This window comes from Pirellulales bacterium (assembly GCA_019636335.1).
Lineage (GTDB): Bacteria > Planctomycetota > Planctomycetia > Pirellulales > JAEUIK01 > JAHBXR01.
Window position 1 is genome coordinate 1 of the sequence record JAHBXR010000032.1, and the last position, 54,739, is coordinate 54,739.

A 54,739-nucleotide genomic window follows, 5' to 3' on the forward strand; every position below is an offset into this window, starting at 1 on the left:
AAGGACGACCGTAACAGTGCGGTGCCTGTGGCTAGTGGATCTCGCCGTAACCCTGTTGCAAGCATATTTCATCCTTGTCCCTGCGATGTCGTAGCCAGGGCGATTGAGACAACAAAACAAAACGTCCCGGCCAGCGTTGCCACTGGCCGGGACGTTTTTGTTTACCGTTTGAACTTCGTCGTACCAAAGTCCGCAGCGACTACTTGTTCTGCGCCCCTTCGGTCGCGGGGGTCGTCGTGGTCGGCTCCTCCGCCTGCTGTTCTTCCTTCTCCGACGCGCGGCACAAGTAGAACTCGCGCGTCACGCCGCCGGGGAAGTGGACCCAAGCCGGGGTTTCCTCTTCCGTCAGACCCGCCAATTGCACGTCGAACGTGGCCTTCGAAGTCGGACCGACGCGGAATGCCACGCGCTGCGTCTCGCGGTTCACCGCACCCGTGACCGGTTGCGTCTGATGCGAGACGAGATCGACGTACTCGCCGCGGATCACCCCCTCGTGGCTCACCTGCAACTGAACGAGCGCGTCGGGCGTGCCATCCTCGCTCGTCGAGATCTGGAACACGCCAAGCGGCAGGAAGTCGCTCGAGGCGACCGAAGCCTGTGCTCCCTGGTCGGCCAGCGTGCTCGCCTCGCCGGCGGCCTTGGCGTAGTCGACGTTGTCTTTGCCTTCGTCGTCCGACTTGCTGTCGGCGTTGTCTTCGCTGCCGTTCGAGGCGGTCTGCGTTTCGCCTGCATCCGTCGAGTTGTCGTCCGAATCATCGCCGTCGTCGTCCGACTGGTTGTCGGCGTAGCCGTAGGTCGGGCCGTTCACGTCATAGAGGGGCGCGGTGCCGGCTTCGTAGCCGAGCCAACCGCCGAGGCCCGCCCAACTGGCGGCCACCCAGGGATTGCCCACCCGGCCCCAACCCCAGCCCGGATGAGCGCCGTACCAGCCGCCGGTGAAGGGAGCGTAGCCGCCGTCGTGGTGATAGTAGTGGTGCCAGTCGTGATGGTAACCGTGGTGAGCGTGATGGTGATATCCGTGATGCGTGTGGCCGTGGTGATGCACGCCGTGGTGCGAATGGGTGTGCGAGTGATGGTGCGCGCCACCATGGTGGCCGCCGCCGTGATGTCCACCGCCATGGTGGCCGCCACCACCGTGACCGCCGCGGCCGAGTGCCACGCCTGTTGCCAAGAACGCCATCAGTCCGCACAGCAGTGCGGTCGTGCCAAGCTTCTTCACGGTAGAACCTCGTTGGTCGTGTGTTTCGCTGTGTGAGCGTCCGCAACGACGGACGCTCTGCCCGTTGTGAGAAAGCCTAGCTCGCAATCGTCCCCGCCTGAGCAAGATAAAGGGGTCATGCACGCGCAGCGGGATGACCCCATGTTGCCTTCTGGCAACCTGTCGGGGAAACGCCTGTGGCCACCTGGCAACATCGAAGATGGTTGGATAGCCCCTCATCCTCTTGTCGCTGGGCACGTTGGACCTCCTTCGCAGGCGGCAAAGAATTCCTGGCTGGTTCGCAAGATCGTGCGGCTCTAAAATATGGATCGCGGCACGCTAGGCGACGCGTGGAGAATGCTTTCATGTCCAAACAATCCACTTCCGCGAATTCCGCATCGCACTCGCCGCATCGCATTACAGCGCCGCCCGGCTCGGCCGCGTATCAAGCGCAGATGCTCGAGCAGGGACAAGCGGCGATGGATCGCGCTTTGGCGATGCCCCTAACCCGGCTGGCCTTTGGCACCTACCTGGCAGTGATGGTGCTGCTTGTGATGGGCCTGTGCTCTTCCTCGGTGAGTATCATCTACGAAGGTCGGTGGAGCGAAGCGGTCACGAGGCTGATGCTGGCCGTGCTTTTGGTGCCGATGCTGTTTGGAATTGCCAGCGTGGCATGTACGGGCCGCTCGCTGCGACGGTGGTTCGTGGAAATCATAATGCGTTATCAGGCACGACCACCCGCATCTGCCCAACAGGCGCCCCGCGAGGACAAATAGTCGTTGATTTCATGAGCAAGCATCACTTCACCGCCGCCGAGTTGGACCTGTACGAGCGCGAGGGGTATCTCCTCGTGCCGCATCTCTTCGCCGCTGACGAGATGGCAACGCTGTTGGACTACGCGAAGAACGACCCGGCGCTGGCGGCCGGCAGCTACGCGCGGCGCGATGCCGCCGGGGGCGAGAGCAAGCTTGCGCTGTGGAACACCGCGGGAGACGATCTCTACGGCCTGTTCGGCCGCTCGCCGCGGATCGTCGATCGCATGGAGCAACTGCTCGAGGGCGAGGTCTACCACTGGCACACGAAGATGATGCTCAAGGAGCCGCGCGTCGGGGGCGCCTGGGAATGGCATCAGGACTACGGCTACTGGTACGACAACGGCTGCCTTTTTCCGCTCTTGGCGAGTTGCCTGATCGCGGTCGATCGCGCGACGAAAGCGAACGGTTGCCTGCAAGTGCTCGTCGGCTCGCACCTCCTGGGGCGCATCGACCACGGCAAAAAGGGGGAACAGACCGGCGCCGACATGGAACGCGTCGCCGAGGCCGAAAAGCGGCTCGAGCGGCGCTATCTCGAAGCGGAGCCGGGGGACGCCATCTTCTTTCACTCGAACCTGCTGCACCGTTCGGACCAGAATCGCTCGGAGAATCCCCGTTGGTCGCTGATCTGCTGCTACAACGCAGCGCGGAACGATCCTTATAAGGAATCGCGACATCCCCGCTATTCGCCGTTGTCGAAAGTGGACGACGAGGCGATCCGGCGTTTCGGCGAAGAGTTTCAGGCTCACGCGAAGCCGCGGAGCCGCAGACAAATGTAGGTCACGCTGCCTGTGCGTGACTTACCCAATCACCTTCCGCCGGTGGGAGACGTAGTCCCACACGACGTAGCGGTCGAGATCCTTGCCGCCGGTGAAGAAGACTCTTCCGCTGGTCGACTCGGCCAGTCGATAGGCGAATTGCACGTCCTCGCTCGATTGCGACCAGCTCGGCAGCAGGAAGACGTTGATCGTGATGTGCTCGCGCTGGCACAGCAGCCCCTCGCGCAGCGTTGCTTTCTCCGTCGCCGGATGGGGTGGGTAGAGCAGGTAAAGCATTTCGCCTTCGAAATGCGCGGTGGGCAGCCCGTCGGTGATGAGGATGATCTGGCGGTTCGGCGTGTCTTGCGTCGAGAGATAGCGCCGCGCCAGTTGCAGCCCGTGCTGCAAGTTGGTGAAGTGGGGCGGGATCTGAACTTCGCTGATGTCGGGATCGCTCATGTCGGCCTTGAGCCGGATGACCGGGTCGAACATGGTGACCGGCTTGGGCATCAGCTCGGCGATCTCGCTCCGCTGCCGCGGCTTGGCGAAGGTGAAGATCTCGATGAATTGCAAAAAGTCGCCGGGATATTCGCGGCGGATGAGCCCATCGAGCGCGAGTGCCATCCGTTTCACATTGATGTATTGCCCGTCATAGCGCATCGAGCCGCTCATGTCCATCAGCACGGCCGTGGCGCACTTGGGGGTGTTGCGCGTGCGATGGACTTCGATATCGTCCGACTTCATCCGCACGGGCAGGCCCGGCCCGCTGCGCAGCAGGGCGTTTACGAGCGAGGTGGGAATATCCATGCTCGCCACGGGATCGCCGAACTCATAGGGCTTGGTACGCTGTAGTTCGACGGCCCCTTCGCCCACGATCGGTCCCGTGTGACGTCCGGTGCGCGAGGCCTCGAGCTCGCTGAAGATCTCTTGCAGCAATTTGCCCTGGAAGATCTTGTAGGCCTGTGGGGTGAGCTGGTACATGCCGTCGGGACCGCGTTTGAGCCCCTGCCGCTGGGCGGCCTCGCGCATGTAGTCTTCGATCTGTTGGCGTAGCTCTTCGAGCTGGTTGAGATCCCCCGGCTGCGCGAAGCGGGAAAGCTCCTCCATGTCGATGAGGCCGATCTGCGCCGTCTTGGCCGCTTCTTCGAGTTGCTCGAGCAGACGGTCGATCGTTTCGAGCTCTTCCTTGATGGCCAAGGCCTGGGGAATGGTCATCCTCTCGCGGCCGGTGAAGGCGTACTTCGCCGCCAACTCATCGACCTGGTACTTGTCGCCCAGGGCGTCGACCAGTTGCACCAATTGCCGCGAGAATTGCGAACGCTCGTCCCCGGCCCGGTACCAGAGGCGTTCGAGCTCGCGGAGCTGCTCGTCTTTGAAGGCTTGTTGGAAGGCAGGCCGCAGCCCGGCGGGAGCCTTCATGCGATTCCCCATCTCGCGATAGCGTGAGCCGGCACGTTCGCGGACGCGATCGGTCTCGTAGGTGGCGAGGATTTTTTCCTTCCGCTCGCGTAGCAGTTGCAGCAGATAGTCGATGCTGGGACCCAGGCCCGCGATCTGACTGGGATCGAGACGAATCGCGTTCGCGAGTTCCTCTTCCGTCAGATGCCGCATCGAGCCGTACGCCAGCAGGTGCTCGAACGCCGGCGAGACGAGATCCGGCGGCGGTTGCGTCGGGCTGGGAAAGTTCTTGGGATCGTAGCGCTGATAGGTGTGGATCACACCGCCGAGCGTCTTACGAGAGGTCATAGACAATCCTTCCATGATGCTGCGCGCGGGAGATGCGATCCGTAGCGTGCAGTCCGGCCAAGACGAACTCGACACACGAGGCGCGTACGGCGGCGTCGGTCGAGGCATTGACCTCGAACGCCTTATCCCAGGCGGGGGGGACTCGCTTCAAGCGCTCGACGTAGACCGACGAAGGAAGCGCATCACCGACTTCGATCTTCACCCCCTCGGCAAAGATCTGGGCAATCTCTTCCAGGCCGTGCCGTTCGACGTATTCTTCGAACACCTGCTTAATCGCCTCGGCAAGAATCGAGTCGACCACCTGCCGCTCGGTCAGTTGGTGACTGCTCATCAGATCGAGCTCGAGCTTGCCGAGCGACGAGCTGTAGAGATGCCCCAGGTCGCTGATCCGTGGCACCGCCGGACGTTCTCCCAGGCGCGCGCCGCGCTGCCGCGCACTGGCCACCATGGTGCGATAGTTAGCGATGCTGAAACGCGCGCTCACGCCCGACTGGTGATCGATGTACTTCGAGCGGCGCGCGACGCGACTCATCTCCTCAACGATCTCGCGCATGAAGTAGGGGACAACGACGGGGAAATCGCCATCCAGATCGAGCCTGGCCTCCTGCTCCATGATCTGGATGCCCAATTCGCGCTCGCGCGGGTAGTGCGTATGAATCGCCGAGCCAATGCGATCCTTGAGCTGCGGAATCACCTTGCCCGAGCGATTGAACGTCGAGGGATTCGCCGAGAACAGGATCAGCACATCGATGTCGAAGCGGATGGGGTAGCCGCGAATCTGCACGTCGCGTTCTTCGAGGATGTTGAACAGTCCGACCTGCACCAGCTCGTCCAGCTCGGGCAGCTCGTTCATGGCGAAGATGCCGCGGTGCATGCGCGGAATGAGCCCGAAGTGGAGCGCCTCTTCAGCCGACATGCTGGTGCCGCCGGCCAGGCGCGAGGGATCGATCTCGCCGATGATGTCGGCGAACTTGGTGCCGGGGGCGAGCCGTTCGGCGTAGCGCGCGTCGCGCGGCCACCAGCCAATGGGGACCTCGTCCTCGGACGCTTCAGCCAGCACCCGGCGGCCGACGCTCGTGATCGGGCGAAAGGGGTCGTCGTGCAGCGGGGCCTCGGGCACGTCGAGATAGGGGATCGCTTCGTCCAGAAAGCGGACCAGCAACCGCATCAGGCGGCTCTTGGCCTGCCCCTTCTCTCCCAGGAAGAGCATGTCGTGCTGCGCGAGCAACGCGATGTTGATCTCGGGAATGACGGTATCGTCGTAACCGATGATGCCGGGGAAGAGCTCTTCGCCTTCGCTCAGCATCCGCAGAAAGTTGTCGTAAATCTCTTGCTTGACTGACTTCGACCTCCAGCCACTCTCGCGCAGCTCGCGCAGATTGGTGGGGCGCTGGGCGACTTGGGACATCGGGCGGGGTGCCTCGTGGGTGCTCAATCGATCCGGGGCCGGCCACACGATCGATTCACGCGGCCGGCGCTCTTTCGTCCACTGGGGTGATTATAGCGCAGCGGGCAAACGGTTCGCGAATCGTGTCCGGCAGACGAGCACCACGAAATGCGTTCTAATGACACAACCGAGTGGGCCCGCGCGTAGGAACTTGACCATGGCGAATCCGCTTTCCCGCTACGATCGCAGTCAGACGTACGCCTGGAACTACGAGCATGCGCCCCAGGGTCGGTCGTGCCTGCGCGTCCCCTCTTTTCCAGGTGAGTGGCATTTCTGTGGACGGCCGGTCCCCTCGCCGTTGGGAATCGCGGCGGGACCGTTGTTGAATAGCCGGTGGCTGCTGTACTACGCGGGGCTCGGCTTCGACGTGCTGACCTATAAGACGGTGCGCAGCAAGGCCCGCGCCTGCTACCCCCTGCCGAACCTGCAGCCGGTCGAGTGCGGACCACTGCATGGAGGTGAAGGCCCCTTGCCGACGCGCGCGGCCATGGCGGGGAGTTGGGCCGTGTCGTTTGGCATGCCCTCGGCGGAGCCAGACGCCTGGCGGGCCGACGTCGAACGCGCCCGACGCGAACTGCCCCGCGAGAAGCTGCTCTCCGTGTCGGTCGTGGGGACCATCGAAGAAGGGTGGTCGATCGACGACCTGGCCGCCGACTATGCCCGTTGTGCGCGCTGGGCGGTCGAAAGTGGCGCGGATTGCATCGAGACGAACTTTTCTTGCCCGAATGTGGCCACTTGCGATGGCCAGCTTTACCAGGAGCCCGACTCGGCGGCGCTCGTGGCAGCCCGCGTGCGCGAGGCGATCGGCCGCATCCCCTACCTGGTGAAGATCGGCCACGTCGAGCGACCCAATGCGGCCGGCACGCTCGTCGACGCCTTGGCACCGTATATCAATGGTCTCTCGATGACCAACAGCATCGCCACGCAAGTGGTGGACGACGCGGGACAGTTCCTGTTCGCCCAGGAGCGGCGCGGCATCTGCGGCGAGGCGACGCGCGAAGCATCCGTTGCCCAGACAGCCATGTTCGCCCAGATTTTGCAACAGCGTGGACTGTCGTGGACGCTGGTCGGGGTCGGCGGCGCAAGCAGGGCCGAGCACGTGCAGCAGTATCTCGCCGCGGGGGCCAACGCGGTTCATTTGGCAACCGCGGCCATGGTCGACCCTGAAGTTGGCCTCGCCATTCGCCGCCAATGGCCGAGCGTGACAGGCTCGTGATTCTCGGGCCTGGCGCTAATCGGTGTGACAGTGCTTGCACGTATGCACGATTTGTACGGTCGTTTCTCGCGTGATCTGTATCTGCTCGTTGTGGGCGTTGTGACAGTCGGTGCAACAAGCCACGTCGCGTGCCTGGAGCGGAATCGGAGCCACGTCGTGCGGGGGAAGCTTCAAGTGCTTGCGACCCTTGGGGGGCGAGGGGGCCGTCGTGGCGAACGTGCAGGCGACGAGCCGTAATTCGGCGAGCGAGACCTGCGAGGGAATCACCGCTGCCGCGACCGGGCGGAGTGGCTTATCGTCGTCCGTATCGGCGGCAAAGGCCTCGGAATGCGTCGGCGTGACGGGGGGCACCGCCGCGGTGCTTCCCAGGTCGGCGCTGCGCAACAGCCCGCCGATGCAAATCCCCAACAGCACGGCCGCCGACAACCGCCAGGCGGTGGGCAACGTGCGGCGCACGGTTTCGAGATCGAGTCCCGTGGCGTGGCGCAGCTTGGTGGCCAGGCGTGTGCTGGTTCCGCCGCGCCACGACGACGAGCCATAGCGGCCGCCGTGGTCGTCCTGGTCGGCTACGAACAAGTCGCCCCAGTAGGCGGGCAGGTCGCGGCCTTCGTCCGGCGTGATGGCTTCTTCGAAGAGCTCGATCGCCGGCTGCAGCGCCGCAGCGAGCCGCCGGCAGGCGGGGCAATTCGACAAGTGGCGCTCGACGCGCTCGTCCGAAGGTGCGCCGCTGGGAAAGGGTCCCCGCGTCAGGATGTCGAACACGCGGTCGCAGTTCATTGCTGTTCCTCCGCAGCCTCGGACGATCGCAGGTACGTCGTTCGGTCTGGTTCGCTCACATCCTGCTCTTCTGAGCTGGTCAGGTGTGCCAGCCGCAACAGGCCCCAACGAACGCGATTCTTGGCCGTGCCCAGGCTGCACTGCATCGCGTCGGCAATTTCCTGGAACTTCAGTCCGCCGAAGAAACGCAGCCGCAAGGCGTCGGCCTGCACGTCCGGCAGGCTCGCCAGCAAGCGCTCGAGATGCTCGCGGCGTTCTACTTCGAGCAACCGCGCGAAAGGAGCCGCGTCGTCCGTACCCCCCGCGGCGAGGATCGATCGCCCGGTCGTCGTCTCGCGCTCCGCGTCGGTCCACGTCGAGACGCGCGCCGCGCGGGCACGCGTCTTCCAGTGGGCGCGGCATTGATTCAACAGAATCGTCCATAGCCAGGTACGAAATCCGAACGTGGGATCGTACGTCGCACGCGACTTGAACGCGGCCAGAAACGTCTCTTGCACCGCTTCTTCGGCCCAGTCACGCCGGCCGAGACGACTCTCGGCCACGCGTACGAGCGCTCGCTGGTAACGCTCGATCAAATGGGCGAAGAGATGCGTGGCGCCCCCTTGGATCTCGCGCATGAGCTCTTGATCGGAGAGCTGGTCAGGCGGAAACGACACGGTCTAACTCCTCGACGGGGACGCCGCGGCGGCGCTCCTTGCGCTGCCACGTGTGGTCGATTTGCTGCTCCTTGTACCGCCAATCGACCGTTGCATTTTGACCAGTCGGTGACGTCCAGGGCAACGGTCTAGTTCATAGGAGGGGTGTTTTTTTTGGGGTAGCAGGCTCCTCGGCGGCTGCCGGCACGCTCGAACGAACCAACAAACAGGCTTGTTTTCTGGCCAGTGCTTCGGGCAGAGTGCGAATTCGCACAAGTCCTCAACGCAAGGCTTCTTTTTCCCAAGCGGCAAGAAACGATGGATGGTCTCCACGAATGGGCGGCGAGCACGATTTCCGTGCCGATTGGCGGGCAGGGATATCGCCTATCGCCACTGCGTCTCGTCGATTTCGCAGCGATCGAACGCCACCTACTGAACCGACTTCCCGATCCGCTCGGCGTCGTGCTGGCACGGCTCCGAGAGTTCGACGAACCGCAGCAGCGACACCTGCTCGAACTGGCCTACGACGATGTGTGCCGCGGACCGCGCGTCTCGCACGCCGATCTCTGGAACTGGTGCGAGACCCATGAGGGACAGATCTTCCGGCTGTGGCTTTCGCTGCGGCGTGAAAGTCCTGCGCTCACGCTCGCCGACGTCGAGCAGTTGCTGGCGCAGGCCACGCCCGGCGAAGAGGCGGCCTTCCGCGAGGCACTGAACTTGCTCGCAGGCGACCCGCGGGGAAACTGATGGGGCCGGGCTCACCGTGCGATGCCGAGGAACGCTCGATTCCCTGGCGTACGATCTTCCAGCGATTGAGCCTGGCCTACCACTGGACTCCAGCCGAGATACTCGAGCTGACGCCTCCTCAACTGGCGCTCTATCTGACGGACGAGCCCGAACCGGGCGGGACGGTGGCCATGAGCGTCGACGAAGGCTCGCGATTCATCGCGAATCGGCGCGCCGCGCGAGAGGCCTGGATCGATGAGGTCGCGCTTGCCGCGACGACGACGGCCGCACAGCACACCGTCATCGTGGGCGAAAGACGCGCGCCCAGCGTCAACGCAACGAGTGAAGCCAGCTCGCCGTCGCGCGCCGTGCCGCCGTCGGTATCTCGGGCAGCGAGGCACGATGTTCGACCGACCGAGGCCGCTCGCCGCGCCGCGAGCTCGTCGGACATCATTGCGACGTTGCCGCGGTACCCGTCCGCGGCGAGGGAGGAACCGCGGATGCCAAGTCTCGCGCGGAAAGAGTCATTCGCCCCGCTTGCGCCAAGCTTGGGGGTGGTGCGCGACGCGGGCCGGCTCGACGCGCTGGCCCAGCGCGTGGAAGCGATCGCTCGGACGGCCCTGGACACCCAGGGGGCGATCTCGCGTCTCGAACGGCGTCGTGCGGACGGGGCGCACTTCAGTTGACGAGGCACCGCACGTTCGCTGCGAGCGGCCGTTCAGGTCGCGGCAGTGACGCCAGCCCGCGCGAGGCGTTCGTGCGCGTCGAGAATGAGCGTTTCGGTTTCTTCCCAGCCGATGCAGCCATCGGTGATCGACACGCCGTATTTCAGCTCGGCGGGTGCGGTCAGGGCCTGCTTGCCAGGGTTGATGTTGCTCTCGAGCATCAGGCCGACGATCGCATCGTTGCCGGCCAACCGCTGTTCGATCACGTTCTGCCAGACGCCCGCCTGCTTGCGGTAGTCCTTGTCGGAGTTCGCATGGCTGCAATCGACGAGCAAACGGGGGGACAATCCGGCAATGATCAACTGCTCGGAAGCGGCGGTGATCGTTTCGGACAGGTAGTTCGGGCCCGATCGTCCGCCCCGCAGGATGAGGAAGCCCCAGCGATTGCCCAGCGTCTTGATGACCGACGTCTTGCCGTCGCCATCGATGCCGACGAAGCTGTGCGGGCCGCGCGCGGCGAGCATCGCATCGACGGCCACCTGCAGGCTGCCGTCGGTGCCGTTCTTGTAGCCGACCGGCATCGAAAGTCCGCTGGCCATCTGGCGGTGCGTGGGGGATTCGGTCGTCCGGGCGCCGATCGAGGCGAGCGTGATCAGGTCGGCGATGTATTGCGGCGTGATCGGTTCGAGGACCTCGGTGGCGGTGGCCAGTCCCAACTCGGAGACGGCCAACAGAATCTCGCGCGCCATGCGCAGGCCGCATTCGATATCGAACGTGTCGTCGAGATGAGGATCGTTGATCAATCCCTTCCAGCCCAGCGTGGTGCGCGGCTTTTCGAAGTAGACGCGCATCACCAGCAGCAACTGATCCGACACGCGGCTGGCCAGCGTGCGGAGCCGGCCGGCATACTCGATGGCCGCCTGGGGGTCGTGAATCGAGCAGGGCCCGACGACGACCACCATCCGGCGATCGCGGCCGTCGAGGATCTGCATCACCTGTTCGCGCGTCTCGATGACGGTGCGATTGGCCTCCTCGGTCATGGGGCGCTCCTCTTTGAGGATGCGCGGCGCCACCAAGGGGACCAGCTCGCGAATATTGATGTCTTGGGTGGGTTGCATGGCGAGAGAGCGAACTGCGTGAATCATGAGGCCTGAGGAGGTAGCTGGTACGGCAAAAGGGGTTGCCACGGCGGCAAGAAACAGGCACGGCGGGGGTGCTGGCTCAGCCCCCAAAGCACGCGCCGAACTACCTACCTTAATCGGGCCAAGAAGGGCTGTCGAGGCGGGGGATGGCTGGTTGTGTCGACAGACACTTATCGGGCTGAATCCCGCCGATCGAGCGGACAACATGGCGGCTAAAAAATTTGCTTGGAGGCGTCGATTGCCTGGGCCAGCCACAGGCACGCCGTTGCGATGGCGGCACCGCAGACAACGACGAGTCCATAGATGGCCACTCGAGTGAGCGTGCGTCGAAGCCTTTTGGTGGCGGCGGGGTCCTCTTCCTTTGGCGCCTGATACGGATTCTCACTCATGCCGTCATCCTACCTGCGCACGGAGGCGAGGGCGGAATACGCCGAAGTGGCTCCTAGCTCGCTTCACACCCCACCCGCCAACGTGGCGCGCATCAGTTGAGCAATGGCCGAGGAATTTTCATCCCCCTGGCGTTCCAGGGCGCTGACAACTTTCCACCGCCGTTCCTCGGGATGATTCTGATTGAGCTTACTCTTCCCCTCGATACGGCTGATCTCGATCTCGAAGCCGACGATCTCGCGCAGCATCTGGTTGAATTCGGGGTCCGAGTCGTCGTAGGTCCAGGGCTGTTGGTTGGCTGCTTCAAAGGTAGTCGCCGTGCGCTGCAAGATTCCGTGTACGCTGGCCGGGTCTTCGAGGAGACGCAACGTGCCGTACGCATGGACCGTTACGTAGTTCCACGTCGGCACGGTGCCGGGAGTCTCGTACCAGGAGGCCGAGACGTACGCGTGCGGACCGGAGAAGATCACTAGCGCCTCGCCGGTAATATCACGCCATTGTGGGTTGGCCCGGGCCATGTGCCCGAGCAGCCGGCCGTGCGGTTCGACATTGGCGTCGAGCAGGATGGGTAGATGCGTGGCGGTCAGCCCGCGCGCTCCCTGCGTGACGAGGGTTGCGAAGCTGTAGCTTCGCATGGTGGCATGAAGCTGCGCGGTGTCCGAGACCTTGAAGGAAGAAGGTGTGTACATCGGCGCTTCAGCACAGCACGTTACGAGAACAACTCCCCCGCGTCGGCCAGCGTGGGATGCTTCTTATCCTTGTCGGAGAGGATGGCGTGCTGGGCTGCCTCGCCCCAGTCGATGCCCAGCGCCGGGTCGTTCCAGAGGATGCCGCGGTCGCACTCCGGCGCGTAGTAGTCGGTCACCTTGTACAGCACCTCGGTGTTCGGCTCGAGGGTCGCGAAGCCGTGGGCGAAGCCGACCGGCACGTAGAGTTGCCGCCAGTTCTCGGCACTGAGGAGGACCGAGATGTGCTGGCCATAGGTGGGCGAGCCGCGGCGAATGTCGACCGCCACGTCGAGGATCGCGCCCTGCACGACGCGCACCAACTTGGCCTGGGCGCGGGGCGGAATCTGAAAGTGCAGGCCGCGCAGCACGTGCCGCTCGGCCGACAGGGAGTGATTGTCTTGGACGAACTCGACGTCGATACCCAACTGGGTCATCGTGCGGCGGTTGTAGGTCTCGGAGAAGAAACCTCGCGAGTCGCCATGCTTCTTGGGGGTCAGAATTTTGACGTCGGGGATGGCCGTCGACTCGATCTGCATGCTGGCTCGGTCTGGCTGATGAGGAGCAAAGACGGGGCTGCCGCCGCGGGCAATCAAACCATAGCCGGGCGAGGTCGGTCAAGCCTAAACGGGGCGAGTTGCCTGGCCGAGCGCCCCTGCGACACGGTCTTTCGCCGCGTGTTATACTCGTGCTCCGACCGGGCATGAGCGACCCGATCCGCCTGTCTGCCCCCCAACCACCACGAACTCGGCCTGCCTTGCGACGATGGATAGTCCACTGGAAGTCATGGGGGTGAATCTGTTCGCAATCGGCGGACTGATGTTTGTCCTGTGGCTGCTGAGCATCGTGCTCGGCAACACGAGCATTGTCGATCTCTTCTGGGGTACGGGATTTGTCGTCATCGCCTGGATCACGAACCAACTCGTGGGCATTGAGAATCCACGCTCGCTGATCATTGCGATACTCACCACGATCTGGGGAATGCGTCTTACGATCTATCTGTTGTGGCGCAACTGGGGGCAGGGCGAAGATGATCGCTACCGCGCCCTGCGCGCGCGCTTTAGAGAGCACTTTACGTTTGTTAGCTTGTTCACGGTTTTTGGATTGCAGGGCGCCATCCTGTGGTTCGTGGCGCTACCGATTCAGATGGGCCAGACCGTGCGGGGCGAGACCGGACCGACATTTCTCGACGGCATCGGAATCGCCCTGTGGGGATTGGGGTTCTTCTTCGAGGCGGTCGGTGATTATCAACTCGCTCGTTTCAAGGCCGATCCCGCCAACGAGCACCGCGTGTTGAAGTCGGGCCTCTGGGCTTACACGCGGCATCCCAACTACTTCGGCGACTGTTGCGTGGGTTGGGGCATCTATCTGCTGGCCGTGGCCTCGGGCGCCTGGTGGACGATTCTCAGCCCGGTGCTGATGACCTATCTGTTGCTGAAGGTCTCGGGGGTGGCGCTGCTCGAGCGCACGATCGGCGATCGCCGCCCCGAGTACGCCGACTACGTGCGGACGACCAATGCCTTCTTCCCTTGGCCACGCACGCGCTGAGGCGGCGCTAGCAACGCGTGCGCCGCGCGGCATGCTAGCGGCGCGGCATCGCGATTCGACCCATGCTGCTGGTCGTCACGCATGCGCAAATAGAAGCGATTAGGTTGAGCCTTCGCGCGGCGACGGCCGAAGATGGTAAACAGGATCTCGCGCCGGCTCGGTTCCCTCGCTGGGGGTGTTGCCTGCTCGCCTGACGCTCAAGGCGATGCCGCACGCTCCACAGCCAGGTCCAACGGCGGGCGCGGAACCTGGCCAGCCAACCCACGTATTCGTGCGCCGCGATCAGTCCGCGCCAGCGTCGACGGCCGCGCTCGTCAAGACAGGGAAGTTCATCGCTTTACAAAGCGTCTCGCAGGGCACACGGTTGCGACGATCAGCGCTCGCCAGCAGCGCCAAGTCGGTCGTTTCCGCCCCCAGGGGGACGGTCTCAGGGAGGAGACTCGAGTTATGCGCTTTGCCGTTCGCTTTGCCATTGCCCTTTCCGTGGTCGCCGCCCTAGTCGATACAGGACTTGCCCAGCAGCGACGTCCCAGCACGCAACAACAACAGCCTCAGTATCGCCGTCCCAGCGGTACTCCCCAGGCCCAGCGACCCCCGCAGCAGCCGACGCAGCGCGTGGCGAATCGCCCCGCGCAGCCGCAGGCCACGCAGGGGGGTCAGGCCGGTGAAGTCACCAAGCAGGAAGTGCTGACCACCATCTTTTCGCAGGTGGTTATCGGCGGGCTGAAGAACCCCTGCGGCGTGGCCGTGCAGCCCAAGAGCGACGAGGTCTTCATCGCCGATAGCGGCGCCGGCCAGATCGTGAAGCTGAAGGACGTGCCGGGCGCCTATGAACTGCTGCCCGTGATTACCGGCTTCCCGACCGACACCTACGGCAAGAACCCGACCTACGAAATCGGTCCCATGGGACTGGCGTTTCTGAACAAGTACACGCTCGTCGTGGGCGAAGGGGGCCTGCCCGAGGGGCAGGACGTGGTGCGCGTGTTCCGCGTGCCGCACGCCGGCTCGATCGACGCGGGGGACGTGCTGCAGCAGCTTGGCCCGCTCCGCGCCAGCGCCGGGAGTGCCACGGGCGAAGGCAACTTCTTTGGCGCCTTGGCGACCGCCACCGATCTGTTCGTCACCTGCAACGGCGACTCGTCGAACGGCCTCATCGCCAAAGCCCCGATCCAGGATGGCGAAGTGGGCGAACTGGTGCCGTTCATCAACTCGCGTCAAGTGACTGGCGCGGCTCGTCCGGCGGCGATCGCCCTGGGACGTCAGGGGCAGTTGGTCGTCAGCCAGATGGGAGACTTGCACACCCCGAACGACAGCCTGCTCACCGTATACGATCCCAAGGCGGGGGGCCTGCTGATGAATGTCGCCACGCAATTGCACGACGTGACCGGCGTGGCGATCAGCCCCCAGTCGGGTCGCATCTATGCGGTCGACTTCTCGTGGATGGCCCCGGAAGAAGGTGGTCTGTATCGCCTCGACCTGGTGAAGGACGGCCCGGAAACGATCTGCAAGCCGACGCTCCTCATGTCGCTCGATCGCCCGAGCGCGTTGGCCTTCGCTCCCGATGGCACGCTGTTCATCACGACGTTCGGCTCGCACACGGCCGAGCAGAAGGGTGGACTGCTGGTGCGCATCTACAACGACTCGAAGCTGTAAACCGCACGACCCGGGCGGCGATGCGGGGAGCTTCTCGCTCGCTGCTTTGGAAGCGCGGCGGTACGGTCGATGTTTCGCCCGGCCTCCGGGCGTAGCAACCCTTGTCTGATCGTGGAATCGTGGTATCGTTGGACGATCGAAGTGGAGTCGGGGGGATAGGTAGCCTTTGCGGGCTAGCGCTTTCCCTGCACCCCCGTCTCATCAGGGCGCTGTAGCCAAGTGGCTAAGGCAGTGGATTGCAAATCCACCACCGACGGTTCGAATCCGTCCAGCGCCTTTTTTATTGCGCAGTAGAGACTTGCGACGATTTTTCTGGCCTCTCGCCAGACCCCTTTAGGGGGCGTTTGTTACCCGAAGTGTTACCGTTGGCGGTTGAAAACGACTGCCACACCGCTTCGGCGGTCTCGTCGGCCTCGAGCCCAACGTAGTAACGCATCGTGGTCGAGATCGACTCGTGACGCATCATCTGCTGTAGCACGGCGGGCATGACCCGAGTTGCCCAACGGCTGCCGAACGAACGCCGCAGGTCATGCGCAGTGGCGCACTTCGGTTGCTTGCCCGGCCGCTCTTCCACCTTGATGCCGGCCTTGCGTCCGATGGTGGTGATCACCTTGCCGGCGCGAACCGCGTCCGATCGCCGTGTGCGGCACCGCGGCATGACCGGCTGGAACACCGGGCCCGTCCGCTCGGCCTCGGGAACCTCTGCTAGCAGCGCCGCGAACTCAGGGGCCATCGGTAGCAGACGGTCCTTGTTGCCCTTCTCCAGTTCGGCCGGAATGCGAATCATGGGCCGCTTGCCGTCGAGATCGACGCACAGCTTGTCGCGACGGTCCCAATACAGCTCCAGGCTCTCTGCGAGCCTCAGGCCGCTCCACCAGAGCCCACGCAGGTAGAAACGCCACGACTGGGTCGGCGCCTTGCCTACGACCTTCCTGGTGGCCATCAGCAGGCGGTCGAACTCTTCGCCCGACAGCGGCCGCCCCTTCATCGCCTTGGCTCCCTTGGCACGCTTCGGCAGTTCGAACGTCGGCACCTTCACGAGGATCCCCTGGCGGTGTGCCCAGCGGAGTGCCGCCCGGAGTTGCCCCAGGTAGCTCTTGATCGTCGACTCGGCGACTTGTCGCTCCGTCCGTAGTGCCTTGGTGAACTCGGCCACGCGCTCGGTCGTCACCTTCGCCAGCAGGTCGACGGGCGTGTGATGCTCGACGAGATCAAGCACGGTCTCCGCCCGAATGGCGCCGTTGTCCGACAGCGCGGCCAGCGACTCGCTGGTGTACCGCTCGCGGAATTGCGCCCAGGTAACCTTGCTCGGGGCTTGGTACCGCCCCTCGCGCAGCTCGGCTTCCCATTTGCCGGCGGCGCTGATGGCCGCGTCGCGGTCGCGCTTCAGGCCGGTATTCTCCACGCCTGTTGAGCGCGTCTTTTTCTTGCCCGTCACCGGGTCGCGATACTGCATCTGCCAATGTTTTCGGTCGCCGAACGCGACGACCGACACGCGAATCGATTCCATCGGTTCACCTACCTTTCAAGTAGAGAAAAAGCCCCCGCCGGCCACGTCGACCGGCGGGGTGAACGGTCCTATCGTTTCCACGAACGCAACTTGGCCAGCGCCTCGGCGTCGACATCAGAAACATCCGGCAAATTTGCCGGGTCTTTCTCTCGCACCTCGATGGCGGGCGAGGGGAGGGGGGGCTTCTCTCGCATCGGCTTGCTGGTGCGATTGTCAGCCAGCGCCGCCACGAAGCCCCGTGGCAGCTCGAGTACGAAGCCGGTCGGCTCGAACTTCCCGTCACTGGTCGCCTTCAACAGTCGGCAGAGTCGGTCGGCGGAGATGTCGACCGGCCTTACGTCGGTTCGGTTGGGATCCTTTGCGGTCAAAGGGCACCTCCTTCCTCGACGATGAACACGATGCAAGCCCCGTCGCGCATGCGATGCTGGTCGACGACCGCTTGCCCCAGCTTGTTGATGCGTGCCAGGGCGCACGACGCCAGGTCGGCAACCTGTGCAGGTCGACCAACGCAGATATAGGCGCTCCGGCCGCCCGCCACGGCGATAACCTCGAGCGTCGAGTGCAGGCAGAACGGGTCGCCAGCCTTGTTGCCGTTGATCCACTCATGCCGCTGCCAGTAGGCCAGTTGCTTTGCCGTGACGATCGGTGGTGACGTTTTCTGGGGTGATGTCGCCAAACTCATGCGGCACCTGCCTTTCCGGCAAGCTCACCGGCCTTGATGTGCGCGCGGCGTTGCTCGATCGTGTTGATTATCTTTTTGAACCGCTTGGCCATGCATCGCACGACCTCGATGAGCTGCTCCTCGAGCGGCTTTTCTTCGCGATCGTCGAGCCAATAGGAAAACCAATCCTCTGAGCAACCGCAATTGAGCGACACGTCGTAGAGGTGCCCCCTCGAAGGGCACTGCGGATGAAAGCGGTCTTGGTTAAAGTAGTCGGCAGGGGCGAATACCACGTCCAGTTGGCCGCGAGTCAGCCAGTCGAGATACTCGGCGATTTCTTCCTGCTGGGACCAGTCCGGCTTCGGTGGTGGTGCTGCTGGCGTAGCGGCAGCAGGGCTTTGCGGTGTTTCGTTCTCGGGAACGTCACGGACGGCGGGAGGGGGAACGACGGTGGCCATAGGGTCCACCTTTCCAGCGCGGCTCAGAATGAGCGCGCGCAATAAAAGAGCCCGTCCCCCCGCTGGCGCTCTCAGGCAGTCTAGCTACCTTGCGGGCCTTACGGCTTGCGCACACCAACGGAGGGACGGACTCTATTCTTCTAGACATTTTCGAGAACCTAGACTTTTGAGAGTCCACATTCTGCCAACCACGCTCCCGATCGTCAACAAACCCTCAAAGCGGCTGATAGTTGACAGTTCCTGCGGCTGAGCCCCGCACACGCCTCCTAACGCACGCTACGCCTCGGCGACCGTTGACCCATCGACCACGCTCGGCGCAATTCCTGGGGCATCCTGGCGAACCGTTTTCCGCCGAAACCATCCAAACGGCAACCAGCGGTTCCACTTCGACTGCCGCCTCTGGCACGGCACACATTTCTTCTTGAAGCCCATTAGCGACAGCACATCGGCCACCACGTCGCCGATGCCTCGCCATTCGCCATTCAGACGATTCGGCTCGACGGTGCGCACGCCGCCGTCTGCGAACGGGCACCCGTTGCACACGGCCGGCCACACGTAGTCGCCTGGCGCGCGCACGCTGGGGTGCGAGCACTGGAACTCAGTTGACAGGGCTCGACGATGTTGCCGATGCGTGCAAGCTTTCATAGCGCCGTCACCAAACACGTAGCCGCAGAGCCGTTGCAAATCGCGGTCGTTGGGCATCCCTGATTACTGCTAAAGGGAATGCTCAGTGCGGAAAAACTCGCGCAGTTTTTCTTGGGGCTAGTACCCGAAAGAATCCAGGTGATGGAAGGAACGCCCACGGTGGGCGGGCTTCCCACAGAGCCACCGATAGAAACGGTTACGCCCAGCACACCAAATGACAGATTGATACGGTCAAAACTGCGCACGCAATGTCCTGTACAGACCGGCGAAAAATCCACGCTCCACGTGCAAGAAGTGCGATGCTCAACGACATAGCTGCCATTCAGACCGGCGCAGCTACCGCACGCCCCGTTCGTGATGCCCGATAGCTCAATGAGATAGAACCTCGGCAGCATGGTTTCATTACAGGGCGTACACGTCGCGCTAATCAAATCGTCGCAGCAGCAGTCGTCGTGCGCTGCCAGCTTATCGCCAATGCGCAGCAGCTTGTTTGTGCCCTTCTTGCGTTTGAGCGTGGCCACCATCGCCGCGATTTCGGCCCGCGACCAATATCGCCACGGGTCTCGGCACAAGTCGAGCAATCGATTGCGCGGGATGGCGACCATTACGAGCACTCGTCCAGTTCGATGATGTCGGTATTCGCCGTGTCGTCGTCGCCCGCCATCGTGACCACCGTGCGGGTGTGCTTGCGGAGCGCCGTCGGATCGTCCGGGTCGTCGGTGTCGACGTCGACCACGACCTCGATGGCAACATGGCCGACGTTCGCGAGCAGATAAGCCGGCTCATCGCCGGAGCGATCCTCGACGATCAGCACGTTCGCACCGCTGGGGCCGGCGAGCGACAGGTAGTTGATGACCGACGTGATTTCAGGCACTGGGCCACCGTCGAGCGCCACCACGCCGCTTACACTGGCGGACTCACCGCCGCCGCTCGAGCTGCCCACGCCAAGCGAGTCGGCGAGTTGGCCCTTGAACCAGCGAGGGGCGGTGCTCGGCGTGTCGATAACGAGCTGGTCGCCCTGCTGGAGGATGCAGAACACGACGTCGCCCACTTGGCGGGATGCTTGGTACAGGTCGACCAGTGGCTTGGGATCGCCGGTCGGTTCCCACGAGCCATCGACCTTTTTCATCAGGCGGCCTTCGAGCGTTGCGCCGCTGCCGCTGCCTTCGCCGGTCGAAGTGATTTGAAAGGGCTGCGGTTCTTCGTTGAACCAGTCCATCGCGGGGATCTCGGCGCGGTAGCCGCCATGCGCCCTGCTGCGATACTCCTTAGCCACCTTGACGAGCGTTTTGGCGGTCGAGACTTTGAAGACGGGGCGTTTCGGCCTGGCCATGCGAGCGATTCCTTACGCTTCGAGCAGACGCACGTTCTTCGCGCGAACGCCGCGGTCCGTGTTCTCGGTTTCAAATTCGACCGACATATTCACGGCCAGTGTGGTGAAGTCTGGCGCCTGCGTGGCGTGAAAGAACACGTCGTCTGGCCGCTCGCCTCCCTCGGGGCGAATGAAGCCGTAGCCGCGATGTTCGTCGATTCGTTTGATGGTGCCGCGCACGGAAAGAGTCCTATACCTGCTTGGTGTAAAAAACCGGCGCCGCCACAGTCCATAGCGGCGCCGGGGGCCATGCGCTACGTCGCGCATTTCACGGTCTAAAAGAGCCGGCGCGGCGAATGGAACGGAGCTAATCGCCACCCGCCACGCCGGCTGCGCGCGCCGGGACTCCAAGAACCGGCGCGCGAGGCATGTCTACTAACCGCTGGCGTCGCCGGTCGACATGACGCCGTACTCAACGTCGCCTTGGGCCGCGCCGATGTCCCAGTACGCGCGCCACGCCAACCCCAGCGTGTCGAACGAAGTTTCGCTCGATTGAATCGTCGGAGCCATCGCGCCGTCGAGCAGTGCGACCGTCACGACCGAACCGATATTCGGCGACGACAGCAGCAGCCACTTGGTCGGCGACTGGTTGGGAATCATCGCGCCCGATGGCGTGCGCACGGTCGTCACGTCCATGTAGGGCGATTTGATGAGCTGATAGCGCGATGCGTGCGGGTTTGCTTGCGTGATCGCGCTCGAATTGTTGTCGACGTTGAGCAACAGGGGCGCGAGCAGTTGTCGACCCGTTACGGACAGCGCATTGCCGACGAGCAAAATCGCCGCGCTGCCGGCAACTGGCTTTCCGCCGACGCCGACGTGCGAGCCGAAAGCCGTTTCGGCAGTCTCCAATCCACTCAAGCCCAACGGCGCGTCAATCGCATTGCCGTTGCTGCTGTGGAAAAAGTTGTCCAGATTGCCCAGCAGCACCGTGAACACGAGCGACTCGGCGGCCCAGTTCGCGCCGTCGGCCAGGCCGTTCATGATTTCCGCGAACGCACCTAGGTCATCGTTTCTGATGTGCCGGCGATCAAGCGAGATCATGCGGGCCACGGTGTCCGGCGCGACCGTGCGTTTCGAGTCGGTCAATCGCCCGTGCTGGATCTCGCCCTGTGGATTCAGCGGCAGCAAGCCGAGATCTGCATCCGCGCGGTACAGTTTGCGCGGGTGGAAATTGTCGGCCGAAACCTGCTTGGTGATGCGCGGCCACACTGGTTCTGCCAACGCCAGGCGTTGCAGCATCATCTTGCCGCCGGCATCTTCCAACACGTGACTGACTGTTAACGTCGAGTACGCTCCGCCGCTGGCTTCCAGGCTTTTGGCGGCTCGCACGTAGGTATCGACAAACTCGGGCGACGTGCGCGAGCCATGAAAACCACTGCCGTTCTCGGTGCGAATCACGCCGTCCATCAGCGCGTGCAGGCTGCACATTTCGCGCACCCGCTTGGTGTCTGATAGCTCGAGCACCGGCTCGGAATAGACGTGCTCGAATCCGTAGTTCTTGCCGAGCAGTGGCGCGCTCGCGGCCATCCCGAGCTGCCGAGCGACAGCGCACGACAGCGCCTGCGCGTGCAGGTCGGGGTTCGCCTCGGGGCCGAGCGTCACCTGAATCGCGGGCCGGCGTTCCATGTCGACGCCGTTGGAGAGTCCGGCGCGGAGCAACTGCACTCGCACCTTGAGCGGGTCCATCCCTGTTTTGATGGCGTGCTTCATGAAGGTGCTGGCCTTTACCGCTTTGCCGTCTTCGGCCGGGTCGACCCATTTGACGTCCGCGTGCTGCGCGAAGAGCGCCTTGATCTGGTCCTGACGCTCAAGCTCGCGCTCTTCGTGGCCCAGGTCGATCGTGTCGTCATCGTGTACCGTTTCGGTAGACATGTGCTTATTCCTTCTCTGAGCCGCGAGAGACGAGACGCCCGCCTTGGGGTCCGCCCCGACTGCGACGAATGAAACCTCGTAGAGCTGACTGGCGCGGACGATCGTGAGCGCGCTTTTGCCGGCAGTGAATTTGCGACCGTTGACGGTCACTTTCTCGCCCGCGTAAACCTCCTCCATGCGAATTACGTGCAGCCCCACGCTCGCTGCGAGGGGCACCTTTGCCTTGCTCAGCGCGATGACGCGCTTGCCGGCATCGGTGTCGCGGGCAATCTCGCCTTCGACGATGAGTTGCTGGCCCTCGATCTTCGGCACGCCGCTGCCCGCGATGGCGTTGACGCTATGCGCGTGGTCCAGCAGCAACGGGTGCCGCTCGGGGATCTCGAGCCCGGCCAGGTCGACCACCACGTCCCCACGGATGCCGCTCGGGCGCATCATGCCACCGCTGTACGCGAGGACGCGAACCGTCGCCGGCCTGTCGGCCGAGTCAGCGGCCAGCAGTTCGACGGTCGCTTGGCAGGTGATAGTGTCGATCGCGGTGCTCATTGCTTGGCCGCTTCCTTGCGAATGGCGTCGATGATGTCGGCATAGGCGGTCGCGCTCCAAAACGGCGAGCCGTCGATGACGAACTCCGGCATGGCGCCGATCGCTTTCGCCACCGCGCGGATCGTTTGAGGGGCGTACTGCATTTCGCGGCAGATGGCACCCAGGGAGTAGAACTGCGCGTTGACTTCGTGGAGCGAGAAGCCGCCCTTGAACGCGCTGGCCATCTTGGAATGAACGCGCGAGGCAAGCGCGATGTTCTCGGCCACGCCGCGGAGCGCCTTTTCGGTCACGGTCTGCGCGGCTTCCTCGGCATTCTGCTCGAGCAGTTCGTCGCGGAAGCGATCGGCGATGTTTTGTTCGGTGTTGGGCATGACGGTTTTCCTTTCGTTGAGTGAATTTTAAGAACTGCGTTTTTCAACTTTCCAAATGGGCGAGCGATGGCGGCACCCAGACGATCTTGAATCGGTGCTGACACGAAGCGCAGGTCGTGTACTGGCAGAACGTGCCGTCACCTTGCGGCTTCTTGCCCTTGAAGCCGCTGACTTCGATCGAGCCGCACTCTCTGCACGCGGGCATCACGCACACGATGAAGTCGTCGCAGCGCCGCCAGGATCGCTTGGGGGTGGTCTTGGTGCCGTCCATGTCTGACCTTAGTGTCACAAGTACGTTAAGTAGCCCCTGCTGTCTGTTCCAGCGAACTAGAGAGCATTTCAATAAAAACCCAGGACCCACCCTCGGGGGGGGTGTATCGTCCTGCATCACCACCCTCATGGGGGGGGTGTTGCGGCCTGATACATGACCTGCGGGGTGATGTATTGACCTGATACATCATCAGGCAGGTCGTCATTTCCTGGCGCTATGGTGGGGCTGTGCCTGCGGCGTGGTGGTCATGCTGCTGAGCAGCCGCACGATGCGCACGCCTTGGGTTGCTCGATGCGTTCGAAGTCTTCAGGGTCGGTCACACCCGCGAGGCGGAAGCTCATGCGCTCGGGGTACTGCGGGAAGTCCGCGAACTTGAACCACGTTCCGTGCGGCCCACACGTTCGGTTGGCTGCCCCGATCCAGGTTGCGCGGGGCACTTCGGCAGGGCGAATACTGATCGAGATGTTCTCGTCGTCGAGCAGGGCGAAGAACTCGACGATCTCGTCTAACTCGCTGGCGCTGAATGTGTCGGCCACGGTCGATGGGATGTACTCATCGTCTCGACGGATGCTGATGTCGGTGCGCCCGTCGAGCAGGCTGCCCAGGATGCGACGGGTCTCGTGCTCGTTGCGGTACAGCGTCTCGTTGTAGAGGCTCACGATCACGTCCTTGTGGCCGGCGTACTCGGCCAGTGTCAGGTGAGCGCAATAGCGGCCGGTCCAGGATCGGGTGGTGTTGGTGGCGGTCATGGTTGGGTTCCTTTCAGGTGGGTCGTTCAAAATCGCTCTTGCGGGGGTAACAGGGGGGGGGAGGGTAATACGTCCTCTTATAAGGACGTATACCCCCCCCCCCTTTCCCCCCGGTGTCAGGGTGAGAGGGAGGGTGATCGATCACCCCAACCGCGCACCCTCACACCCCCTCGGTTTTGCGCTCGTTGATTTGGTACAGGGTGCAATCGTTGCCACTGGCTTCGCCCTCGAAACTGGTCACGAGCCCCTCCGCGATCAGCATCGAAAGCAATCGTTCGGTCCGGCCTGGACTCGGTCCGCCGTTCTTCGAGATCCATGTCTTGGTGCGCGGGCCGGTGCTGAGCAGCCCCAAGATGGCGGACTTGCCATCGGCGTCCCTAGAGGCTTGGCGCTCTTCGTTCTTGCCCTTCAAGCCCTTCAGTTCGGCCGGGTCGAGACACTGGTCGATTGACCACAGCGGAAATGACCATCGCAGGGCGAGCGGCTCGATCGGCGGGAAGCTTCGAACGGCGCCCTCCAGGACGGCACAGTTCGGTTCCTCGTGCGCCCGAAGGACGAGATGGCTGTCAACCGCCCGGGCCTGGCTGCTGGCGCCACTGCCCACGTCGACGACGGCCTTGCCCGATTGCAGACCTTTCGACGAATGGTGAACGCAGATGATGGCGCAGCCGAGTCTCTTGGCGTACGCGTCGAGTTGGTTGTATAGGGCACACGCAGCCGCGTTATCGTTTTCGTTGTAGCCCGGCGGATAGAAGCGATAGAGGGCGTCGACCACGATCACGCCGTACGTGCCGTGCTTGATGCCGTCGAGAACTTGGCCGAGTGAGAAGATGTCGAGTTGGCGACCGCGGAGACTTACGATGTCGAACCAGTCCCGAATGTCTTCGAGCGTTACCCCCATCGCTTCCGCAACGGTCCTGATGCGATGCGCCAGAACGCTCGGGTGCAATTCCGCATCGAGCAACAGCACGCGCGACGGGGCACACAAGAACACGTCCAGCCACCGCACGCCCATCACGATCGACAGGAGCAGCCCATAAACGAGCCACGACTTGCCGACCTTGCTGGCCGCGATCAGGTTGGCCACCTCTTCCAGTCGCAACCACCCATCGACGACGATTGGATTCAGATGCGGATGCGCGGTCGCGAGATTCACGACGTTGACGGGTGCCAGGCCGCGCGACAGGCCACTGTCTTCGGCCAGGGCACCGAAGTCGCGCAGGGCACCACGCAACATGGTTTGCGTGTCGACGCCGTTCGCAGCTTGAATAGCAATGCCGCTGGCGACGGACGCGGCACGACGTTTGCGCCAGGCATCTTTGACCTGCGTCGCATAGTGCGCTCCGTTAGTCGGGCCCGGCACTGCCTGCATCAGCCTGGCAAACAGCAACGGATCGAAGTCGTCGCCAAGGTGCGGCCGAAAGAGCAACGGATCGAAGTGCTCATGCTCGGCGTAGAAGGTATCGAGCGCCGTCACGTATCGCCCGATGGTTGGATCGGCGAAGTGTTCTTCATCGACAACCTGGCGGATCGCGAGCCAAATACCTCGATCGAAGAAACCACTTCCGATGGTGGCCTCCTCGGCGGGGATGTTCGCTGCGGGAAGATTCGAGACGATCACGAGCGACGCCCCCCAGCATTGGCACGCTCGAACACCCCGCGCAGATAGTCGCTGGCGGATTCATAAGCACGCACACCGCGGGGTCGCTCACGTCTGGCCGACGGGCCTGCGAACCTCGCGAGACGTTCGGTGAGGCGTTGCCAGTCGGCCGGCATGCCACCGCGCGATGCTCGACGGGCCAATTCGCAGAGGGCCGGCTCGAGACTGATGAGCCGGAACCAAGAATCGAGCGAAAGCTCGTTGCCGCTGGGCGCGGACTGATGTACGCTCACGGGTGCATCCTTTCTTGTGGTCGTCGCGCCTTGGAATGAGCCCCGGGGCGCGCCACTTTGAATCTGCTACTTGCCGACCTCGGACAAGTAAGCGATCAAGTCCTTGCCCAAGATGTAGCCGCGTCCGTGCGCGTACTTCACCGAGAGTCCGCGGCGCCGAGCCATGCGGAGGGCATGCCGGCCGAGATTGGCGCGGCGAGAGATTTCCTCGAGCGTGTACAACGTCTCGGGAGAGATTTCACCGGGTGCTCCGGTCGAAGTCTTGAGGGGGGCGGTGGCGGTGGGCATCGTCTTTTCTCCGGTTAGTTCGGAATGGCGTTCGTTCGCCGTTCGTCTTGCTAACCGAAGTAGAAAGCGATGCTGGTGATCGTGAAAACAGCTATTAGGTCGCCAGTGCGCACGATGCGCACAGTGCGCACGCTATGAGATGCGAGCCAGGTTGACGATCCCTTTGGTTACCATCGCGCGAATTCGCCCGACATACCGGCGAGCCTTTGGGGTGTCCTTTCGGCTACTGCCTGTTTCCCCCGTGAATTCACGGGCAATTTCATCCCAACCCTTTTCCGCTGTCTGCTCAGCATCGATCTTGACCACCAAGTCCACGATGTCAGTGCAGTTCCTGATTCTGCTAGGGAGGCCTTTCGGAAAAAGTCTCTCCCGGTGCGCACGGTGCGCATGGTTTTTGCCCTCGCCTGCATCGTCAAGAGGCGGTGTGGAGGGGCTGCAGGCAATAAGGATTGCCCGCGACAGCTCCTGCTCTCGCATTTTGCTTGCGCGGTTGAGTGCATCCAGGTCGGGGGATGAAGCGAAGAACGCATCCAGCGCGGTCTCTATGTGAAGCAAGATCAACGCCGAATCTGGCAGGTCGGGGTCAACGTACTCAACCGCGACCTCGACCTCTTCCCCAGATAATTCTCGCGACACAGCAAAGGCAACGTCGCCGACAACGAGGGCGAGCCACTGGATGTCGTCATGGATCGATTGGCTTGGGGACGTGCCGAGAACACGCACGTTATCGACGGCTTTATCGATGAAGGCGACGTCGTATTCGCCGATCTCTGCTTGATAATCGGCAAGCTCACACTCTAGCTCTCGCAGGGCCGCTTCAAAGCGTTCGCCATAGCGCGGGTGGCCGGTTCGCCGATATTCTTCGGCTGCAATGCGGGCATCCATCGCGGCGCTTAGGACATCGGCCGCCATGTTCGACACACCCCGCAAACCGTCGACGCGGTCTTGCATGTTCATCATCCTTTCGGCCGGGCAGACCAGCCGCCCGCGTGGCGATGATGTTTCCACGCGAGCGGTGGTCAATGCGGGGATCAGCCGCGACCCGACAAACTGTTACCGCGACTGTTAGCCGCGAGCCTGATTTTTCATCCTTCGAGACTCAGGGTGCCGATATTGAAGATACCAAATCTGCGCGATTCAGACGCAAGATCGTACGGTGTCAGACCTTACTGTAGGATTGCAAATCCACCACCGACGGTTCGAATCCGTCCAGCGCCTTTTTTCATTCCTCTCAGATCGTTGGGCATGGCGACTGGGAGGGTCGGCCGAAGGGGTAGACCCCCCTTTGGTGCTGATTAAGAGCGCTTTTGAAGGGCCAAATCAGCACTTTTTCTGCCCTAGTTCGTTTGCCTGCGACACACAGTTGTCGCACCGGTTTGCGATGCTAGGGGTATGGCCAGCGAGTCCTCTCATCCCGACCGCCCTGCCGTCGAGTACACGCTCGAGGCGTTTGGGCCCTCGTTGCGGACGTGGGTGATCTTCGAGCATGCCAACAACCGCCGTCGGCTGGTGGACGTCTTCGATTCTCCCGAGCAGGCCCTGCGCGAGTTTCCCACCGCTCGACGCATCGATCAGGCGGCTACTCAATAGTGCCTCTGGTGTCCCTTTGTGGCCATCGAAGGGGGTGAAGTTGGTCTCTTTTCCCACGACGCGAAATTGCTTCGCCCGGCTCGGTGTGGTCGGTTAAAATCGCGGTTGCGGCCGGGTGGCATGCGCCGGACCCGTTCTGGGGCAAGCTGTTGCCGCGCGACAATACTAACCATCCCCCCCCCGCGTTCCCGCCTCGGCAGACATGCTTCACGCCCCGTTGCTGCCTCGCGTCCGCCTCTCCTGCGCCCTTTGTGGAATGGTGCTGCTCAGTCAGGCCTGGATGGCGGCCTGCACGCTGGCAGCCGAAGGCCAGCCCGAACCGGCGCAGGTCGAGTTCTTCGAGAAGCACGTCCGGCCGCTGTTGGTGCAGAACTGCTATCCATGTCATTCGGCCGACGCGAAGGAGGTGCGTGGCGGACTGCGGCTCGATAGTCGCGCCGGCTGGATCACGGGTGGCGACAGTGGCCCGGCCGTTGTGCCGGGCGATCCCGAGGCGAGTCCTCTCATTCGCGCGGTGCGTTACGAAGACTTCGAGATGCCCCCCAACGGCAAATTGCCCGGGGCGGACGTGGCCCGGCTCGTCGAATGGGTCAAGATGGGGGCGCCCGATCCGCGGGACGAGCCTCCCGCCGCAGCGTCCCCCACCCAGAAGCCGGCGCTCGATGTCGAGGCGGCGCGCGAGTTCTGGTCGTTTCGTCCCCTGGCCGAGGTCGAGCCCCCCACGGTGCAGGACGAGGCCTGGTGTCGCACGCCGATCGATCGATTTATTCTCGCGCGGCTCGAAGCCGAGGGGCTGCGCCCGACGGCGCCGATCGAACCTCGCAAATTGATTCGCCGCGTTTACTTCGACCTGACCGGGCTGCCCCCTTCGCCCGAGGAGGTCGACTCGTTCGTGGCCGATCCTTCGCCGGCGGCGTACGAAGCGCTCGTCGATCGATTGCTGGCGAGCCCGCGCTACGGCGAGCGCTGGGGACGCTCCTGGCTTGATCTGGCTCGATTTGGCGAAAGCCACGGTTTCGAGCATGACTACGATCGGCCGACCGCCTATCACTTTCGCGACTATGTGATCGAGGCGCTCCATCAGGATCTGCCCTACGACACGTTCGTGCATTGGCAACTCGCCGGCGACGAGCTCGCGCCCGACAACTTGCTGGCCATGAAGGGCACGGGTTTTCTCGCGGCCGGCGTGCATAGCACGCAGATCACGAAGAACCAGGCCGAAAAAGAGCGTTACGACGAGCTGGACGACATGCTCTCGACCACGGTGCTCTCGACGCTCGGGCTGACCGTCGGCTGCGCCCGCTGTCACGATCACAAGTTCGATCCGATTCCGACCGAGGATTATTACCGGTTGCTGTCGACGTTCACGACGACCGTGCGCAGCGAACCAGATTTGCTGGTCGATCCGGAAGGTTATGCGCGAGCGAAGGAGGCGTTCGATCGCGAGCATGCCCCCTTTGCCGAGGCGCTGGCCACCTACGAACGCGAGCAATTGCCGGCGGGGCTGGCAGACTGGGAACAGAATTGGTCGTCGTTGCGAGAGTCGCCACGCTGGACGCAGGTCGATCCCGCGACGTTGAAATCGTCGGGAGGCGCGACGTTCGAGCGGCAGGCGGACGGTTCGTATCTCGTGACGGGCACGAATGCCGATTTCGATACGTACACGCTCGAGATCTCCACCGGCACGCGCGCGGTGACCGGCTTGCGTCTCGAAGCGCTCAGCCATCCGACGCTGGTGGCGGGAGGTCCCGGACGGGCCGCGAATGGCAATATCGCCCTCTCGGACGTGAAGTTGAGCGCGCGCGGCGCCGCGGCGCCGGTCGGGGCGACGCTCTCGAATCCTCGCGCGACGTTCGAGCAGAAAGGCTTGCCCGTGGCAGCGGCCATCGATGGCGACGCCAAGTCGGCCTGGGCCGTCGATCCTCAATTCGGACGCGATCATGCGGCGGCGTTCGACGTCGCGCTGCCGCCGGCAGAAGGGCAGGAACGCACGCTGACGCTCGTGCTCGCCTTTGGCAACAACCAGGGGCACAACATCGGCCGCTTGCGCGTCGCGCTGGCCGAATCGGCGGAAAGCCCCGCGTTGGAATCGGCGGCGTATCCCGCGGGCATCGTGGCGGCGCTGGATCGTCCGGAGTCGGAACGCTCGGCCGAAGAGCGTGCGGCGCTGCTGGCGTGGTTCGCGCCGCAAGACGCCGGCTGGCAAGCGCTCAAGCGCGCCGCCGATGAACATGCCGCGAAGGCCCCCTTCGCCGAGAAAGTTAAGGTGCTCGTGTCGAGCGAGGGCGTGCCGGCCGTACGACTGCACACGCAGGGTCCCGATTTCTACGAGCAGACCTACGTGTTGAAACGGGGCGATCTCACGCTCAAAGATCGTGTGGCCGAACAGGGCTTTCTGCGCGTGCTGACGCGCGCGGACGAGGGAGCCGGGCGCTGGCAGGCGACTCCGCCCGCAGGCTCGAAGCTCTCCTACCGCCGCACGGCGCTGGCGCACTGGCTGACGGACGTGGAGGCGGGGGCCGGGCATCTCGCGGCGCGCGTCGCCGCGAATCGGTTGTGGGCGGGGCACTTCGGCCGCGGCATCGTGGCCACGCCCAGCGACTTCGGCACGCAGGGGGCACGCCCCACGCATCCCGAGTTGCTCGACTGGCTGGCCCGCGACCTGATTGCCGGTGAGTGGCGGCTCAAGCGACTACACAAACTGCTCGTGACGAGTGCCACCTACCAGCAGGGAACCGACGTCAACGACGTGGCGGCGCAGCGCGATCCCGACAACGCGCTCTGGTGGCGGCGCGTGCCCCATCGACTCGAGGCCGAAGCGGTCCGCGACGCGCTGCTGGCCACGAGTGGTCTGCTCGACGAGCAGATGTATGGGCCCGGCACGCTCGATCAGGCCAGCCGCCGGCGCAGCATCTACTTTACCGTCAAACGCAGCGAGATGATTCCCTTCATGCAGTTGTTCGACGCGCCGGATGCCCTGCAAAGCACCTCGCAGCGCACGACGACGACGATCGCTCCGCAAGCGTTGTTGATGATGAACAATCCCCAGGTACGCGAGTATGCCCGGGGGTTGGCTGGTCGCGCGGCGCCGAGCGAAGAGATCGTGCCGGCCGAGGCGGTGACCGAAGCGTATCGTCTCGCCTTGTCGCGCGCTCCCGACGAAACGGAACTGGCCGACGCACTCGCCTACCTTGCGGCGCGCGAAGCGACCGCGGGGAGTGCGGCGGGCTCGGTCGACAGCGTCGTTGCCACGGCGCGCCGCGAGGCGCTCGTCGATTTCTGCCACGCGTTGTTCTGCCTGAACGAGTTCGTGTACATCGAGTAGGCCATGACGAATCCCCATCCACTCTTCGGCACGCCGCACGCGGGGCACTTTGCCACGCGGAGAGATTTCCTGCGCCGCGCTGGTGGCGGATTGGGGGCCTTGAGCCTGGCCTCGCTGCTGTCGAACGAGGGACTGCTCGGCTCGGCCGCCAGGGGAGAAACGATCGCGCGGGGTGAGACCGCCGCGCCGCTCAATCCCTTGTCGCCGCGGGCCGGACATTTCGAGCCGAAGGCGAAGGCCGTCATCTGGCTGTTCATGAACGGCGGTCCGAGCCACGTCGACCTGTGGGACTACAAGCCCGAGCTCGAGCGGCAGGATGGCAAAGAGCTTTCTGGCTTCGACAAAGACACCGGTTTCTTCGTCGAGCAGGTCGGGCCGCTGATGAAGTCCCCCTTCAAGTTCGCCCAGCATGGCGAGTCTGGGGCCTGGGTCTCCGAGGTCTTTCCGCGGATGGCCGAGCACGTCGACGACATGGCTTTCCTCTACTCCTGCCATACCGAGACGAACAACCACTCGCCGGCGCTGTTTCAGATCAATACCGGTATGAGCCGCATGGGCTTTCCCTGCGTCGGCTCGTGGGTCACGTACGGGCTCGGCTCGGCCAGCCAGAACCTGCCCGGCTTTGTCGTCATGACCGACACGCTCGGCCGCGGATTGCCCAAGGGGGCGGCGCAGAATTGGGGCGCTGGATTTCTGCCCAGTATCTTTCAGGGCACCCAGCTCAACAACCAGGGTCCGCCGATTCACAACCTGGTACCGCCGGCTGAGATGGCGTCCGATCGCCAGCGGGCGCAGCTCGATCTCGTGGCGCAGTTGAACCGGCGGCATCTCGAGCAGCATCCGCACGAGGCGGAGCTTGCCGCGCGGATCGAGAGCTTCGAGCTGGCCTATCGCATGCAGATGTCGGCGCCCGAGGTGCTCGACGTGAACCGCGAGACCGCCGCCACGCAAAAACTGTACGGGCTCGACAATCCAAAGTGCGCGCACTTCGCACGCCAATGCTTGATCGCGCGGCGCCTGGTCGAGAACGGCGTCCGCTTCGTGCAGATCTACAGCGGCGGCACCGAGAACGAAAAGAGCTGGGACGGCCACACGAACATCGAATCGAACCACCGCGGGTTCGCCGCCGAAACCGACACGCCCGTCGCGGCGCTGCTGGCCGATCTCAAGCAGCGCGGCTTGCTCGAATCGACCCTGGTGGTGTGGGGGGGCGAGTTCGGCCGGTTGCCCCTCGTGCAGAAAGGGGGCACGGGTCGCGACCACAATCCGCACGCCTTTACGACGTGGATGGCTGGCGGCGGCATTCGAGGCGGTACCCTCTACGGCAAGACCGACGAGGTCGGTCACAAGGCGGTCGAAGACCGCGTCTCGATCCACGACCTGCACGCCACCATTTTGCACCTCACCGGCCTGGAACACACCAAGCTCACCTACCGCTACAACGGCCGAGAATTTCGTCTGACCGATGTAGCCGGAAACGTGGTCGAGCGGGTGATTGGGTGATTCTGAATCTGTGCAGTGAATGTTTCGATGCGTGCGTCGTGGTCGTATTGTCTGTGCGGCACTCAGCCCGGCATGCCCGATCGCAATCGATAGGCCATTTCCCATAACCGATCGATCTCGCCGCGATCGATGACTTCGAGTGGCTTGAGACCCTGTAGGGCATCGTTCGGCGTGACGAACCACGGTCCTAGTGCCGCCGGTTCGACGGCGTCGCTGAGCTCGCGATAGAGGCGCAGCACTTCGACGTAGGGACGTTCGAGCTTCTCTACCTTCGTGCCCGATTCCTGTTGAGCGATAGCGCGGACCGAGACGTTGACCAGGCGGCTAAAGGTCTCTCGCGTCATTGACCGCAGTGCTGATCGTGACTGCTGGGCGGTTGAAAATTCCCCTCCCGATTCCACGCAACTCTCGCCTCGCCCGCTCGATAACCTTCCTTGCGAGGCGTGCCGTGTCGCTCTTCGACGCGGCTTTCCCATTTTCAACGAACTTCTGCGATCTCACCGGAGACCACCCGGAAAGGAGTGCGTCGATGTCCTACGTCGTTCCCGGGATGCCGCTCATCCCGCAGACCAAGAAAATGGCCTGCTGGTACGCCAGCGCGCAGATGCTCATCACCTGGCGGCGCGAACATACGCGCTCGTGCGAGGCGGGTATCATCGATCCTTCGGAGGATGCCGCCAGCGGCGATATGTGGAGCAAGGACACGGGCATCTCCGACAGCCAGATCATCGCCTTTGCCAAGCGACTGGGGCTGCGGGTAGTGCCTCCCCTGACTCCCTCGCTGGCGACGCTCGAAGGTTGGCTGCGCGACTACGGTCCTCTGTGGGTCAATGGCAAGACGCACATCGTGGTGATCGCCGGCATCGCCGACGATGCGGTGCTCGTCTACGATCCGTCGCCGCTCAACGTGGGACACGTCGACTGGCGTTCGTGGACCAACTGGTACGAGTTCGGCAAATCGAGCAGCAGTCGCGATACGAACACGAATGCGGGCGTCTTCCTGTACGTGCCGTAAAACACCGGCTCGGCCTCGATTAATACCGTCTCAAGCTCTCATGGCAGCTTGATTTACGTCATTTCAGCGACCACAAAATCGTTGACATCGGCGGATTTTGATCGGTAGACTGACGGCTTGTTGGGCGGTAATTCGATGCGCGTTCTGCCGCGAAGTTTTGGCGCAGAGTGCCGCGTTCGTTCTCAGTCATTGTCAGGTACGGCGTACCTGACCTACATCACGGCGGAGGCCACGGACATGCTGGTCGTTCCCGGTCGGACTTCGAAGGACACCTGCGACGGTGTCACGCGTCGCGAACTGTTGCGCGTGGGCGGATCGGCCATGCTCGGTCTGTCGCTGGCCGACGTGCTGCGAATGCAGGCGCAGGCGAATGAGGCGGGCATTGCCGGCGGTCACGGCTGGAACAAGGCCAAGAGCGTAATCCTGCTCTACCTGCAGGGTGGTCCCAGCCATCTCGACCTGTGGGATCCCAAGCCCGACACGCCCGACAACGTGCGCAGCGTCTTCCAGCCGATCGACACGAAGACCAATGGCGTGCAGGTGATGGAGACGATGCCGAAGTTCGCCCAGGTGACCGACCGCGTGACGCTCATCCGCTCGATGAGCTACACGCCGATCGGCTTGTTCAATCACACGGCGGCGATCTACCAGATGCTCACCGGCTACACGGCCGACAAGGTGAGCCCGTCGGGACAGCTCGAGCCCCCCAGCCCGAAAGATTTTCCCAACGTCGGCTCGAACATCATTCGCATCAAGCCACCGGCGGAGCCGATGTTGCCCTTCGTGATGCTGCCGCGCCCGTTGCAAGAGAGCAACGTGGTGGGCAAGGCGGGCACGGCGGGGTTCCTCGGCCGCGCGTACGACCCCTACTATCTGTATCCGTCGGGGGACGACATGGATATGGAAAAGATGGAGCGCATCGTGGTCGACGACTTGAACCTGCGTCCCGAGGTCTCCTCGGCGCGGCTCGAACGCCGCTCGCGCCTCCGCGACGCCATCAACAGCGGCATGGAGACGATCGAAAAGGCCACGGCCAAGTACGATCTCGATGCCTACTACGGGCAGGCGCTGGGGCTCATCATCTCGGGCCGCGCCCGCGACGCCTTCGACCTGAAGAAAGAGAGCGACGCGACGCGCGATCTGTACGGCCGCAACACGTTCGGACAGAGCTGTCTCTTGGCGCGCCGCCTGGTCGAGGCGGGCACGCGCTTCGTCGAGGTGAACTGGCCCAAGATCGCCAACTCCGACAACCACTCGTGGGATCACCACACGGGACTGTCCGACCGCATGAAGAAGCAGTCAGCCCCGATGTTCGATACGGCCCTGGCGGGGCTCATCAGCGATCTCGACCAGCGCGGCCTGCTCGACGAGACCCTCGTCGTGGCCGTGGGGGAGTTCGGCCGCAGCCCCAAGCGCGGCGTGAGCACCTCGGGCAATCAGAACTCGGACGACGGCCGCGATCACTGGCCCTATTGCTATACGGCCTGCGTGGCGGGCGCCGGCGTCAAACGCGGCTTCGTCTACGGCAAGTCGGATGCGACCGGTTCCGCGCCGATCGAGAGCCCCGTGCATCCCTGCGATCTGCTAGCGACGATCTATCACAGCGTGGGCATCGCCCCCGACACGATCGTCTACAACCACCTCAACCAGCCGCGCGAGCTGGTGAAGGGGAACGTCGTCACCGGCATCCTCGCCTAGCGCCCAGTACGCGACGAGTCGTGCGACCAACCAAGCTGCCGCCGGAATCTTACAGGCGGCAGTTTTTTATTTGCATTTCCAGAATGGCCGAGGCGCCCAGCGCTTCGAGCTGGTCCATGATCTCGATCACCTCGTTGCGGCGGACCATTACGCGGACGGCGCACCAGCCGGGGTCTTCGAGCGAGCTGACCGTCGGCGAGTTGAAGCCCGGCGTGATCTGTTCGGCCTGGGCTAGTTTCGTCCGGGCGATGTTGTACTCGAGCAGCGAGTAGGCCCGCGCGATGACCACCCCTTCGAGCCGCCGCACGATGCGATCGGCCATCTCGGCATGCCGGGCAGCGCGGTTCTGCACGAGCACCGTTTCGTAGTGGCCGATCTCGGCGAGCAACCGCAGCCGATTCGCCGCCAGCGTGCTGCCCGTCTCGATCAAGTCGACGATGGCGTCGGCCACGCCCAGCGCAATCATAATCTCGACCGAACCGGTCAGCGTGACGATATGGGCCGTCGCGTCGTGGCTGGCCAGAAAGCGCTCGGTGACGTGCGGAAAGCTGGTGGCGACGCGACAGCCGTCCAACTCGCCGGGATTCTGGATCGAGCTTTCTTCCGGCACGCAAATCGCCAGCCGGCAGCGGCCGAAGCCCAGCTCGAGCCGGGTTGTCAACTCGGCCCCGCTTTCGGCTAGCAAGTCGCTGCCGGTGATGCCGAGATCGATCGCTCCTTCGGCGCACAGGACGGGAATGTCCTCGGTGCGGAGAAAGGTGACTTCGATCGGCATCTCGCGACAGCGCGCGAAGAGCGAGCGTTCCTGGCGACGAAAGCTGAGTCCCGCCTCGTGCAGCAGGTCAGCCGCGACTTCGGCCAGGCGGCCCTTGCTGGGAACTCCGATGCGCAGGTGTTCGAGCGATGGTTTGCTCACGACGGCTCCGACGTAGGTTTCTGCTGCGAGCGGGCAGCCTTTTCATCGAGCCCGGAGATACCGAAGCGCCCCGCCAGCTCCGACTCGACCTCGGCCAGCTTGACCTCGCGGTAGCCGAGCAGGACGAACAAATGGTAAATCAGGTCGGCCGCCTCGCGGATCAGGTGCTGGCGTCCCTCTTCGCCGGGCTCGCCCGCCGCCTCGACGACTTCACGTGCTTCTTCGTCGATCTTGCGGCCGATCTTCTCCACACCGCCGGCAAAGAGGCTGGTCGTGTAGCTTCGCTCGGGGGGGTTCCGCCGGCGATCTTCGACCACGGCCATCAGTTTTGCCAGGATATGCGACTCGTCGGACACGGCAGCCTCGGGGGAGGTTCGATTTTCGAGCGGGGCGGACCGGCTTCTCAGCAAGGCCGCCAACTGGGAAAATATCTGTTCCGAGCCCGCGGTTCGATAGCAAGGACTCGGACGCAAGCCTCGAATGTAGGTCTTTACCCGTTGGGTAGCAATTGGTCCGGACACCCGGCAAGCTGTCGAATGGACGCTGCCACCTGCGGGGTTGTCGTAAAGAACGGCGAATTCGCTTCCTGGTGCGCAGGGGCATGTTCCACATGGTGACAAGCTAAACGCTCTATCTGCCGCTCGAGGCGAACGTGCAGTTCGTGACCGTCATGGCGACGAACATGCCCCTGATCGGTCGCGGCTGAGGAGACAGATCGGCTGTCTTCTCGCGGAAAAAGGGGCTCGATTCGTCGGTGTTCTTGATAGCACTCGTCGCGTGTGCGTGTCTAAAATGCGGCGGCTGCCGATTCCCATACTCACGTTGCACACCACCCCGTCGTGCCCCGCCGGAAATACTCCCGATGATGTTGCCACGCCTCGAGCTTGCCCGATTCCGGTTGCACCTTGCCACCTTGGCCGCCGTTGCGATGCTTCTAGCTGCCAGTGCTTTTGGGCAAGGGGTCCACGATGGCATCACGGTCGATCCGGCCGATTGGCCCTGGTGGCGGGGACCGCAACGCAACGGCGTGGCCAATGCCGATCAACAGCCCCCCACCGAGTGGAGCGCCACGCAGAACGTCGCCTGGAAGAGTCCCGTGCCGGGACGTGGGCATAGCTCGCCCACGGTGGTCGGGCGGCACGTGTTTCTGGCCACGGCCGACGAAGAGCAAGATACACAATCGGTGCTCTGCTACGATCGCGCGACAGGGAAGCCCCTCTGGCAGACCGAGGTACATCGCGGCGGGCTGATGCGCAAACACGAGAAGTCGTCGGGGGCGTCGGGCACGGTGGCTTGCGATGACGAACGCCTCTTCATCAGTTTCGCCAACAGCGGCGCCGTCTCGGTCACCGCGCTGAGTGTGACTGGCGAAAAGCTCTGGCAGACGAAGATCGCCGATTACGTCATTCACCAGGGGTACGGCGCTTCGCCCGCGATTTATCAATCGCTCGTTCTCGCGGCGGCCGATAGTCACGCCGGGGGCGTGCTGGCGGGATTGCATCGCGAAACCGGTGAGATCGTCTGGAAGCACGATCGACCGAAGGAGCCGAACTACACGTCCCCGATCGTGCTGCATGCCGCCGGGCGCGATCAGCTTCTGTTGATCGGCTGCAACCTGGTAGCCAGCTTCGATCCGGCCAGCGGCGACCCAATCTGGGAGGTCGCCGGCGCCACGACCGAATGCGTCACGTCCACCGTGACCGACGGCGAGCGAGTCTTCTCCAGCGGCGGCTATCCCAAGAGCCACCTGGCCGCCATCCGGGCCGACGGCTCGGGCAAGATCGAATGGGAAACAAAGGATCGCGTCTACGTCCCCTCGCTGCTCGAGAAGGACGGCTTCCTCTATGGCGTGCTCGACGCGGGCGTGGCCGTCTGCTGGAAGAGCGACACCGGCAAGCCGCAATGGAAACAACGCCTGGGCGGCGACTTCAGCTCGTCGCCCGTGCTCGTGGGCGATTGTATCTACGCCACGAACGAGACGGGAGAGACCTACATCTATCGCGCCCGCCCCGACAAGTACGAAGAAGTGGGCACGAACAAGTTGGGCGAGCAGATGATGGGAAGTGCGACGATCTGTGGCGGCCGCATCTATCTGCGAGTTCTCGAACTCGTCGATGGCCAGCCGCAAGAAATGCTGTACTGTCTGGCACAGCCAGACTAGGCTCAGCGGTCGCCGACGGTCGCCAGAAAAAAGTTGCGAACAGACCGCCGCGCGTGTGCGCAAGACGTTCGTCCGGCCAGCGAGCTCGGCCCTGGGGACGCTATCTCACGACGGCCGCGACCACCGAGACAATTTCATCAGGAGATTGCCATGTATGACATGAAGAATCTGACCAAGCTGAAGAAGATCGGCGAACTTTCGCCCGAGGGCTTCAAAGGTTTTATGGCCTTCGACGAAGCCGCCTTTGCCGAGGGAGCGATTCCACTGAAGTACAAGGAGCTGATGGCCGTGGCCGTGGGGCTGACGACGCAGTGTCCTTACTGCATCGAAATCCACGCCAAAAAGGCCCGCAAGGCGGGAGCCACCGAGCAAGAACTGGCAGAAACGACGTTGATCGCCGCGGCGCTTCGAGCGGGGGGCGCCATCACGCACGGCACGCACACGTTGGAGTAAACGCCGTACACCCCGCTGGGTGCGCGGCCCAGCACCGTCGCACGAAAGACAAAAGACAGGCAGGCGGCGTCGACGTCGGATCGGCGTCGCCTTCGCCGGCTCAGATTAGCTCGCGGATGGGAGCCGCCGTGGTGAGATACTGCGGCCGCCCGGTCGGATCGCTGAGCGTGGTGTTCGCCACGTCGATGCCCAGGTTGTGGTAGAGCGTGGCGAAGATTTCCTGGAAGTGGACGGGCCGTTCCTGGGCATATTCGCCGAGCCGGTTGGTCGCACCGATCGCCTGACCAGTACGCAGGCCGCCGCCGGCCAGGAGGGCACAGCTCACCTGTGGCCAGTGGTCGCGGCCGGCGCCGCTATTGATGCGCGGCGTGCGACCAAATTCGCCCCAGGCGATGACGGTCACGTCGTCGAGCATGCCCCGGACGTCGAGATCCTCGATCAACGCGCTCAGGCCTTGATCGAGCTTCGAGCCATGATCGCGCACCAGGCCGAAGTTGTCGCCGTGGCTATCCCAACGGCCGTAGGTCATGGTGACGCAGCGCACGCCGGCCTCGACCAGACGGCGGGCCATAAGCAGATGTTCGTTGATCGTCGGCGCGCCGTCGTATTGGAACTGGTAGGGCTGGCCGTTGCCGTAGCGCTCGCGCACTTGGGGGTCTTCCTGCGACAGGTCGAGAGCGTCGACCAGCTTGCTCGACGTGAGTACCTCGAGCGCTCGCTGACCGAAGGCGTCCATTCCTTCCATCGCGCCACGCGAGTCGAGATCGCGGCGCAGGCGATCGAAGCTCGTCAGCAACCCACGCCGATCCTGCAGCCGCTCGAGTGAAAGGTCGCCCAGGCGCATGTTGGCCATGCCTTCGCCGTCGGGCTGAAAGGGAGAATAGGCCGGCCCCAGAAAGCCCGGACCGCCGGGATGCTTCCACACGCCGGCATTCGCCAGTCCCACGAAGGGGGGCACCGACAGATCGACGGGGCCCTGCAGCTTGGCAATCGCCGAGCCGATGCTGGGCCGGCCCCCCAGCGCGCGGAGATCTTCGAACCGCCAGCCCGTCATGCACTGGTACGAATCGTGGCGATCTTCGGCCCCGACGACCGAGCGAATCACGGCACAGCGATCCATGATGCTGGCGATGCGGGGAAAGATCTCGCAGATGTCGATGCCCGGCACGTTCGTATGGATCGCACGAAATTCGCCACGAATCTCGGCCGGCGCATCGTGCTTGATTTCCCACATGTCCTGGTGAGGTGGGCCGCCGCCCAGGAATACGTTGATCAGCGCCTTGGGGCGGCGTCCCGAGGGAACCGCCGACTCGGCGCGTAGCAGGTTGGACAGACCGAGCGATTGCGCCCCAAAGACGAAGCCGCCGATTTTGAGGAACGATCGGCGCGAAACGCCATCGCAGTACCGTCGGCTGCGTTGGCCGTAGATCGAAAGCATGGGAGATACTCCGCTTTCGAGACGTCGGTGGGATTTCGAGGCGGGATGCACACCGGCAAACTGGTGTACGGCGATACGTACGTTCCCCCGTCCTTGGGACGGACGAATCCTGACGCATCGTCACCGTTTTATCAGTTGGCCGAGGGGGGAGTCAAGCAGAGTAACCCCTTGAGAGTTACCTGTTTGCACGCGATCGACGCGACGATGTGCCTATCTTTGTTAGATCCGGCAAACGCGCGCGGGTGCGTGCCCCGCGAGCTTGCCGGATCCGACGATGCTCGATCGTCTTGCGTTTAGACGTCCATGCCAACATCTTGACCGTTGACGCGGTCTTGGGCGTTGTCTTCCGAGAACTCGTAGATGAACCAGTCGAGGCCGCTGTCGCCGAAGAGGCTGTCGACCGCGCCGGCTTCGTCGTCGGCGACCGTGCTGCCCGGCAACAGGAAGATGTTTCCGTTCAACCGATCGGCCGTGGGATTCGAGTTGGTCAGGTTCGCGATCCGCTGTTGCAGCGTGCGGTTCGAGGCCCATTCGTTGATGATCGCGACAACCGAGGCGAAGGTCGTCTCGTGCGTGGTAACCGCGGCGATGAGGATATCGTCGTCGGCGCCACCGTTCAACGAATCGGCGCCGGCGCCCCCGAAGAGGACATCGCGGCCGTTGCCACCCCGCAACGTGTCGTTGCCCACGCTGCCGATCAGCACGTCATGGCCGCCGCGGCCTTCGATCACATCGTTGCCGACATCGCCGAAGAGGACGTCGTCCCGCGAGCTGCCGATGATCGTGTCGTCTCCCGCGCCACCGTTGACGAAGCTTTCGATGTCGACGTTAATCTCGATGCGGTCGTTGCCATCCTGGCCAAAGACCTGCAAGAAGTTGGCATTCTTGACGCCGATCACGCTGGGGGCGGCGTTGGGCGCCACGGTGATGAAGGTATTGAAGCCCGGCTTGTCGAGAATCGTCGCAACATTGTCCGCTCCGCCCTGACCGTCGAGCGTCCAGCGACCCGTCGAGAAGACCCCGCCCAGCGCCAGTTCGAGACTATCCGATTCGTCACCGCCGAGCAGATTGACGATGTTCGGCGACGAACCGGAGTCGGGCTGCTCGGCCACGATCGTGTCGGCACCGCCGGCGCCAAACACGTTCAGCTCGTTGATCTGCAGGTAGGTGACCGTCTTCTTCGGATTGGCCTGAGCGTTCGGGCCGATCTGCACCTCGGCGATCGTGCCGCCGACGCGGATAAAGTCGTTCATGCCGCCCAGCGAATTGATCGTGAGGCGGTTGTTTGCTCCACCGCCGCCGTCGACGCTGAACAAGCCGACGCTCGAGGCCGACTGCAGATTGACGATGAAGGTATCGTTCTCGTCCTGGCCGCGCAGGTTCACGAAGCCGGGGAAGAAGCCGGAGGTGGGCATGGTCGCCGTGATCACGTCGTCGCCACCGCCGGTGAAGACCGTGAGTACGCCGATGTTCGTGTAGTTGACCGTTTTGTAGGGATTCGCCGCGGCGTTCGGACCGAGTTGGCTCGCGACGTACGTGCCGGTGATGAGCACGTTATCCGAGTGGCCGCTATTCGTGCTCACCTGGAGCGTGTTGAGCGAGCCGCCCCCGCCGTTGACGCCAAAGGCATTGGCTCCCGCCGGGTTGCCCCCCAGGTTGACGATGAAGGTGTCGTCTTCATCCATGCCCTCGAGCGCCACGATCGGCATCGTGCCCGTGGCTGGCATGTTGACCTGCAGGGTGTCGTTGCCCCCCGAAGAGAGGAGGCTGAGGATCTCGACGCCCGTGTAGTTGACCACCTTGTACGGGTTATTGGCCTGGTCCGGACCAGAACGCGAGGCGGCGAAGCTCTCGTTGGCCAGCATGTAGTCGGCGTGGCCGCTACGGGTGAAGACGCTGAGGCGATCTTCCGTCCCGGCACCGGCATTGACGCCGAAGGCCGTACCGACGGTCGCGTGGCCGTGCTCGATCTCGACCAGGTCGTTCTCGTCCTGGGGCTCGATGGCCATGACGGCCGGGAAGGTCGGGGTGGCTCCCTCGCGAACCGAGATCGTGTCGTTGCCCCCCCCCGTCACGACGCCCAATTGCTCGACGCCGGTGTAGTTGGCGGTCTGGAACGGATTGCTCAAGGCGTTCGGCCCGATTTGGGCCTGCACGCTCGCGCCCGTCACGACAACCTTATCGGCATGGCCGCTACGCGTGAAGAAGGTGAAGCGGTCGCCAGTGCCCGCCCCGGCATCGATCCCAAAGACAGTCGCCTGCGTGGCGAGCGTCGATCCCATCTCGACTTCGATCAGGTCGTTGCCGTCTTGCGCGAAGATCGAGACGAAGGCCGGGAAAGTCGGCGAATCTCCCTGACGCGTCGAGATCGTATCGTTGCCGGCATCGGTCAGCAGGCTCAGGCTCTCGACGCCCGTATAGTTGATCGTCTTCGGCGGGGCCGAATTCGGATTGGGACCTAACTGGGCACGGACCGCTGAGCCGGTGGCAATCACCAGATCGTCTTGCGTGCTGCGGGTGAAGACGCTCAGGCGATCGTTCGTGCCGGCGCCCATGATGACCCCCATCACGCTGGTCGTGGTGGCCAGACCGAGCTCGATCTCGACCAGGTCGTTTCCGGCCTCGGACTCGACCGCGACGATGTCGGGGAAGGCGCCGGCCACCGGCTGCTTGACCGAGATGGTATCGTCGCCATCGCCCGTCCAGACGATCAACGTCTCGACACCGGTGTAGTTCACCGTCTTCAAGGGGGCCGATGCGGCGTTGGGACCGATCTGGGCGGTCACGGTTGTGCCGAGCACCGTGACCAGATCGGCCTCGGAGCTCATCGTGCGAACGTTCAAGCGATCGGCGGTGCCCGCTCCCAAATCGACCGTGAACGTGCTGGCGGTGCCCGCCAGCCCGAGATGCACGTTGACCGAGTCATCGCCACCACCGGCGTTGATCGAGACCGCCGCCGGGAAGCTACCGACCGCGGGCTGGGTGATGGTGATCGTGTCCGCGCCGTCGTTCGTGTTGATCGTCAGCGCTTCGAAGCCAGCATGACTGTAGGTGCGCACCGGCGCAGCGCCTGGGTTCGGCCCCAACTGCACGTTCACCGCGGAGTCCGTCACCGCCACGATGTCGGCATTGGCACTGTTCGTGTCGACGACAAGCGTGTCGGAGTCGGCGCCTCCCTGGACCGAGAACGTCCCGGAGGCAAAGGCCGCCGCGTCGATCGTGATGGTGTCGTTGCCGGCGAGACCGTCGATCGAGATGTTCTCGATGGCGGCCGAGGCGCCAATCGTGCGGCCATTGACCGTGACCACGACGTTGCCCGGCGCCACCGTAATCGTGTCGTTGCCGGCCGTACCCTGGACGACAAGCGAATCGGTGCCGCCGATACTGTCCGTGAACTGGATACCATCGATGGCCGGAATGGCCAGACCGCCCGGACCGGAGTTGTTCACAATCAACGTGTCGTCGTCGTCGCCGAGATCGATGTCGAGTCGCGAGATATCCGCCACGAGCAACGACTGCACGCCCGGGGTCACCGAGTCGAGATCGTTGGTGAAGGGCTCGCCATCGACGCTGTACTCCAATTCGCCGTTGGCATTGACGCGAATCTCGAGCACCTGCACGTCGGCGATCGCCTCGGTGGCGGTGACGATGAACTTGCCGGGGTTCGCGCCATCGGGCGTGAAGGAGAAGATGACTTCGCCGGTGGTCGACTGCTCGATCACCAGCACGGTGTAGGGCTCGACGCCGAAAGAGCCGTCATTGGCGGAGAAGTAGAGCCGATTGGCGACCGCCACGAGCGAGGCCGGATCCGAACCTTGGGCCCCCGCTTGCAGATCCGAGGTCTGCGTGGTGCCGGCCGAGGTGCCGTCACTGGTCCACAGCTCGCGTCCATTCGTTCCGTTGTCGGCCGAGAAGAACAGGGTGCCATTCACGTTCACCAGCGACTGCGGATCGGAGGAGGCGGCCCCCGCCGCGATATTCTTCACCAGCACGGTGCCGGCCTCGGTACCGTCGCTCTTCCACAGCTCGCGTCCATTGGCCGCGGCGCCGTCGGTCGCGGAGAAGTAGAGTACGCCGTTCACGTTGACGAGCGACTGCGGGCTCGAATCGCCCGTGGCGGCAAGGTTCTTCACCTGCACGGTGTCGGCGCTCGTGCCATTCGATTTCCACAATTCGATACCGTTCACGCCATCGGTGGCGGCAAAGAAGAGGGTGCCGTTCACGTTCGTGAGCGAAGTAGGACTGGCGTCGCCGCTCGCGTTGATGTTCTTCACGAGCACGGTGCCGGCGTCCGTGCCGTCCGACTTCCACAATTCGATACCGTTCGTGCCATCGGTGGCCGTGAAGTAGAGCACGCCGCCGACATCGGTCAGGTTAGAGGGCGTGGCGTGTGCCGCGCCGGGATTGATGTTCGCGACAATCATGGTGCCGGCATCGGTGCCGTTCGACTTCCACAATTCGCGGCCGTTGGTAAGGTCCTCGGCCGAGAAGTAGAGCGTGCCGCCGACATTGGCGAACGAGGGAATCAACGACAGGGGTACGGAGCCCCCCACGGCCGCCTTCACCTCGACCGTCCCCGCCTCGGTGCCGTCCGACTTCCACAGCACGCCGCCGCTGACGCCATCATCGCCGTTGAAGTAGACCGTCCCGTTGACGTTGATCATCGAGAGGAAGCTGGGCGTACCGGTGCTTCCCGAGCCAGGATTGAGATCCTTGACCATCACGGTACCAGCATCGGTGCCGTTGCTCTTCCACAGTTCGAGGCCGTTCACGCCATTCGTCGCGAAGAAGAAGAGCGTGCCGTTGACATTCGTCAGGCGCATGGCGTACGAACTGCCGGCGCCGGGGTTGATGTCCTTGACCATCGCCGTGCCGGCGAGCGTCCCGTCGGTCTTCCACAACTCGGTGCCGTTCACGCCGTTGTCGGCCACGAAGAAGACCGTGCCGCCCACTTGCGTGAACTGCGAGGCATTCGAGTTCAACGAGGGGTTCGGCCGAACCAGCACGGTGCTGACTTCGGTGCCGGTCGATTTGTACAACCGCCGACCCGATCCATCGTCGGCCGAGAAATAAAGCGTGCTCCCCGCGGCAACCAGGTTTTGCGGGTTCGAGCTGGCGCCGTTGCTGAGGAGATCCTTGACCTGCACGGTGCCGGCCGATGTGCCGTCCGACTTCCACAGCTCAATGCCGTTCGTGCCGTTGTTGGCCGTGAAATAGAGCGTGCCCCCTGCGTCGATCAGCCGCGCGGGAGACGAATCGCCGCTGGCATGGATGTTCTTCACCTGCACGGTGCCGGCCGTCGTGCCGTCCGACTTCCACAGTTCGACGCCGTTCGTGCCATCGGTCGCGGCAAAGTACAACGTGCTGCCAATGGCGACCAGGCTCGTGGGCGAGGCGTTGCCCGCGGGATTGATGTTCTTGACCAGCGTGGTGCCGGCATCGGTGCCATTCGACTTCCACAACTCGACGCCATTCGTGCCGTCGTTGGCGGCAAAATAGAGCGTGCCTCCCACATTCACCAGGTTCGTGGGAGAAGAGTCGCCGCTGGGGTTGATGTTCTTGACCTGGACCGTACCGGCCGACGAGCCGTCCGACTTCCACAGCTCGACGCCATTCGTGCCGTCCGTCGCGGCGAAGTACAGCGTGCCGTTCACATTCGTCAGGCTGCTGGGATACGAGCTGACGTTGCCCGCGGCGATGTTCTTGACCAACACGGTACCCGCGTCGGTGCCATTCGATTTCCACAGCTCCAAGCCATTCGTGGCATCGAAGGCCTGGAAGAAGAGCGTGCCGTTGACGTTCGTCAGGAGCGAGGGGTAGGAGCTCGCCGAACCCGAGCGAATATCCTTGACCATGACGGTGCCGCCCGAGGTGCCGTCGGTCTTCCACAGTTCGAGGCCATTGGTGCCGTTATTCGCGGTGAAGTACAGGGTCGTGCCGGCGAGGGTGAAATTGTCGGGATCGGACGACGCCGCGTTGTTGGGCGAAGTGCGGATATCCTTCAGCATAAGGGTACCGGCCGAAGTGCCATCGCTCGTCCAGAGCTCGACCCCATTGGTGCCGTTGTCGGCGCGGAAGATCAGCACGCCGTTGTAGTTGGTCAAGCGCGTCGGCACCGAGCCCGCGCTGCCCGCGCGAATATCCTTTACCAGCATCGTGCCGCCGGCGGTGCCATCCGACTTCCACAACTCGACGCCGTTCACGCCGTCGTCGGCGCTGAAGTAGAGCGTGCTGCCGACCATTACGGTTTCTTGCACGATGAGCTGCTGCTCGACGAGCGGCACGATCTTGTTCGTGGTGGCGCTGGTGCCGCCCGACTTGTACAGCTCGACACCGGTCGTACCGTCATTGGCAACGAAGTACAGCGAGGAGCCGACGGCGGTCAACAACACGGGATCGGAATTCGCGCTACCGCTACGGATGTTCTTGACAAGGACCGTCCCGGCCTCGGAGCCGTCCGACTTCCAGAGTTCGTTGCCGTTGCCGGCGTCGGCGGCGGCGAAGTAGAGCGTGCCCGCGAGGTTCGTCAGCCCGGTCGGATTCGCGTCGGCGCTACCGCTGCGGATGTGCTTCACCATCACGGTGCCAGCACTGGTGCCGTTCGACTTCCATAACTCGATGCCGTTGGTGCCATCGTTCGCGGCGAAGAACAGCGTGCCCCCCACGTTGGTGAGTTCGTGCGGCGCGGACGCCCCCGCGGGATTGATGTCCTTGACGAGCTCCGTGCCGGCCTCCGTGCCATCGGTCTTCCACAGTTCGATCGAAGTATCGCTGTTGGCGACGAAGAACAGCGTGCCCCCCACGTTGACCAGTTCGGTACTCAGCAGCGCGCTGTAAGCGCCCGGACGAATATCCTTCACCATGACGGTCCCGGCCGTGGTACCGTCCGACTTCCACAGCTCGAAGCCGTTGACTTGATCGGTCGCCGAGAAGAAGAGCGTGCCATTGACGTTCGTCAAGTTCTCGGCCCCGGACGAAAGCTGCGCGGTGCCGATGTTCTTGACGATGGTCGTGCCGGCTTCCGTGCCATCGGTCTTCCACAGTTCGGCGCCGTTGACGCCGTCGTTCGCCCGGAAGAACATCGTGCTGTTGACGATGGTGAAATTGGTCGGCGAGGACGGGTCGGCCCCGTTATTGATGTCCTTGAACAGGACGGTGCCCGCCGTCGTGCCGTCGCTCTTCCACAACTCGGTGCCGTTCGTCGTGTTATTGGCCGCAAAGAAGAGGCTGCCATTGAAGACGGTCAAGTAGCGGGGATACGACGTGGCGTCGCCCGGGTTGATGTCCTTCACCATCACGGTGCCGGCACTGGTGCCGTCGCTCTTCCACAACTCGCGACCGCTGGTATTCGACGCCGAGAAGAAGAGCGTGCCGTTGAAGTTCACCAAACTCAGCGGGCTCGAGCTGATGCCCCCCGGCATGATGTCCTTCACCAGCGACGTGCCGGCCACTGTGCCGTCGGTCTTCCAGAGCTCGCGGCCGTGCAGGCCATCGTCGGCCACGAAGAAGACGGTGCTATTCACCGCCACGATATCGGAGATCGACTCCAGGTTGGCCGGAATCTGCGTCGAGATCGTGTTGATGTCTTTCAGCAACTCGGGCGTGACCGCCAGCAGGCGCCGCTCTTCGAGGGGCTCCATGCCGATACGCTCGCCGATACGGCCACGTGGGCCGGCGCTACGAGAACGCTTGTGCGAAGCACGAGGAGCAGATTGAAAAATAGACGTCGAACGGCGAATCCAGGAACTAAGCATCTCGATGGCGCTCGTTGCTTCGATGTTGTTCGTCGGTAGTTGTAATCGGTGTCGTCGGTCGCGAGCGCATCGCCAGAGCGATACGCACCAATCGAACCGGCAGCCTCGAGTCGCGGCGCAGGACGCACACGCGGCGCGCCTCGGACCACGCTCTGAGCGATCGGGCGGACTAGCTTCCCAACGGGCAGAGGAACGAAGTGACCGTTCTACCGTCGAGCCAATCGAAGAGATGAGTTACTCGGCCAGCTACCCACGACTCGAAGTGGAGCGCTCGATCCGCCCCGCTGGGGCCGATCCGACAACGCGCCTCGGGGTCCTCCCGATGTGGTGCGTGGGGTGACGACGCCTTTCGACCCCGGCTCTGTTCCTCAAACTCCGCTCAACCGTCAAAACGGCGCGTAACCCTCCAGCTCATGGACCCCATACGCTCCAAGGAACCAAAGGAGTCCGGGCGTGTCAATGAAAAACTCGTGGAATCCGTACGTTCCGTACCAGGGATGGTTTGCAGCAGGGGGGAGAATCGCGTCGAAACACCTGCCTGCGGGCGGTTTCAACCCGACGGGCGCCCGCGGGGTTGCCCGCCATGACAGGGCACGTGTCAGGGCGTATTTAGCCGTTCGAACGATCGATTGCCTCGAGGAAAAACGCCTCGAGATCCCGCACTGCCTGGCGGTTGTCGAACAGCACATCGGCCGTGGCCAGAATGCTCCGGCGAACCCCCTCTCGGTAGGAGCGATCGGTGCCGAGCTTCACGGCCAAATCGACATACTGGTCTGGAGTTCGGACCACACAATCCATGCAGCCCATCTTCGTGTACAGGGCCAGAGAGATCCGGCTGCGCAGGAAGTCGCCCGGCAGGGTAACCACGGGGGTGCCGAGTGCCAGAGCCTCGTAGGTCGTGTTCCCCCCGCCAAAGTGCATCGGGTCGAGCGAGACATCGGCCGCCGCATTGAGCGCCAGGAAATCGACGCGCTTCAACCGGCCCAGAAAACGGATGCGATCGACCACATCGGGGATGGTGCGCGAGAAACGCTCCATCAACAGTCGCTTCCAATGATCGTACTTCCCTTCGAGCAAGACGAGATCGCCTTGTGGATCGCGCCGCAGGATCTCGCCCAGCACGGCGTCGAACTCGGGGTGGAACTTGAACAGGCTCTGCGGACAGATATACAGATGCCGCGCGGGATCAAGGCCGAACGAGGCGCGGTCGCGCGGCCGCTCGTCGAGCACCGGCCGCTCGTAACAGACCGAGAGGTCGGGCAAACGCACCAGTTGCTCGGTGTAGTGCTCGTCGGCTCCGGCCGTCTCGAGCAACTCGCTCGAGATGAAATAGTCCATCGCGGCGCTGCCCGTCGTATCGGGATGCCCCCAGGTGACGCATTGCACGGGCGCCATCCGCGAAAATCCCAGCGTGTAGGTCAAGGGATCCATGCCGATGTCGGCGTAGAAGATCAACTGCAGTTCCAGGTCTCGCACCATTTGGCGCGAACGCTGTGGATCGTAGGGCAAGACATGAAAGTGATCGGCATGACGGCGGAATTCCTCGGCCGTGCCATCCTGATGCGTGCCACCGGCAATGACGTGGACCTCGAACCGCTCGCGCGAGAGATGTTTGATGAGGCCGAGATTCAACCGGCCGATCGTGTGCTCGCGGAAGTAGCGCGAGAGGAAGCCCACGCGGACCCGGCCATCGGCCGTGCGACGTCCGCGCGGCGGTGGGAGGTGGGGGGCCCGATAGATCCGGGCGAGATCCTCCTGAACCCGGCGATCGTTCTGCCCCTGGTAGGCGATGTAGAACATCGTCGGCACGATCGTGCGCGTCGTATCGAGCGTGACGCCATCGGCGATCAATTGCGTGAGATTCTGCTCCAGCCCGGCCCGCCGCGCGTGCAGATCGTCGAGCGAGGCGTATACCGGCGGCAAGGCGGTGGCCAACATGACCCGCACGAGATTGTCGGGCTGCAGCTCGAGCGCGCGCTGGAGCGCCTTGCGGGCCTCGTCGAGTTGCCCGCGGTCGTTCAATAAGTACCCCAGGCTGCAATGGGCCGGCACGAAGTCGGGATCGGCGGCCACGGCCTGGCGATAACAGTCGAGCGCGCGGTCGAAGTCTTGTAGATCCTGGTGTACGTTGCCCCAGTTGTTGAGCACATCGGCCGACTTGGGATCGAGCTCGAAGGCACGCCGAAACAGTCCGTCGGCCTCGCTCGCGCGCCCCAACTCGTGCAGGGCGAGCCCCGCCTTGCCCAGCGCGGCCGCATGACGCGGCTCGAGCGCCACGGTGCGCAACCAGGCATCGAGCGCCCGATGCACGTAACCTTGCTTGCGCAGCGCGTTGCCCAGATTGCACGTGACGTCGGCCGAATCGGGCTGCAGCGCCAGGGATCGCTGAAAGCTGGAGACCGCCTCGTCCAACTGGCCGACGCGCAACCATACCAGGCCCAGGTTGTTCAGCGCATCGGCCGCAGCGGGATCGAGCTCGATCGCCCGGTGCAGGCTGGCCGCGGCTTCGTCGAGCTGACTGGCATACATCTGGGCCACCCCCAGGTTGTTCCAAACCTCGCTCCAGTCGGGCGCCGCCTCGGCAGCACGGCGCAAGGCGGTCGCTGCGTCGCCATAGCGCTTGTCGTGCAAATGCTGCGTGCCCAAAGCTGCAAACCGCTCGGACTCCTTCGAACGTGCGGTCGCCGTACTCGACGGGCGAGACTGCTGTTCCGCCGTCATCGTCGCCAGCTTGGGATTCAACCGCACGGCTTCGCGATGCGAGGCGCGAGCCGCCGCAGCACGCCCCAAGACGCTATAGAGATTGCCCAGGTTGAAGCGTGCCCCCGCGTTGGCCGGCTCCAGGCGGATCACGGTCTCGAAATGGGGAAGCGCCTCGTCCGGCTTGCCCGCCTGAATCAGTTCGATGCCGCGGCGATTGTGAGCCGCCGCGTCGGCGCTCCCGGGCTGAACCATGCCGAGCAGCGCCCGCGCCCGCTCGAGGTTTTTGCGAGCAGGCTCGAAGTCAGGACGCGCCGCGAGGGCCCCTTCGAACTCGCGGACCGCCTCTTCCGCGCGGGCGAGCCCCAGAAACACGACCCCCAGGTTGTTGTGCGCTTCGGGGTGGTCTGGTTCGAGCGTCAAGGCCTGACGAAAACAGAGGATCGACTCGTGCGGGTCTCCCGCCTGTTCGTACACGTGTCCCAGATTGTTGTAATAAGGGGCGCGCGGACCTTGCGTTTCGATCAGGCGGCGCAGGTGGCCAATCGCTTCGTCGTGGCGCTTCGCCTCCGTGGCCAGCGAGGCCAGGTGAAACAGGGCCTCGGGCTGATCGGGCGAGGCCGCCAGAATCTCGCGATAGATCTGTTCGGCCGCCGCGTGGTCCCCCGCATCGTCCAGCTTGCGGGCCCTGTCCAATTGTTCGGCGAGCGAGCTCATGCGTCTGCGTTGCCCAGAAAGATGATCGTTCGACGCCGCAACTCCGGCTCGATATTATGCCGCAAGGTACTTGGCTCGGTGGTGGCAGGCAAGCGCGGCGAGGCGCCGTGCGTGCTGGGGCCGCGGAGCCGCCATCTCAACGGAACTTTCCCACACGGCCATCTCATGTCGCAAGCCGATCCCGAACCCACCACGCCCGAGCCGAAATACCGCGAAGTTCGCTACGAGCATTCGCGCAGCTTCGTGGCGCTGCTGGCGCAGTTGCGCGCCACGCTTCTCGTCTCGACCTATCAGGCGGGCAAGCTCGTGGCCGTGAGCGCTGCCGATACAGGTCTGGCGCTGTCGTTCCACAATTTCGAGCAGGCGATGGGGGTGGCCGTCGGACCGCGCGGCCTCGCCGTCGGCACGCGCAACCAGGTCTGGCGGCTGTTGAGCGCGGGGAACATCGCTCCGCAGATTGATCCCCCTGGCCGCTACGACGCCTGCTTTCTGGCCCGCTCGTCGCACATCACCGGCGAGATCCACGGCCACGAGATGGCCTTCGTCGGCGACGAACTGTGGATCGTCAACACGCTCTTCTCTTGCTTGTGTACGCTCGATGCCGAGCACAGCTTCCGCCCGCGCTGGCGGCCGCCGTTCATTTCGGCGCTCGCGGCGGAAGATCGTTGCCACTTGAACGGGTTGGCCCTCGACGGCGGTCGTCCCCGCTTCGTCACGCTGATGGCGGAGACCGACACCGCCGCCGGCTGGCGACCGGTGAAGGCCACTGCCGGGTGCATTCTCGATATCGCCAGTGGCGCCGTCGTCGCGCGCGGCTTCGCCATGCCCCATTCGCCGCGCGTCTATCAGGGCCGACTGTGGGTGCTCGACAGCGGCACGGGGAGCCTCGTCGTCGTCGATCCGCGCGATGGAAAAATCGACACCGTCGCCAAACTCCCCGGCTACACGCGCGGACTTTGCTTTCTGGGCGAATTCGCCTTCGTCGGCCTCTCGCGCATCCGCGAGACCTCGACCTTCGGCGGCATCCCCATCGCCGAGAAGCGCGACGAGCTCAAGTGCGGCGTCGCCGCGATTCACCTCCCGACCGGCAATCTCGCCACGCTCGAGTTCAAGTCGGGCGTGGAAGAGATCTTCGACGTGCAGGTGCTCCCCGGCGTGCGCACGCCCTGGATCTCGGGACCCTTCCCCTCGGACGACGACTCGCGCACCATCTGGATCGTGCCGGAAGAAGAACGCGGGCGGTGACGATCGTCAGGGGGTGGCATGGCTTCGAGCGCACTTGCTCGACGCCGCGTGGCGCAGCTAGACTGAGCGTCGGCGCGAGCCCCACGCGCCTTGCCTGTACCCGCCGGCTCCCCTCCTCCCACGAGCCTCTGGATCCTCGCCATGTTGACCTTCTTCGGTCCGCGCGACCGGTACTGCGACGGCCTTTCTCGGCGTCAGTTCTTGCGCGTCGGCAGTCTCGCCATGGGCGGATTGGCGCTGCCGCAGTTGCTGCGTGCCGAGGAGCAGACCGCGATCCCCGCGCGGCACAAGTCCGTCATCATGGTCTATCTGTCGGGCGGGCTTGCGCATCAAGACACGTTCGATCTCAAGCCCGAGGCGCCGGACGGCATCCGCGGCGAGTTCTCGCCCATCGATACGGTCGTGCCCGGCATTCAAGTCAGCGAGCATTTGCCGCGCACGGCCAAGGTCATCGACCGGCTGGCCGTGCTGCGTTCGATCGTCGGGCTGCGCGACGAGCACAGCAGCTTTCAGAACATCACGGGCTATTCGATGGACGAGAGCCTGCGCGACGGCAAGCCGAACTTCGGCTCGGTGATCTCGCGCATCCAAGGCCCCACCGATCCCGTCGTGCCGGCGTACGTCGATCTCTTTCCGACGATGCAGCACAAGCCTTACAACATCTCGGGGCCGGGCATCGCCGGTCGCCGCCACGCGGGCATCAAGGCCGACGGCGAGGATCTCGCCAGCATGAAGCTGCGCTACGTTGAGCCGGCACGCTTCGATACCCGCCGTGGATTGCTCGATCGCTTCGACGACTTCCGTCGCCAGGTCGACAGCATCGATCTCTCTGCCATGGACACCAGCTACCAGAAGGCGTTCGACGTGCTCACGTCGAACCGGCTGGTCGAGGCGCTCGACGTCGAGCGCGAAGACCCGCGCCTGCGCGAGCGTTACGGCATCGGCTCGCCGCAACATCAGGGAGACGGCGCGCCGGAGTGGAACGATCAATTGCTCGCCGCGCGGCGGCTGGTCGAGGCGGGCGCCCGTTGTGTTACCGTCGCCTACGGCTTTTGGGATACGCATGGCGACAACTTCAATCAACTCCGCCAGCGGCTTCCGTTGTTCGATCAGGGCGTATCGGCGCTCATCGAGGACATCTACCAGCGGGGACTCGATCGCGACGTGACCGTCGTCGTGTGGGGCGAATTCGGTCGCATGCCGAAGATCAACAAAGACGCCGGCCGCGATCACTGGGCGCCCGTGAACGGCGCCCTGTTGGCCGGTGGCGGCATGCGCGTGGGCCAGGTCATCGGCAGCACCGACAAGCTCGGCGCGTATGCCGTCGAGCGGCCGATTCACTACCGCGACGTGCTGGCCACGATCTACCACAACCTAGGGATCGATCCTCACTCGCGGATCGAAGACCCCTCGGGCCGCCCCGTACCCATCCTGCCCGACAATGCGCAGCCGATCGGGGAGCTGCTCGCCTAGATGATATGCGAATGGAAGTGGGTAGCTATGGACGTGTAGCTGCTGATGGCCCCGGCTCTTCTAGGTCCCCTTGCAGAGGGCGCTTCGGCCTAAGAATGAGCCAGCCGCAGCAGACCACTCCCATAACAAAGAGAATCGCAAACAACTTGACCCACGGCATGATTAAAGGGTCGCTGGGCGTTGGATTATCTGGCAAGGGCCATGACAAGATCCAAGCGATTGCCGCCAAACAGATGCCAAACAAGACCAGACATGCGAACGGCCGCCAACAGCCGTGAGGCGCATGCACCTTGGGCGTTTCGTAGGGATTCTCGGCCATTTGGGCGATTGTAGCCGCGATTCCCGTCTAGCGAATAGGACGGCGGCATGGCGAACATCCACATGAACGGCAGAGAGAGGTGGCAACAATTGATACACCTGGTGCGCATCCTCATATCAGACCTGCTCGTGACATTCGGGTTTTGGTGCTCGGTTGTTGTTGTGATATGCCTGCCCCTAGCACTCGTTGATCAGGATGGCGAGCCGCAGCTCTATATGGAACTTGCCGGAATCACCACAACGGGCTTGCTACTATTTGTGGTAGGTCGTGCGATTCGGCCGCGCTAGCCAGCAACACGCTAATGGCACACTACCTGGAAGTGCTAACTGGCTTGGCAGCAGGAAACTTCTTGCCATAGTATCAC

The 54,739-nt window shown here is 63.7% G+C and carries 48 protein-coding genes and 1 tRNA gene; 18 read left to right on the plus strand and 31 right to left on the minus strand.

The genetic code is table 11. The annotated features are described in order from the left end of the window. Positions 1 to 199: 199 nt before the first annotated feature. Positions 200 to 1,219 (minus strand): hypothetical protein, encoded by a 1,020-nt coding sequence (locus KF708_22350; GenBank protein MBX3415442.1) that lies wholly within the window; start codon positions 1,217 to 1,219, stop codon positions 200 to 202. A 344-nt stretch (positions 1,220 to 1,563) separates the two neighbouring features. Here KF708_22350 and KF708_22355 point away from each other — a divergent pair, with 344 nt between their 5' ends. Together KF708_22355 and KF708_22360 are read left to right on the plus strand one after the other, a co-directional pair. Beyond that, the gene (locus KF708_22355) at positions 1,564 to 1,974 is read left to right on the plus strand and encodes a hypothetical protein (GenBank protein ID MBX3415443.1); all 411 of its coding nucleotides are present in this window, start codon (positions 1,564 to 1,566) and stop codon (positions 1,972 to 1,974) included. Positions 1,975 to 1,985: 11 nt separating this feature from the next. Next, complete coding sequence (locus KF708_22360) at positions 1,986 to 2,789, plus strand: phytanoyl-CoA dioxygenase family protein (protein ID MBX3415444.1); 804 nt, start codon at positions 1,986 to 1,988, stop codon at positions 2,787 to 2,789. Between the two features lie 21 nt (positions 2,790 to 2,810). Here KF708_22360 and KF708_22365 read toward each other — a convergent pair whose 3' ends face one another. Together KF708_22365 and KF708_22370 are read right to left on the minus strand one after the other, a co-directional pair. Further along, on the minus strand, positions 2,811 to 4,514 hold the full coding sequence (locus KF708_22365) for a hypothetical protein (protein MBX3415445.1): 1,704 nt from the start codon (positions 4,512 to 4,514) through the stop codon (positions 2,811 to 2,813). Next, positions 4,501 to 5,922, minus strand: coding sequence for a magnesium chelatase (locus KF708_22370; protein ID MBX3415446.1), 1,422 nt, complete (start codon positions 5,920 to 5,922; stop codon positions 4,501 to 4,503). The genes KF708_22365 and KF708_22370 overlap by 14 nt, the downstream gene beginning before the upstream one ends. A 196-nt stretch (positions 5,923 to 6,118) precedes the next feature. On the opposite strand from KF708_22370, the gene KF708_22375 reads away from it, so the two are divergent. Next, a complete protein-coding gene (locus KF708_22375) occupies positions 6,119 to 7,177 on the plus strand; it encodes a hypothetical protein (protein ID MBX3415447.1) in 1,059 nt (352 codons plus the stop codon). A gap of 15 nt (positions 7,178 to 7,192) precedes the next feature. Here KF708_22375 and KF708_22380 read toward each other — a convergent pair whose 3' ends face one another. Both KF708_22380 and KF708_22385 read right to left on the minus strand, forming a co-directional pair. Next, complete coding sequence (locus KF708_22380) at positions 7,193 to 7,954, minus strand: hypothetical protein (GenBank protein ID MBX3415448.1); 762 nt, start codon at positions 7,952 to 7,954, stop codon at positions 7,193 to 7,195. Beyond that, positions 7,951 to 8,610, minus strand: coding sequence for an RNA polymerase sigma factor (locus KF708_22385; protein ID MBX3415449.1), 660 nt, complete (start codon positions 8,608 to 8,610; stop codon positions 7,951 to 7,953). The genes KF708_22380 and KF708_22385 overlap by 4 nt, the downstream gene beginning before the upstream one ends. A 297-nt stretch (positions 8,611 to 8,907) precedes the next feature. Between KF708_22385 and KF708_22390 the strand changes: the two genes are divergently transcribed. Together KF708_22390 and KF708_22395 are read left to right on the plus strand one after the other, a co-directional pair. Beyond that, complete coding sequence (locus KF708_22390; protein ID MBX3415450.1) at positions 8,908 to 9,336, plus strand: hypothetical protein; 429 nt, start codon at positions 8,908 to 8,910, stop codon at positions 9,334 to 9,336. Continuing rightward, positions 9,336 to 10,001: a hypothetical protein gene (locus KF708_22395; GenBank protein MBX3415451.1), complete on the plus strand. Its 666-nt coding sequence runs from the start codon at positions 9,336 to 9,338 to the stop codon at positions 9,999 to 10,001. The genes KF708_22390 and KF708_22395 overlap by 1 nt, the downstream gene beginning before the upstream one ends. Before the next feature lie 32 nt (positions 10,002 to 10,033). On the opposite strand, the gene KF708_22400 is transcribed toward KF708_22395, so the two are convergent. From KF708_22400 to rfbC, 4 genes are all read right to left on the minus strand, one after another. After that, on the minus strand, positions 10,034 to 11,098 hold the full coding sequence (locus tag KF708_22400) for a 3-deoxy-7-phosphoheptulonate synthase (GenBank protein ID MBX3415452.1): 1,065 nt from the start codon (positions 11,096 to 11,098) through the stop codon (positions 10,034 to 10,036). A gap of 236 nt (positions 11,099 to 11,334) precedes the next feature. Beyond that, the gene (locus tag KF708_22405) at positions 11,335 to 11,511 is read right to left on the minus strand and encodes a hypothetical protein (protein MBX3415453.1); all 177 of its coding nucleotides are present in this window, start codon (positions 11,509 to 11,511) and stop codon (positions 11,335 to 11,337) included. 63 nt (positions 11,512 to 11,574) lie between these two features. Next, the gene (locus KF708_22410; GenBank protein MBX3415454.1) at positions 11,575 to 12,198 is read right to left on the minus strand and encodes an FMN-binding negative transcriptional regulator; all 624 of its coding nucleotides are present in this window, start codon (positions 12,196 to 12,198) and stop codon (positions 11,575 to 11,577) included. A 20-nt stretch (positions 12,199 to 12,218) separates the two neighbouring features. After that, complete coding sequence (rfbC, locus tag KF708_22415) at positions 12,219 to 12,773, minus strand: dTDP-4-dehydrorhamnose 3,5-epimerase (GenBank protein MBX3415455.1); 555 nt, start codon at positions 12,771 to 12,773, stop codon at positions 12,219 to 12,221. Positions 12,774 to 13,026: 253 nt separating this feature from the next. Between rfbC and KF708_22420 the strand changes: the two genes are divergently transcribed. From KF708_22420 to KF708_22430, 3 genes are all read left to right on the plus strand, one after another. After that, positions 13,027 to 13,782: a DUF1295 domain-containing protein gene (locus KF708_22420; protein ID MBX3415456.1), complete on the plus strand. Its 756-nt coding sequence runs from the start codon at positions 13,027 to 13,029 to the stop codon at positions 13,780 to 13,782. 447 nt (positions 13,783 to 14,229) lie between these two features. Further along, a complete protein-coding gene (locus tag KF708_22425) occupies positions 14,230 to 15,435 on the plus strand; it encodes a hypothetical protein (protein ID MBX3415457.1) in 1,206 nt (401 codons plus the stop codon). Positions 15,436 to 15,640: 205 nt separating this feature from the next. Then, positions 15,641 to 15,712, plus strand: a tRNA-Cys gene (locus KF708_22430). 3 nt (positions 15,713 to 15,715) lie between these two features. Here KF708_22430 and KF708_22435 read toward each other — a convergent pair. From KF708_22435 to KF708_22510, 16 genes are all read right to left on the minus strand, one after another. Then, on the minus strand, positions 15,716 to 16,945 hold the full coding sequence (locus KF708_22435; GenBank protein MBX3415458.1) for a site-specific integrase: 1,230 nt from the start codon (positions 16,943 to 16,945) through the stop codon (positions 15,716 to 15,718). Between the two features lie 68 nt (positions 16,946 to 17,013). Further along, positions 17,014 to 17,313: a hypothetical protein gene (locus KF708_22440; GenBank protein ID MBX3415459.1), complete on the minus strand. Its 300-nt coding sequence runs from the start codon at positions 17,311 to 17,313 to the stop codon at positions 17,014 to 17,016. After that, positions 17,310 to 17,627 carry a hypothetical protein gene (locus KF708_22445; protein ID MBX3415460.1) on the minus strand — a complete coding sequence of 106 codons (318 nt, stop codon included), beginning with the start codon at positions 17,625 to 17,627 and terminating at the stop codon, positions 17,310 to 17,312. Before KF708_22445 ends, KF708_22440 begins: the two co-directional genes overlap by 4 nt. After that, entirely contained in the window at positions 17,624 to 18,064 is a 441-nt protein-coding gene (locus KF708_22450; protein ID MBX3415461.1) for a hypothetical protein, read from the minus strand. The genes KF708_22445 and KF708_22450 overlap by 4 nt, the downstream gene beginning before the upstream one ends. Before the next feature lie 276 nt (positions 18,065 to 18,340). Continuing rightward, entirely contained in the window at positions 18,341 to 18,574 is a 234-nt protein-coding gene (locus KF708_22455) for a hypothetical protein (protein MBX3415462.1), read from the minus strand. 131 nt (positions 18,575 to 18,705) lie between these two features. Beyond that, the gene (locus KF708_22460) at positions 18,706 to 19,314 is read right to left on the minus strand and encodes a hypothetical protein (GenBank protein MBX3415463.1); all 609 of its coding nucleotides are present in this window, start codon (positions 19,312 to 19,314) and stop codon (positions 18,706 to 18,708) included. Next, on the minus strand, positions 19,314 to 20,042 hold the full coding sequence (locus tag KF708_22465; GenBank protein MBX3415464.1) for a hypothetical protein: 729 nt from the start codon (positions 20,040 to 20,042) through the stop codon (positions 19,314 to 19,316). The genes KF708_22460 and KF708_22465 overlap by 1 nt, the downstream gene beginning before the upstream one ends. A gap of 12 nt (positions 20,043 to 20,054) precedes the next feature. Continuing rightward, complete coding sequence (locus KF708_22470) at positions 20,055 to 20,261, minus strand: cold shock domain-containing protein (protein ID MBX3415465.1); 207 nt, start codon at positions 20,259 to 20,261, stop codon at positions 20,055 to 20,057. Positions 20,262 to 20,456: 195 nt separating this feature from the next. After that, complete coding sequence (locus KF708_22475) at positions 20,457 to 22,496, minus strand: hypothetical protein (GenBank protein MBX3415466.1); 2,040 nt, start codon at positions 22,494 to 22,496, stop codon at positions 20,457 to 20,459. After that, positions 22,493 to 22,867 carry a hypothetical protein gene (locus KF708_22480; protein MBX3415467.1) on the minus strand — a complete coding sequence of 125 codons (375 nt, stop codon included), beginning with the start codon at positions 22,865 to 22,867 and terminating at the stop codon, positions 22,493 to 22,495. Before KF708_22480 ends, KF708_22475 begins: the two co-directional genes overlap by 4 nt. A gap of 43 nt (positions 22,868 to 22,910) precedes the next feature. Continuing rightward, the gene (locus tag KF708_22485; GenBank protein MBX3415468.1) at positions 22,911 to 23,138 is read right to left on the minus strand and encodes a hypothetical protein; all 228 of its coding nucleotides are present in this window, start codon (positions 23,136 to 23,138) and stop codon (positions 22,911 to 22,913) included. A gap of 245 nt (positions 23,139 to 23,383) precedes the next feature. Continuing rightward, the gene (locus KF708_22490) at positions 23,384 to 23,887 is read right to left on the minus strand and encodes a hypothetical protein (protein MBX3415469.1); all 504 of its coding nucleotides are present in this window, start codon (positions 23,885 to 23,887) and stop codon (positions 23,384 to 23,386) included. A gap of 160 nt (positions 23,888 to 24,047) precedes the next feature. Then, entirely contained in the window at positions 24,048 to 25,508 is a 1,461-nt protein-coding gene (locus KF708_22495; GenBank protein ID MBX3415470.1) for an AAA family ATPase, read from the minus strand. Next, the gene (locus tag KF708_22500; GenBank protein MBX3415471.1) at positions 25,505 to 25,780 is read right to left on the minus strand and encodes a hypothetical protein; all 276 of its coding nucleotides are present in this window, start codon (positions 25,778 to 25,780) and stop codon (positions 25,505 to 25,507) included. The genes KF708_22495 and KF708_22500 overlap by 4 nt, the downstream gene beginning before the upstream one ends. Before the next feature lie 66 nt (positions 25,781 to 25,846). Then, positions 25,847 to 26,068, minus strand: a complete 222-nt coding sequence (locus tag KF708_22505) for a hypothetical protein (protein MBX3415472.1) — start codon at positions 26,066 to 26,068, stop codon at positions 25,847 to 25,849. A 132-nt stretch (positions 26,069 to 26,200) separates the two neighbouring features. Continuing rightward, positions 26,201 to 27,019, minus strand: coding sequence for a hypothetical protein (locus tag KF708_22510; GenBank protein MBX3415473.1), 819 nt, complete (start codon positions 27,017 to 27,019; stop codon positions 26,201 to 26,203). A 441-nt stretch (positions 27,020 to 27,460) separates the two neighbouring features. On the opposite strand from KF708_22510, the gene KF708_22515 reads away from it, so the two are divergent. The 3 genes from KF708_22515 to KF708_22525 all read left to right on the plus strand — a co-directional run bounded on the left by KF708_22515 (position 27,461) and on the right by KF708_22525 (position 32,486). Then, positions 27,461 to 27,658, plus strand: a complete 198-nt coding sequence (locus KF708_22515) for a hypothetical protein (protein MBX3415474.1) — start codon at positions 27,461 to 27,463, stop codon at positions 27,656 to 27,658. Between the two features lie 202 nt (positions 27,659 to 27,860). Beyond that, the gene (locus KF708_22520; protein MBX3415475.1) at positions 27,861 to 30,983 is read left to right on the plus strand and encodes a PSD1 domain-containing protein; all 3,123 of its coding nucleotides are present in this window, start codon (positions 27,861 to 27,863) and stop codon (positions 30,981 to 30,983) included. Positions 30,984 to 30,986: 3 nt separating this feature from the next. Then, complete coding sequence (locus tag KF708_22525; GenBank protein ID MBX3415476.1) at positions 30,987 to 32,486, plus strand: DUF1501 domain-containing protein; 1,500 nt, start codon at positions 30,987 to 30,989, stop codon at positions 32,484 to 32,486. A 62-nt stretch (positions 32,487 to 32,548) separates the two neighbouring features. On the opposite strand, the gene KF708_22530 is transcribed toward KF708_22525, so the two are convergent. Beyond that, complete coding sequence (locus tag KF708_22530) at positions 32,549 to 32,830, minus strand: hypothetical protein (protein MBX3415477.1); 282 nt, start codon at positions 32,828 to 32,830, stop codon at positions 32,549 to 32,551. A 185-nt stretch (positions 32,831 to 33,015) separates the two neighbouring features. Between KF708_22530 and KF708_22535 the strand changes: the two genes are divergently transcribed. Both KF708_22535 and KF708_22540 read left to right on the plus strand, forming a co-directional pair. Beyond that, a complete protein-coding gene (locus tag KF708_22535) occupies positions 33,016 to 33,501 on the plus strand; it encodes a hypothetical protein (protein MBX3415478.1) in 486 nt (161 codons plus the stop codon). A gap of 237 nt (positions 33,502 to 33,738) precedes the next feature. Then, positions 33,739 to 35,199, plus strand: a complete 1,461-nt coding sequence (locus tag KF708_22540) for a DUF1501 domain-containing protein (GenBank protein ID MBX3415479.1) — start codon at positions 33,739 to 33,741, stop codon at positions 35,197 to 35,199. Between the two features lie 49 nt (positions 35,200 to 35,248). Here KF708_22540 and KF708_22545 read toward each other — a convergent pair whose 3' ends face one another. Beyond that, positions 35,249 to 36,091, minus strand: coding sequence for an ATP phosphoribosyltransferase (locus KF708_22545; protein ID MBX3415480.1), 843 nt, complete (start codon positions 36,089 to 36,091; stop codon positions 35,249 to 35,251). A 20-nt stretch (positions 36,092 to 36,111) separates the two neighbouring features. Continuing rightward, positions 36,112 to 36,438, minus strand: a complete 327-nt coding sequence (gene hisE / locus KF708_22550) for a phosphoribosyl-ATP diphosphatase (protein MBX3415481.1) — start codon at positions 36,436 to 36,438, stop codon at positions 36,112 to 36,114. Between the two features lie 542 nt (positions 36,439 to 36,980). Here hisE and KF708_22555 point away from each other — a divergent pair. Next, positions 36,981 to 38,276, plus strand: coding sequence for a PQQ-binding-like beta-propeller repeat protein (locus KF708_22555; GenBank protein MBX3415482.1), 1,296 nt, complete (start codon positions 36,981 to 36,983; stop codon positions 38,274 to 38,276). Between the two features lie 150 nt (positions 38,277 to 38,426). Next, complete coding sequence (locus KF708_22560; protein ID MBX3415483.1) at positions 38,427 to 38,729, plus strand: carboxymuconolactone decarboxylase family protein; 303 nt, start codon at positions 38,427 to 38,429, stop codon at positions 38,727 to 38,729. Positions 38,730 to 38,829: 100 nt separating this feature from the next. Here the strand turns inward: KF708_22560 and KF708_22565 are convergent, their stop codons facing one another. From KF708_22565 to KF708_22575, 3 genes are all read right to left on the minus strand, one after another. Next, a complete protein-coding gene (locus KF708_22565; GenBank protein MBX3415484.1) occupies positions 38,830 to 40,167 on the minus strand; it encodes a DUF1501 domain-containing protein in 1,338 nt (445 codons plus the stop codon). A 293-nt stretch (positions 40,168 to 40,460) separates the two neighbouring features. Beyond that, positions 40,461 to 47,807, minus strand: a complete 7,347-nt coding sequence (locus tag KF708_22570) for a hypothetical protein (GenBank protein ID MBX3415485.1) — start codon at positions 47,805 to 47,807, stop codon at positions 40,461 to 40,463. A gap of 723 nt (positions 47,808 to 48,530) precedes the next feature. Then, a complete protein-coding gene (locus KF708_22575; GenBank protein MBX3415486.1) occupies positions 48,531 to 51,338 on the minus strand; it encodes a tetratricopeptide repeat protein in 2,808 nt (935 codons plus the stop codon). A 165-nt stretch (positions 51,339 to 51,503) separates the two neighbouring features. Here KF708_22575 and KF708_22580 point away from each other — a divergent pair, with 165 nt between their 5' ends. From KF708_22580 to KF708_22590, 3 genes are all read left to right on the plus strand, one after another. Beyond that, positions 51,504 to 52,583: a TIGR03032 family protein gene (locus tag KF708_22580; GenBank protein MBX3415487.1), complete on the plus strand. Its 1,080-nt coding sequence runs from the start codon at positions 51,504 to 51,506 to the stop codon at positions 52,581 to 52,583. A 141-nt stretch (positions 52,584 to 52,724) separates the two neighbouring features. Further along, positions 52,725 to 54,056, plus strand: coding sequence for a DUF1501 domain-containing protein (locus tag KF708_22585; GenBank protein ID MBX3415488.1), 1,332 nt, complete (start codon positions 52,725 to 52,727; stop codon positions 54,054 to 54,056). A gap of 366 nt (positions 54,057 to 54,422) precedes the next feature. Further along, on the plus strand, positions 54,423 to 54,662 hold the full coding sequence (locus KF708_22590) for a hypothetical protein (protein ID MBX3415489.1): 240 nt from the start codon (positions 54,423 to 54,425) through the stop codon (positions 54,660 to 54,662). The last annotated feature ends 77 nt before the right edge of the window (positions 54,663 to 54,739 follow it).

What these genes read in the sequence shown, in the direction of transcription:
- KF708_22560 (MBX3415483.1), top strand. Translation starts at nt 38,427, where the DNA reads ATGTATGACATGAAGAATCTGACCAAGCTGAAGAAGATCGGCGAACTT.
- KF708_22425 (MBX3415457.1), top strand. Translation starts at nt 14,230, where the DNA reads ATGCGCTTTGCCGTTCGCTTTGCCATTGCCCTTTCCGTGGTCGCCGCC.
- KF708_22380 (MBX3415448.1), bottom strand. Translation starts at nt 7,954, where the DNA reads ATGAACTGCGACCGCGTGTTCGACATCCTGACGCGGGGACCCTTTCCC.
- KF708_22460 (MBX3415463.1), bottom strand. Translation starts at nt 19,314, where the DNA reads ATGGTCGCCATCCCGCGCAATCGATTGCTCGACTTGTGCCGAGACCCG.
- KF708_22485 (MBX3415468.1), bottom strand. Translation starts at nt 23,138, where the DNA reads ATGGACGGCACCAAGACCACCCCCAAGCGATCCTGGCGGCGCTGCGAC.
- KF708_22480 (MBX3415467.1), bottom strand. Translation starts at nt 22,867, where the DNA reads ATGCCCAACACCGAACAAAACATCGCCGATCGCTTCCGCGACGAACTG.
- KF708_22370 (MBX3415446.1), bottom strand. Translation starts at nt 5,922, where the DNA reads ATGTCCCAAGTCGCCCAGCGCCCCACCAATCTGCGCGAGCTGCGCGAG.
- KF708_22475 (MBX3415466.1), bottom strand. Translation starts at nt 22,496, where the DNA reads ATGAGCACCGCGATCGACACTATCACCTGCCAAGCGACCGTCGAACTG.
- KF708_22510 (MBX3415473.1), bottom strand. Translation starts at nt 27,019, where the DNA reads ATGCAAGACCGCGTCGACGGTTTGCGGGGTGTGTCGAACATGGCGGCC.
- KF708_22390 (MBX3415450.1), top strand. Translation starts at nt 8,908, where the DNA reads ATGGATGGTCTCCACGAATGGGCGGCGAGCACGATTTCCGTGCCGATT.
- KF708_22395 (MBX3415451.1), top strand. Translation starts at nt 9,336, where the DNA reads ATGGGGCCGGGCTCACCGTGCGATGCCGAGGAACGCTCGATTCCCTGG.
- KF708_22465 (MBX3415464.1), bottom strand. Translation starts at nt 20,042, where the DNA reads ATGGCCAGGCCGAAACGCCCCGTCTTCAAAGTCTCGACCGCCAAAACG.
- KF708_22590 (MBX3415489.1), top strand. Translation starts at nt 54,423, where the DNA reads ATGGCGAACATCCACATGAACGGCAGAGAGAGGTGGCAACAATTGATA.
- KF708_22400 (MBX3415452.1), bottom strand. Translation starts at nt 11,098, where the DNA reads ATGCAACCCACCCAAGACATCAATATTCGCGAGCTGGTCCCCTTGGTG.
- KF708_22355 (MBX3415443.1), top strand. Translation starts at nt 1,564, where the DNA reads ATGTCCAAACAATCCACTTCCGCGAATTCCGCATCGCACTCGCCGCAT.
- KF708_22515 (MBX3415474.1), top strand. Translation starts at nt 27,461, where the DNA reads ATGGCCAGCGAGTCCTCTCATCCCGACCGCCCTGCCGTCGAGTACACG.
- KF708_22360 (MBX3415444.1), top strand. Translation starts at nt 1,986, where the DNA reads ATGAGCAAGCATCACTTCACCGCCGCCGAGTTGGACCTGTACGAGCGC.
- KF708_22505 (MBX3415472.1), bottom strand. Translation starts at nt 26,068, where the DNA reads ATGCCCACCGCCACCGCCCCCCTCAAGACTTCGACCGGAGCACCCGGT.
- KF708_22520 (MBX3415475.1), top strand. Translation starts at nt 27,861, where the DNA reads ATGCTTCACGCCCCGTTGCTGCCTCGCGTCCGCCTCTCCTGCGCCCTT.
- KF708_22410 (MBX3415454.1), bottom strand. Translation starts at nt 12,198, where the DNA reads ATGTACACACCTTCTTCCTTCAAGGTCTCGGACACCGCGCAGCTTCAT.
- hisE (MBX3415481.1), bottom strand. Translation starts at nt 36,438, where the DNA reads ATGGCCGTGGTCGAAGATCGCCGGCGGAACCCCCCCGAGCGAAGCTAC.
- KF708_22375 (MBX3415447.1), top strand. Translation starts at nt 6,119, where the DNA reads ATGGCGAATCCGCTTTCCCGCTACGATCGCAGTCAGACGTACGCCTGG.
- KF708_22540 (MBX3415479.1), top strand. Translation starts at nt 33,739, where the DNA reads ATGCTGGTCGTTCCCGGTCGGACTTCGAAGGACACCTGCGACGGTGTC.
- rfbC (MBX3415455.1), bottom strand. Translation starts at nt 12,773, where the DNA reads ATGCAGATCGAGTCGACGGCCATCCCCGACGTCAAAATTCTGACCCCC.
- KF708_22525 (MBX3415476.1), top strand. Translation starts at nt 30,987, where the DNA reads ATGACGAATCCCCATCCACTCTTCGGCACGCCGCACGCGGGGCACTTT.
- KF708_22555 (MBX3415482.1), top strand. Translation starts at nt 36,981, where the DNA reads ATGTTGCCACGCCTCGAGCTTGCCCGATTCCGGTTGCACCTTGCCACC.
- KF708_22530 (MBX3415477.1), bottom strand. Translation starts at nt 32,830, where the DNA reads ATGACGCGAGAGACCTTTAGCCGCCTGGTCAACGTCTCGGTCCGCGCT.
- KF708_22435 (MBX3415458.1), bottom strand. Translation starts at nt 16,945, where the DNA reads ATGGAATCGATTCGCGTGTCGGTCGTCGCGTTCGGCGACCGAAAACAT.
- KF708_22405 (MBX3415453.1), bottom strand. Translation starts at nt 11,511, where the DNA reads ATGAGTGAGAATCCGTATCAGGCGCCAAAGGAAGAGGACCCCGCCGCC.
- KF708_22450 (MBX3415461.1), bottom strand. Translation starts at nt 18,064, where the DNA reads ATGGCCACCGTCGTTCCCCCTCCCGCCGTCCGTGACGTTCCCGAGAAC.
- KF708_22365 (MBX3415445.1), bottom strand. Translation starts at nt 4,514, where the DNA reads ATGACCTCTCGTAAGACGCTCGGCGGTGTGATCCACACCTATCAGCGC.
- KF708_22565 (MBX3415484.1), bottom strand. Translation starts at nt 40,167, where the DNA reads ATGCTTTCGATCTACGGCCAACGCAGCCGACGGTACTGCGATGGCGTT.
- KF708_22535 (MBX3415478.1), top strand. Translation starts at nt 33,016, where the DNA reads ATGTCCTACGTCGTTCCCGGGATGCCGCTCATCCCGCAGACCAAGAAA.
- KF708_22585 (MBX3415488.1), top strand. Translation starts at nt 52,725, where the DNA reads ATGTTGACCTTCTTCGGTCCGCGCGACCGGTACTGCGACGGCCTTTCT.
- KF708_22490 (MBX3415469.1), bottom strand. Translation starts at nt 23,887, where the DNA reads ATGACCGCCACCAACACCACCCGATCCTGGACCGGCCGCTATTGCGCT.
- KF708_22570 (MBX3415485.1), bottom strand. Translation starts at nt 47,807, where the DNA reads ATGGAGCCCCTCGAAGAGCGGCGCCTGCTGGCGGTCACGCCCGAGTTG.
- KF708_22580 (MBX3415487.1), top strand. Translation starts at nt 51,504, where the DNA reads ATGTCGCAAGCCGATCCCGAACCCACCACGCCCGAGCCGAAATACCGC.
- KF708_22445 (MBX3415460.1), bottom strand. Translation starts at nt 17,627, where the DNA reads ATGAGTTTGGCGACATCACCCCAGAAAACGTCACCACCGATCGTCACG.
- KF708_22575 (MBX3415486.1), bottom strand. Translation starts at nt 51,338, where the DNA reads ATGAGCTCGCTCGCCGAACAATTGGACAGGGCCCGCAAGCTGGACGAT.